We start from the raw sequence: 57,671 nt of genomic DNA on the forward strand, positions 1-57,671 counted from the left end.
TCTGATCGCGGAGTCGGCGGGCTGATGGTCGGTCGGTGGGTGCGGGCCGGGTGATATCAGCGCCGCCGCCACAGCCGGGTGACCGCCGCCGCCCCGCCGCCCGCCGCCCCGAGGGCCAACGCCGTTCCGGCGCCGTACTTCGCGGCCTTGCGGGCGGTCCGGAAGTCATACATCTCCCAGCCGCGGACCTTGGCGACGTCACGCAGATCGGCGTCGGGATTGATTGCGACCGCGGTGCCGACCAGCGAGAGCATCGGGACATCGTTGTGTGAGTCGGAGTAGGCGGTGCACCGCTTGAGGTTCAGTCCCTCGCGAATGGCCAACGCGCGCACCGCATGTGCCTTGCCGGGTCCGTGCAGGATATCGCCGACGAGTCGTCCGGTGAACACCCCGTTGTGGCTCTCGGCGACGGTACCGAGCGCGCCGGTCAGTCCGAGTCGGGCGGCGATGGTCTGGGCGAGTTCGACAGGGGTGGCCGTCACCAGCCACACTTGTTGGCCGGCGTCGAGGTGTCGCTGCGCCAAAGCCTTTGTGCCGGGCCAGATCTTGTCGGCGATGTACTCGTCGTAGATTTCCTCGCCGAGTTCGACGAGTTCGGAGGTGGGGCGCCCGGCGATGAAGCTCAACGCTTTCTCGCGTCCCTGGGCGACATCGTTGGCGTTCTCCTTGCCGGTGATCCGGAACTTCGCCTGGGTCCAGGCGAAATCGACGATGTCGCTGTAGGAGAAGTACTTTCGGGCTGCCAGGCCGCGCGCGAAATGCACGATAGAGGCGCCCTGTACCAGGGTGTTGTCGACGTCGAAGAAGGCGGCCGCGGTGAGATCGCGGGGCGCCTCCGGGCTGCCGTCGGCCGGTGGGCGTGCGCGCAACGAGTCGACGGCGGCCTTCGCGCTGGCCTCACCGGCGAGTGACTGCCGCAACTCCTGTGCGGTCTGGCGAAAGCGCCCGCCGGCCGCGCTGGCGCGTTCGGTGAGCCACGCGGTGACCCGATGGCTCTCGTCGTCGGCGTCGTGGTCGTCGGGGTCGTCGCCGTGATCGTCGTCCTCGAAGTGCACGCCCCCATCGACGAGGTCGGCCTGGGCTTCCCAATCGTCGCCGGAGGGTTCTGCACGGTTCCCTTCGGTATCCGGTACCTCGGCTGGGTCCGTGTCGGCGGCCGGGTTCGTCTCACCGGTCGAATTCGTGTCACCGTCAGAGGTCACACCCACAGTTCACACCTCCGCGACGGCCCGTACGGGCGGTTGGGGCTCGACGGGTACAGCCTAGCGGGGGTGCGGAGTGACCAGACGGCAGACTGGTCCTCATCGATCCCATCGGGTCGATGAGGTGAGGCCGTCGCCCCCTGCGCGGGGCCGGTATCGAGAGGAGCCCATCATGATCGTCACCCTGCTCAGCCGCGACGGGTGTGCGGCGTGTGCGCGTGCCGCCGACGATCTGGCGCGGATCTGTGCCGAGGAGGGCGCCGATCTAGAGGTCGTCGATGTCGATGCCGCCGCGGCGGACGGGGATGTCGAGCCGCGTGCGGAGTTCGGCGATCGGCTGCCGGTGATCCTGCTCGACGGAGAGGAACACGGCTACTGGGAGGTCGACGAGGCCCGGCTGCGCGCCGATCTCGCCCGACGCTGATCGCGGCCTGGGCGCGACGATCGGCGGGGTCGTACCCGGCCGCGACGTGACCCGGGTATACGCTGATCGGCATCGACGCGGGCGACGACGGCCGTCCGCCCGGGTGTGTGGGAGTGGGTGTGCGGCAGTGAGCATCAGTTCGGAGTCCGGCGACATTCCCGACCCCACCGTCGCCCGTCTCGCGAGTTATCTCTATGTCCTGCGGTCCTTCTCCCGGCGCGGCGTTCTCGTCGCCTCCAGTGGCCAGCTGGCCACCGCCGCGGGAGTGAATCCAGCGATCCTGCGCAAGGACCTGTCGTACGTCGGCGCCAACGGAGTGCGTGGCGTGGGATATGACGTCGGCAAGCTCACCGCCGGCATCTCCATCGCGCTGCACACCGACACCATCGCCACCGTGGTCCTCGCCGGCGCCGGCCGTCTCGGGCGCGCGCTGCTCGCCCACACCGGTGTCGGACGAGGCTTCGTCGTCGCCGCACTGTTCGACGACGACCCCGACACCATCGGACGGCGCCTGACTCCCGACACGCCGGCGGTGGCCGCGCTCGACGACATCGAGACCGTGTGCGCCGATCCATCGCTCGGACCGGTCGACATCGGCGTGGTCGCCACCGGCGATGAGCACGCACAGCGCGCCGCCGACGCGTTCTCCGCGGTCGGCGTGCGGCAGCTTCTCAATGTGACGCCGGTAGGGCTCGTCGTCGACTCCGATGTCGTCGTCCGGCAGGTTGATCTAGCCTTGGAATTACAGGTATTGGCCTTCACGGCATCGCGCGGCCCACTCGGTGCCCGCAATGCCGATCAGTTGCGCGCAGTGGCGGACCGGTAGGGGATATGAAGACGGTGACGGCGTGAGTGTCTTGTTGTTCGGTGTTTCGCATCGGAGCGCACCCGTTGAGGTGCTCGAGCGGATCGCGGTCTCCGACGACGACCGGCCTAAACTCGTCGACGAACTACTCGATTCCCTGGCCATCTCCGAGGCGATGCTCGTCTCCACCTGCAACCGCGTCGAGATCTACGCCGTCGTCGATGCTTTCCACCCCGCGCTCGAGGCCGTCGGCAAGGTCATCGGCGACCACTCGGGAATGAGCGTCAACGACCTCACCCGCCACGCCTACGTCCGCTATTCCGAAGCCGCCGTCGAGCACCTGTTCACCGTCGCGGCCGGCCTCGACTCGCTCGTCGTCGGCGAGCAACAGATCCTCGGTCAGATCCGTAACGCCTACCTCGACGCCGACGCCAACCGCAGCACCGGCCGCGTGCTGCACGAGCTGGCCCAGCAGGCGCTGCGGGTGGGCAAGCGCGTGCACACCGAAACCGGTATCGACCGGGCCGGCGCGTCGGTCGTGTCGGTGGCCCTGCACCGTGCCCAGTCGTTGCTCAACAGCCCCATGACCTCGGCGGTCGTCGTCGGCGCGGGGGCGATGGGCGGACTCGCGACCGCGCAACTCGCCCGTGAGGGCGTCACCCACCTGACCGTGGTGAATCGCACAGTGGCCAATGCCGAACACCTGGCCGCCAATATCACCGCCAACCACGGCATCGACGTGGACGGCGTCGGGTTCGACGACCTGCCCGCGGTGATGGCCGAGGCCGATGTCGTTGTCGCCTGCACCGGTTCGGTCGGTTCGGTGATCGGGGTCGGTGACGTGCATTCGGCGCTCGCCGCGCGCGGAGCCGACGCCGACAATCCGATGGTCATCTGCGATCTGGGACTTCCGCGCAATGTTGATCCGGCCGCCGCGCGTCTGCCCGGTGTGCACGTGGTCGACATCGCCGGACTCCGCGGGCACGCCGAGGCCGAGGCCGCCGAGGCCGACACCCTCGCCGCCCGGTCGATCGTTGCCGGCGAGCTCGCCGACTACCTCACCGCACAGCGTCAGGCCGAGGTCACCCCGACCGTCGCGGCGTTGCGGCAGCGGGCCGCCGACGTGGTGGAGGCCGAGATCCTGCGTCTGGAGACCAAACTCCCCGGGCTCGACGATCCGCAGCGCGACGAGGTCGCCAAGGCGGTGCGTCGGGTCGTCGACAAGCTGCTACACGCGCCGACGGTACGGGTCAAACAACTCGCCTCGACGCCCGGTGGTGATCATTACGCGGAGGCGCTGCGTGAGCTGTTCGAGCTCAAGCCGGGCTCGGCCGAGGCCGTCAGTGCTCCCGAGACCGGGCTGGGCCAGGCCGGGAGCGAACGTCCCACCGGTCTTGATTCCACCCCCGATCAGGGAGAACGTTGAGCGATACGCAGAACCGGGCCGTCATTCGTGTCGGCACCCGGGGGTCATTGCTGGCCCGCACCCAGACCCAGACGATCATCGATGCACTCATCGCAGCAGGCCATCCGGCCGAATCGGTGATCATCACGACGGCGGGCGACGCATCGGCGGCCCCGGTCGCCGAGATCGGCGTCGGCGTGTTCACCACCGCACTGCGCAACGCCCTGCATGACGGGCGGGTCGACGTCGCCGTGCACTCCTACAAGGATCTGCCCACCGCTCCTGATCCGGGGCTGATCATCGCGGCCGTCCCGCCCCGTGAGGATCCGCGAGATGCCCTGGTCAGCAAGCGTGGTCAGGTGCTCGGGGAGCTACCGCCGGGATCCACAATCGGTACCTCGGCCCCGAGGCGGGCGGCGCAGCTTAGAGCATTGGGTCTCGGTTTGGAAATCCGCCCCCTACGAGGCAACCTTGATTCTCGGTTGGGCAAAGTCGCCAGCGGCGAACTCGATGCGGTCGTCGTCGCGCGTGCCGGACTCGTGCGAATCGGAAGGGCCGATGAGGTCACCGAGGCGTTCGACCCGGTGGTCCTGTTGCCGGCACCGGCGCAGGGGGCGCTGGCCGTCGAGTGTCGCTCCGACGATGCCCAACTGGTGAGAACTCTTGCCGAGTTGGACGACGAGTCCACCCGTGCGTCGGTCGACGCCGAACGCGCGGTGCTCGCGGCGCTGGAAGCCGGGTGCACCGCTCCGGTCGGGGCGATTGCCGAGGTGGTTGAGTCGCTCGATGACGATGGGCGCATCTTCGTCGAACTGTCGCTACGGGCGGCGGTGGCGGCCGAGGACGGATCCGAGGTGATTCGCGCTTCGGTGGTGGGTCCGGTGGATCGTGCCGTCCAACTGGGCAGGGATCTCGCGGCCGAACTGCTGGAACTGGGAGCGGACGAGCTCGTCGACTCTTCCTAGTTCCGGTGAGGAACACACAGCTCTCAGCGGATGAGGGCAGGAGAGTGCGAACGCATGAGCCGTACGACCAAGAAGGCCAATCCGGGGCGGATCTTTTTCGTGGGATCGGGCCCCGGGGACCCAGACCTGCTGACCGTCCGGGCGCGGAGCGTCATCGCCTCCGCGACCACTGCCTACGTCGACCCTGATGTACCGGCCACGGTGGTCGCCATGATTGGTGCTGCGCACCACGAGGAGTCCGCTGACGACCGGCGCAAGTCGGCGAAGCAGACCGCACAGAAAGCGGGCGCAGAGAAGTCGGGGTCCGGCGGTGCAACCGAGGGCAAGCCGGCCGGCTTTGAGTCGGGCGCCGACCAGCGCGGCGAGGCCGTACACGCCGATACCGATGCCGACCAGGTGGTTCGCCCGGCGCTCGGTGATCCCGGTGAGGTTGCCAAGACCCTCGTCGCGGCCGCCAAGGCCGGTGACGACGTGGTGCGCGTAGTCTCCGGGGACCCGCTGACCACCGACTCGGTACTCACCGAGGTTCATGCCGTGGCGCGTACGTCGGTCACCTTCGAGGTGCTGCCGGGCCTGCCCGCCGCGTCGGTGGTGCCCAGCTACGCCGGCATGCCACTCGGCTCCAGCCACACCGTCGCCGACGTCCGTGCCGAGGGCGTCGACTGGGCGGCGTTGGCAGCATCGCCTGGTCCGCTGGTTTTGCACGCCACGTCCGGGCACCTGGCCGAAACCGCCAGCGCGCTCACTGAGCATGGGCTGGCCCCGCAGACGCCGGTCGCCATCACCATCAACGGCACCACCTGCGCGCAGCGGACCATCGAGGCGACGCTGGCCACGCTCAATGAGCAGGGCAATGCGCTGACCGGTCCGTTGATCCTCACTGTGGGCAAGGTCGTCAGCCAGCGCGGCAAGCTCTCTTGGTGGGAGTCGCGCGCGCTCTACGGCTGGACGGTTCTGGTGCCGCGCACCAAGGATCAGGCCGCCGACATGAGTGAGCGACTCGTCGGTCATGGCGCGATCCCCAAGGAGGTACCGACCATCGCGGTCGAGCCGCCGCGCAGCCCGGCCCAGATGGAAAGGGCCGTCAAGGGTTTGGTGGACGGACGCTATCAGTGGGTGGTGTTCACCTCTACCAACGCGGTGCGCGCGGTGTGGGAGAAGTTTGCCGAGTTCGGACTGGACGCGCGAGCATTCTCCGGGGTCAAGATCGCCTGCGTCGGAGAAGCCACGGCCGAGCGGGTGCGGGCCTTCGGGATCAATCCCGAGCTCGTGCCGTCGGGTGAGCAGTCCTCACTCGGTCTGCTCGAGGACTTCCCGCCGTACGACGACGTATTCGATCCGGTGGACCGAATCCTGTTGCCGCGGGCAGATATCGCCACCGAGACCCTCTCGGAGGGGCTGCGTGAGAGGGGCTGGGAGATCGACGACGTCACCGCCTATCGCACCGTGCGTGCGGCACCGCCGCCCGCCGAGACCCGCGAGATGATCAAGACCGGCGGCTTTGACGCAGTCTGCTTCACCTCGAGCTCGACGGTCCGCAATCTCGTCGGGATCGCCGGAAAGCCGCACGCGCGCACCATCGTTGCGTGTATCGGTCCCAAGACCGCGGAAACGGCAACGGAATTCGGGCTGCGCGTCGATGTGCAGCCGGAGAACGCGTCCATCCCGGAACTTGTGGATGCACTCGCCGAACACGCGGCCCGACTGCGGGCCGAGGGGGCGTTGCCGCCGCCGCGCAAGAAGTCGCGGCGGTCGCGGTCCTAGGGGGTGGCGATGGCCCCGGTGATCCGTCCCCGCCGACTGCGCACCAGTGCCGCGATGCGCCGTCTCGTTGCCGAGACGACGCTCGCGCCAAGCGATCTCGTGCTGCCGATGTTCGTCGCCGACGGCATCGACGCGCCGCGCGAGATCACGTCTATGCCGGGTGTGGTGCAACACACCCTCGACTCGCTGCGCAAAGCCGCCGATGAGGCGGTGCGCGCCGGCGTCGGCGGGTTGATGCTTTTCGGGGTGCCCGCGGCCGGTGACAAAGATGCCGTGGGTTCGGGTGCCGACGACCCCGACGGTGTGCTCAACCGCGCGCTGTCGGAGCTGCGGTCGGATCTCGGTGATCGCACCGTGTTGATGGCCGACACGTGTCTCGACGAGTTCACCGACCACGGTCACTGCGGCGTCTTAGACGAGGTGGGTCGGGTGGATAACGACGCCACGCTCGACCGGTACGTGTCGATGGCGTTGGCCCAGGCCCGATCCGGTGCCCATCTGCTCGGCCCGAGTGGGATGATGGACGGCCAGGTCGCGGCCATCCGTGAAGCGCTTGACGCGCAGGGGTTCACCGACACCGGCATTCTCGCCTACGCCGCCAAATATTCGTCGGCGTTCTACGGGCCGTTCCGTGAGGCGGTCGGGTCGTCGTTGCAGGGCGACCGGCGAACCTATCAGCAGGACGGCGCCAACCGGGTCGAGGCGTTGCGTGAGGTGAGACTGGACCTCGACGAGGGCGCCGACATCGTCATGGTGAAGCCGGCAATGAGCTATCTCGACATCGTCCGCGACGTCGCCGAGATGTCCGACGTTCCCGTTGCCGCCTACCAGATCTCGGGTGAGTACTCGATGATCACCGCCGCCGCCGAACGCGGTTGGATCGACCGCGATGCCGCGATTGCGGAGTCGCTCCTCTCGATTCGCCGTGCGGGCGCCAAGATCATCCTGACCTATTGGGCTGCGGAGGTCGCCGCGCGGTTAGGTTGAGCGTGCCCTCCCTCCTACCCGCCGACAGCGCCCCTCCCAACGCCGACAGCGCCGTCTCAACGCCGACAGCGCCGTCTCAACGCCGACAGCGCTCTCCCTCTCGTCGACAGCGCTCTCCCTCTCGTCGACAGCGCTCTCTCTCGTCGACAGCGCTCTCTCTCTCTCTCTCTCTCTCTCTCTCGTCGACAGCGCTCTCTCTCGTCGACAGCGCTCTCCCTCTCGTCGACAGCGCTGATGTCTTTCCACAGATCGCCGATGCGGTGGACCCTTGTGCCTCTGTGCTGCGTCAAACCCCCTATGCGACGAAGACCTATAACACCGAGCACCTCGGACAAAGGAATACAGAAGGCGCTGACGCGCTCCGGGCTGACCGCCGACGAACTCGACGTCGGCCTGCGGCGACTGCACGGTGACGCACTGGTTCCGCGGGACACGTTTCTCACAGCGGCACAGCGGATCGCTGCGGTCGTCGCGGACACCGGTGGTCAGCCGATCGTCAGCTCGACGGCCGCTACGATCCTGCACGGCAGCAGATGGTACGACGCGGATTTCACCATCGACCTGATCCGTCATCCGACGGGGTGCAACCGTGGGAGCGGCCTCACGCAGATCACGCGGACCGATCTCATAGACGACGACATCGTCGACGTCGACGGGGTGCTGGTGACCTCGCATGTGCGGACCGCATTCGACATCGGGCGCATTGCTCCCGACTGGCGTGCGTTGGGATATCTCTGTGCCCTGGCCCGTGCAACAGACTTCTCTGTCGCGGAGCTGGGCCGATACGTTGATGAGCGGCCCGGACGACGTGGTGTTCGTCAGCTTCGGGAAGTGCTGCCGTACATCAATCCGGCATTCGAGTCTCCTCCCGAGGCCTGGTTGTTTCTGATCGCGGTGCGCGGCCAGTTGCCCACTCCCGACATTCAGATCGAGGTGTCCGACGCCGACGGCATCGTGTACGCGCGAATCGACCTGGGATACGCGGAACTCAAGATCGGGATCGAGTACGACGGGGAGGAGTTCCATTCGACGCCGGAGCAGGTGGCGTATGGAGAACGGCGCCGGAGAATGCTGGAGGCTGCCGGTTGGATCATGATCTACATCGACAAGGTCCGGCTCCGAGATCCGATGGGGATCATCAGGGAGATCGTCGCCGCCCTCCATGCGCGGGGAGCCTACTGATGTCGTGTTCGACGAGTCGAGCGCTGTCGGCGCGAGCAAGGGCGCTGTCGTTGAGAGGGAGAGCGCTGTCGGCGGGAGTAGGGGCGCTGTCGTTGGGAGGGAGAGCGCTGTCGGCGTTGAGACGGGCGCTGTCGTTGGGAGGGAGAGCGCTGTCGGCGGGAGGGAGGGCGCTGTCGTTGGGAGGGAGGGCGCTGTCGGCACCGGGTTCATTACCCTGGTACCCATGTCAGCATCCACCGACCCGGGCCACGGCACCGGGCTGCAGCCCGATGCCGCGGAGGGTGCGAAACCCAAACTCGTCGAGTCGATCGTGATCGCCTCCGAGCTGTGGCTCGCGGTGATCGTCGCGCACGTCGTCACCGTCATCGCCACCTTCGGGGCCACTCGCGACATGTATCGCCAAGTCGCGAAGCAGAGCTACAGTCCGGGTTCTGCTGAGTACGACATGATCACCTCCGGTGGTCTCATCGTCGGCATCGTCGTGGTCACCACGATCATCGAGGTCGGCGTCGCCGTAGCGCTGCTGATCCTCACCCGCAGGGGCTTCAACTGGGCGCGCTTCATCCTCGGCGCGATCAGCCTGTATCTGGCGATCAGTACGTTCTTCACCCTGTTCGGCGATATTGCGCCGCGCTGGGCGATGATCCCCAACGTGATCGGTGGCGTGGCCGCCCTGGGTGCTGTGGTGCTGTTGCTGCGTCGTGAGTCCGACACCTACTGCAAGAACATGGCGCAGTACCGCAGTGCACCCAGGATGATCGGTACGCCGTATCCACCGACACCGGGCTACCCCCAGCAGGGCTACCCGCCGGGCTATACACCGTCGCAGGGATTTCCGCCTCCGGGTTACCCGTCGCCGGGCGAGTACCCGCCGTCGACCGGCTATCCGCCGAACCCCCCGACCCCGACCCCGACCCCGAACCCCCCGACGACCGACACCGGCCAGCGCGACATCGATACGCCCGAAAATTGATACGCCCGATGATTGATCCGCCAACCATCGCAACAACGACCACCGCCCCGACGACACCGTCTCGCTCGATAAAGGACAGCACCACCGTGACGAAACCTGATCCCGCCCAGCGCCCCCACGTCGTGGTCTGGGCGTATCGCTGTTGGCTGCTGGCCGGTGCGCTGTTGATGATCCTGGGCATCGGGTACGTCGTGCTCGCGGTGATCACGCCAGGTCCGACTCTGTTGCCGGTCGGTATCGGTGTCCTGATCGCGGCGATCGGCGCCGCCGAGGCATTCATCGGCACCAAGGCCTACACCGGTGACGAACGCTGGCGCTCGTCGCTGGCCGCGCTGACCCTCGTGGCGGTCATCATGCTGCTCATCCTGAGTTTCGCGGCGTCCCTGCTCGCATGTGCGCTGCTGGCGGCGATCATCGGTCTGTTCGGCTCTCTGCTGGCCTACCGCCCCGAAGGGGACGCCTGGTTCACCGGCAAGAGCCCCGCCGACACCAAGAAGGGAAAGCCGCAGAAAGCCCAGACGTCGAAGCCCGCGGGCAAGAAACGTGGACGGCCGGGACGGTGACCGATCGTGCGCCCGTTCCCGACGACGACCCCGCCGAGACCGAGACCGCCGCGCCGCAAGCGGGCGCCGATGCACCGGTGCCCGACGCGAGCGAGTTGTCCGTTGAACCCGAGTCGTCCGATGAGACCGAGTCCGCCGAACCAGATCCCCATCCCATCCCCGAGGATCGCGGCGAGGTGCTCTTCTACGAGCCCGGCGGAAGCTGGTGGGTGGTGGCCATCGGGCCGGTGCTGATCGGAGCGGTCCTCGCGATGGAGATCAGCGGACCCGGGCAGGTGCACTGGCCGGTGATGATCATCTTCGGGTTGATCATCATCGGCTTCTCGGTCGTGCAGGTGATCGCCGCGCGTAGACATGTGTCGGTCGAACTCACCGAACTGACTCTGCGACAGGGTGTTCGGATCATCGCACTCGACGAGATCGATACCATCTACCCTGAGAACAACGGCCCCGACGCCCAGGACTGGGAGAGCGCTCGCGCCCTGGGTGAACTCCACGGTGTCCCTCGTCGTCGGCGCGGGATCGGACTCGAACTCGCCGACGGTTCGCTCGCTCAGGCATGGGCGCGGGACGTGCGGAGGTTCCGGCGTGAGCTCACCGAAGCCCACACCGCGGTCGCGCTCGGTCTGCCACCGAGAGGGTCGGGCGCCGACTGACCGGCTCGCTACCCGTTCTCGATCATCGGCGCCACCATGAGGTTCTCCGGGATGCCGAAGGCATCGACGAGAACGTCTGCGTAGGGCCGCAATTCACGACATAGTTCGTTGACCCCGCGCCGGATCGCCTTGGCGCGCTCCACCGACACGTGTCGGTGCATGAGGAACCACGCGAGATCGTCCTCGAGTGCCGAGTACACGAACAGATCACACACCTTGCCGAGCAGTTCGGCGGCGGCCTTCGAGTCGCAGTCGTTGATCGCCTCGATGAACGATTCGAGCACTACTCGCTCGGTGTGTACCCGGCCGACCTTCAGCAGATGATCCTGGGCGTTGTTGAATACCTCGAAGGCGTCGTTGTCGTCGTCGGTGGCCCGCCGTAGCCGCTGCGCACAGGTGCGGACGAGATGATCCTCACGGTTGCGGAACAAGCGGATCTGCGTGCCGCGATCGGTCAGCGTCGACTTCTCGGTGTCCTCGTCGGAACTCTCCAGCAGGGTTTGGATCACTTGTCGCGCAGCGGTTTTCTCGACGACGACGTCGCGCGCCATACCGGCGATGAATCGCACCCACCCGCCGGCCGAGAGGCCCTGCACGTCGTCGGCGTAGGCGGAGAGCAACTCCTTGGCGACCAACTGGGTGAGGACAGTGTTGTCACCCTCGAAGGTGGTGAACACGTCGATGTCACCGCGCATGATCGAGAGCTGGTTCTCGTCGAGGTAGCCTGCGCCGCCGCAGGCTTCGCGGCTGACGTTGATCGCGTGGGATGCGTGCCAGGTGGCGTAGGCCTTCAACCCGGCCGCTGAACTCTCGAGCTGACGCTGACGTCCGGCGTCGGAATCGTCGGGCGCGGCCGACTGTACCTCGTGCAGCTCGGCGACCAGCTCGTTCTGTGTGCACGTCATGGCATACGATTTCGCAATGAGCGGCAATAGCTTTCGCTGGTGGCCCAGATAGTCGAGCACGGTGATCTCGTCGTCGGCGCCCGGTGCCTCGAACTGTTTGCGGACCGTCCCGTACTTCGTGGCGAGCGCCAGTGCCTTGCGTCCGGCCGCGCCTGCGGTCGCCGCCACCGAGACCCGACCCCGGATCAGGGTGCCGAGCATGGTGAAGAACCGCCGATTCGGGTTCTCGATGTGGGAACGGTAGGTGCCGTCGGCATCGACGTCGGCGTAGCGGTTGAGGAGGTTCTCCGCGGGAATCCGGACGTGGTCGAATAGGATGCGGCCGTTGTCGACGCCGGCGAGTCCGCCCTTGTATCCGCAGTCGCTGGTCGTCACACCCGGCAGGTCATCGCCGTTGTCGTCGCGGATCGGCACCACAAAGCAGTGCACCCCATGGCTTTCTGGCTCCTGGCCCGGCCCGGCGGTGATCAGCTGGGCGAAGACCGCGGCCACCCGCGCATGCTGTGCGGCACCGCCGATGTAGTCCTTGCGAGCCGACGGGGTGGGGGAGTCGATGACGAACTCCTGCGTTTGCGGGTCGTAGGTGGCCGTCGTCTCCAACGCCTGCACGTTCGAGCCGTGGCCGGTTTCGGTCATCGCGAAGCAGCCGAGCAGATCGAGGCTGATGATGTCGGAGACGTAGCGGTCGTGGTGGCGCTGGGTGCCGAGGTTCTCCACGGCCCCGCCGAACAGTCCCCATTGCACTCCGGCCTTCACCATCAGCGACAGATCGGCGTAGCCGAGCATCTCGATGGCGGTGATCGACGCGCCCACGTCTCCGGTGCCGCCGTGATCGCTCGCGAAACCGGCCGCCGCGAATCCCTGCGAGGACAGTTCGCGCATCTCCTCGAGAACACGGGCGCGGGCCTCATCGAGTGTGCGGGACGGGTCGGGTAGCAGGTCGGAACGGTTGGCGCGTTCGCGCACACTGTCGCGGGTAGCCCGCCAACGGCCGTCGAGCGTGCGTCGTAGGCCATCGACGAGCAACTCTCGGGTGGCCTGATCGAATTCGGTCGATTCCTCACGGCCCGAGACGTCGACGTCCGGCGACGCCGCGGTGCTGCGACTGCTCGTGGTGCCGTCGGCGTTCGCGGTCGGCGATTCCGTTGGTGTGGACATGGCTCTACGGTACGGACCCCGCGCGGCCGAGTTGGGTGGTTTGGTGTGCGATCTCACGCGCCGACGGCGTGCGCGGGTGGCGTGGTCGGCTCCGGCATCCGATGCCTACCGCCCGCAGCACCGGGTGCGGCAGGTGGGCGCAACGCCGCGCGGACGCCGTCGACGACGGTGGTCACCGCCGCCGCGGGTGTCCCGCGGGCGAGGTCGGCGGCCACCTGCCTCGGAATGCTGGCCGGGTCGCTCGCCGCAGGAGTCGGTACAGCAGAAGGCCGGGCGGGAGTGGTCGGGGCACCGGTGCCGTGCAGTGCCCGGTCGGCGCTCACCGACCGCAACCCGAGAGGCGTTCGCCGGTGGCTGGTTTCACACCGGCGATCTCGGGGTGATGCATCCCGACGGGTACGTCCAACTGCGCGATCGAGCCAAGGACATCGAGCCAAGGACATCGAACCAAGGACAACATCATCTCCGGCGGCGAGAACATCTCCACCATTGAGGTCGAACAGGCTCTGGTGAGCCATGATTCGGTCCTCGACGTCGCCGTCATCGGCGTCCCGACGAGAAGTGAGGTGAGCGCCCGCGCGCCTACGTCCTACTCAACCCCGGGGCGCAACCGAGCGCCGAGGATCTCATCGACCACGCCCGCACCCTGCCGGCCGGCTATAAGGTGCCGCGCGACATCGTCTTTGCCGACGAGCTACCGCGCACCTCGACCGGCAAGGTTCTCCAATTCGAGGTGCGTCAAGACGCCCAACACGACCGAGCATCGCGGTCATCGGCGCCGGAGTCCGCGTCGCCCGTAACGGGTCTGGTAATCGGCGATCACCTGCGGCGGCACCAGTTCTCGCGGCAATAACACGACGGTGCGCCGACCCGTGCAGAGCAGCACCACTCGCGAGTTGACCACGACCCGATCGAACCGCTCGAGCGGAATCTGCGAGTAGGTCGCTCCCACCCGGTGCCCGATCCACGAAGGGGTGAAATCCCCGCCCACCGGTGTCCCGGCGGGCATGATGCGACGCATCCGGCGTTGACTCAGCACGATGCCCAGTGTGAGCATCGTGGCCTGGGCGAGCAGGACCAGCCCGAGGACCACGACCACCGTGACCACCGCCAGCGGCCAGGAGTCGGTGCAGGATGCGGCGACTGCGGCGACGAGCGCGCCGAGGGCGGCGGGCAATGATTGCCGCAGCATCCATCCCGGCGTGAGCAGGGCGTCCCGGCACAGTCGGGGACCGAGTGCGTCGTCGGCGATCAGTTCTGTGCGCAGCACCCCGTCGGGTCCGGCCCCCACGTACGGAGGGGGTACGGTCGGTGAGAGCGGCGAAGAAAACGACGACGGTAAGAACTGCTGGGCCACATCACGATTGGACAGCATTCCGTCCCGAAAAGCCGCCCCGGTCAGCGGTCCGAATGACGCTGCCGCGCCCGACCTCACCGGGCGCTGGAAGTCCACTGCGTCGCCAGATGCGGGGGCAGCAGCTCCACCGGCACGGTCAACCGAAGTCCGCGATCGGTGCGCAGCACGACGATGCCGCAGCGATAGGTGACGTCGCTGATCTGTGTCATGTGTACACCGTTGATCAGGCCTGCATAGTCCACGAGTATCCGGCTGTGCGTGATCTCCGACGACAGCGCGGAGCCATCGGGGAGCATTCGCCGCCACCTCGCCCCCGGCCCCAAGAGCACGATGACGATGGCCACGACGAGCATGGGAGCCAATCCCAGCGGGTTCGACGAAGCCGGGAGCGCGATGGCGAGGCCGATCTGCACGATCAGCATCGCGAACGCCAGGCCCGCCAGCAGGTTGCAGCGCCTTTGGGTCAGTAGGGTCGCCCGCGTCATGCGCCGGAGCAGCCGTGTGTCCGCCCGAATCGTCGCGTGGAAGGTGGGCGGCGCCATGGTCGACGGGTTGGCCGGGATCGTCGGCGTACCCCACTGCCCGGGATTCTGCACGACGGACGCAGGATTCGACATGGGAAAGATGGTACCGGTGGCTTCCGCTTCCGCAAGCCGCCGACTGTCGCTCGGGCGGCATCGCGCGCCATACTGAACAGATGGCACCGAGTGACACGACTGTCGATCCGGTTGATCTGCGCACCCAGGTCGTCGCGGCGTCGATCCGGCTCTTCAGTGAGTACGGGTACGAGTCGACGACCGTCGATCAGATCGCCGCGGACGCCGGGGTCTCCCGACGAACGCTGTTCCGGCAGTTCCGCTCCAAGGAGGACATGATCTTCGCCGATCATGAGGCGTTGATCGCCCAGGTCGCCGAGCGTCTCGGTGCCGACGAGTTCGCGCCGGACGAGGCGGCTGACGGCCCGGACCCGTGGACGGACGTCTGTGATGCCGCCGAGATCGTTTTCACGCACTTCCTCGCCAGCCGTAACCTGGCCGTCCGGCGGCTTCACGTCGTCACCCGGGTGCCGGCACTGCGCGACCGCGAGCTCGTCACCACCTACCGCTACCAGCGGGTCTTCGAGGAGTTCCTGCGTCGGCGCCTGCCCGACGAGTCGCCCGAGCGCATCGTCGCCTTCGCCGCCGCGGTGACCTCGGTGCACAACTACCTGCTGCGGTCGATGATCCGCGGCGACGCCGACGCCACGGTGACCACGCTCCGCCGCGAACTCCGACGCATCCGGCTGGCACTGGGTGCCGATGCCGGTGGTGACGAGCACGCCGCGACCGCGATCACCGTCGTTACGCACCCGAGTGACGCGGATGCCGATCAGATCGCCCGCGCGGTCGCCGAGGAGATCCGGGCCCACCGATCTCGCCAGGCATGACGGCACTCCACCGACACTCTCCCTACACGCGAGTGGCACGTAGTGTCGACATCTGCATCGCCGACGGAGTATCCTGGCACTCAGTGTCGTCGTCTGTGCTGCCCGCATCCGTCGCACGACCGGTACCCGACGAGCATCGATCACCGTCGCGCAGCACTCCGCGCGCATCGAGAAGGAGCCCTCATGGCCTTTGGAAACCCCCGATTCAACGTCTTCGAACTGCCTGAGGAGCACGTCGCGCTCCGCGAGGCGATCCGTGCGCTCGCCGAGAAGGAGATCGAGCCGCACGCCGCCGACGTGGACGAGAATGCGCGCTTCCCGCAAGAAGCCCTCGACGCGCTCGTCGCCAGCGGATTCAATGCCATCCACGTCCCCGAGGAGTACGACGGACAAGGAGCTGACTCCGTCGCCGCCTGCATCGTGATCGAGGAGGTCGCGCGCGTGTGTGCGTCGTCGTCGCTGATCCCGGCCGTCAACAAGCTCGGCACCATGGGTCTGATCCTCAACGGTTCCGACGAGCTCAAGGCCAAGGTGTTGCCGTCGATCGCCGCCGGTGAGGCGATGGCGTCCTACGCCCTCTCCGAGCGTGAGGCCGGCTCTGATGCGGCGTCGATGAAGACCCGTGCCCGCAAGGACGGCGGCAACTGGGTACTCAACGGCTCAAAGTGTTGGATCACCAACGGCGGCAAGTCATCCTGGTACACCGTCATGGCGGTCACCGACCCCGAGAAGAAGGCCAACGGCATCTCGGCCTTCATGGTCCACGAGGACGACCCGGGCTTCACCGTCGGCCCGCTCGAGAAGAAGCTCGGCATCAAGGGATCGCCCACTGCCGAACTGTATTTCGAGGACTGCACCATTCCCGAGGACCGGATCATCGGCGACGAGGGCACCGGCTTCAAGACCGCGCTGCAGACCCTCGATCACACCCGCCCGACCATCGGTGCGCAGGCCGTCGGCATCGCGCAGGGTGCGCTCGACAAGGCCATCGCCTACGTCAAGGACCGCAAGCAATTCGGCAAGCCGATCAGCTCGTTCCAAGGGGTGGAGTTCATGATCGCCGACATGGCGATGAAGGTCGAGGCCGCCCGGCTGATGGTCTACACCTCCGCCGCCCGCGCTGAGCGAGGCGAGAAGAACCTCGGCTTCATCAGCTCGGCGTCGAAGTGTTTTGCCTCCGATGTCGCCATGGAGGTCACCACCGACGCCGTGCAGCTCTTCGGTGGCGCCGGCTACACCCGTGATTTTCCGGTCGAGCGGATGATGCGCGATGCCAAGATCACCCAGATCTATGAGGGCACCAACCAGATTCAGCGCGTCGTGATGAGTCGCGCACTGCTGCGCTGAGCCCGTCCGGCCCGCCAGCCCGCCAACCCGCCGACAGCGCCCGCCAGCCCGCCGACAGCGCCCGCCAGCCCGCCGAGAGCGCCCGCCAGCCCGCCGACAGCGCCCGCCATAACGCCGACAGCGCCCATCTGCGCTGTGGTAGCGCTTTGCCGGGCGCTGTCGGCGTGTGGGCGGACGCTCTCTCCTGGTTCACGCTCGAAGTCGCCGCAGGAGAGTTCGAGCGAACTGTTCTTCGACGATGCCGACAGCGCCCAATCGACGGGTGTGAGCGCCCGGTCGGCGAAAGACGATCAGGCGTGGCTCGGCTGGAATTGTCGAGCGGCGTGTTGTTTGGCCACGGCCCCCGGAAATCGCCTATGGCCCTGGGCATGTGGAACGCGTTGGTCACGATCAGTGCTCCGGTGGCGCCCATGGCCTTGAGCATGGCGACGGTGTAGGTGGCGTTCTCCACGGTGTCGGTGGAGCTGCGCGCTCGTTGACCATCTGCCACATCGGCACGCCGCGCCGCACCAGCCCGAGATTCCTGAACTGCGCCCCCGACACCAGCAGCCACCAGGTATCGCCGCCGGAGACGATGACCCGATTGAACGGATGCGATCGAGCCAAGACCGCGCTGTGTCGAGGTGCTCATTCAGGATCGTCGGCGTCTGACCGAAGGTTCCCATCTTGGCGCCCAGGACGACGATGTAACGGGTCGGCGGACTCCGCCACAGGAACAGGCTGGTGGGGGAGAAGTAGATCCGAGCTGCCCAGACCCGAGCTGCCCCAATCCGAGGAGCCGTTGTCCGCGCGCGCCGGCGACGACACCAGGCCGCCGAGGATCACCGCGAGAACCACGGCCACGATCGCTGCCATCACCCGAAGCCCCATGCAACGAAGCCCCATGCAACGAAGCCCCATGCGACGTAGCAAAGCGCAGAATATTAGCTGCGCCAATTGTCTCTTCGGCCTCGAATGATCGCTTCGCGCGGATCAAGTGAATGCGACGTACTTGACCGTCAGGTACTCCTCGATGCCCTCCGAGCCGCCCTCGCGGCCGATACCGGACTCCTTGACGCCGCCGAACGGTGCTGCGACATCGGAGATCACTCCGCGATTCACACCCACCATGCCGGAGTCCAGCGCCGTCGACACGCGCAGCGCCCGATCCAGGTCGCGGGTGAAGAAGTATGCCGCCAAGCCGAATTCGGTGGAGTTGGCGGCCTTGATCGCCTCGTCCTCGGAGTCGAAGGAACTGATCACGGCCACCGGACCAAAGATCTCGCCGCGGGTGACCGGCGCGTACGCGTCGACGTTGTCGACGACGGTGGCCGGATAGAAGAAGCCCTTTCCGCCGGGGGCCTTGCCGCCCAAGCGAACCCGGCCGCCGTGCGCGACGGCGGTCTCCACGGCCTCGGCAACCTTGTCGCGCTGCGCCGCGCTGACCAGCGGGCCGAGGGTCACGCCGTCGTCGTACCCAGGTCCGAGCCGAACCGCTGACATCTTCTCGACGAGTTTCTCGGTGAACTCCTCGACCACTCCGGACTGCACCAGGAAGCGATTGGCCGCGGTGCATGCCTCGCCACCGTTACGCATCTTGGCCAGGAAGGCGCCGTCGACGGCCTTGTCGACATCGGCGTCGTCGAACACGACGAACGGCGCGTTGCCGCCGAGTTCCATTGATGTGCGCTGCACCCGCTCGGCGGCCTGGCCGAGTAGATTCTTGCCGACCGGGGTCGAGCCGGTGAAGCTGATCTTGCGAATCCGGTCGTCGCCGATGATCGCCGACGCCACTTCCCGCGCCCGCGTCGTCGGGAGCACCGATAGCACGCCCGCGGGCAGTCCGGCCTCGGCGAAGATCTCGGCGAGCGCCAGCATTGTCAACGGCGTCTCGTGGGCAGGCTTGACCAGCATGACATTGCCCGCGGCCAGCGCGGGACCAATCTTGCGCGTTCCCATGGCCAGCGGGAAATTCCACGGTGTGATCGCCAGGCACGGCCCGACCGGGGCATGGGTCACGACGATCCGGCCGGTCCCCGCAGGAGACTGGGTGAATCTGCCGTCGATACGTACCGCCTCCTCGGCGAACCACCGCAGGAACTCGTTGCCGTAGCGCGCCTCGGCCAGGCTATCGGGCAGGGCGCGGCCGAGTTCGAGGGTCATCAGCATCGCGAGATCGTCGGTGCGGTCGGCAACGAGGCCGAAAGCGCGACGCAGGATCTCGCCGCGTTCGCGGGCCGGGGTCGCCGCCCAGTCATCGGCGACCGAGGTTGCCACGTCCAGGGCGCGACGCGCGTCCTCGACGGTGGCGTCGGCAACGTGGGTCAACGGTTGCTCGGTTGCCGGATCGTCGACGGTGAACGTACCCGAATCCGACGCCTCGACCGACTCCCCGCCGATCCACAAGCCGGTGGGTACGCCGTCGAGAACGGCCTGGGTGTCGATGATCTCGGTGGCGCTCATGAAAGGTCCTCTCGCTGCGTTACGCGGTGCGCTCGGGGGGTTCGGTGTGGTTCGCCGATTCAGTGGTGCTCGGCGTTGGATGCGTGACAGTGCGCCGACGGCGACGGTTCGACGTCGAGTGCCGGGTTGCGGTCGAAGAATCCGAAAGGCTTGAGCCAGAACGAGACCATGTCGGCAGGCATGACCGGCCAGTCCTCGGGACGGGTGATGTGGTGGATGCCGAAGACATACCAGAGAACGACGTCGGTGTTCTCGATCGACCGGTTGTTCTTGGTCCATTCCGCCATACCTGTGTCGCGCTCGGACTGGTTCACGAATTCGCCGGCAGGCCAGCGCTCATCGGCATTGTTCGGTGTTACCCAGAGGGTGTGGCCGATGACGGTGGCGCGCTGGAAGACCGGCGAGGCGGGGTCGAACATCGCCGGAAACGCGCCGGTCGGGGACAGCTTGTAAGCCGGATGGTGCCCGAGCTCGGTGGTGCGGTTTGTGTTGACGATCTTCCAGCTCTTCTGCGTCGCGAAGTCGGGGTCCTGCATGCCCTCCTTTTCGGTGCGTAGCGCCGTATTACGTTGCGTCAGTGACAGTCCGAGTGGATTATCCGGGCCCATCGGCTCGGCGACGGTCTCCGAGGCGAACACGGTGTTCTCGGTGCCGTCGATGTCGAGGTCGAGCCGCGCGACGAGGAAGTGCTGGTGAAACGGTGCATACGTACGATCGTCGATGACGGTGCCGTGCGGATTGCTGGTCACCCCGGGCGCCATCGGTGTGGTCACCATGATGCCGGTGGCGCGGACCTCGCACTCGATGTTGCCGTCCTGGTAGAACCGCCAGTACACCAGGTATTCGTAATTGGCAACGGTCACATGGAAACTGACCGTGAGCCGCCGCATGCGTCGGACCTCGGCGCCGGCGTCGTGATCGACGTGTTTCCAGAGGACGGCGTTGTCCTCCTCGTGGATGCAGATGGCATTGGTGATGGTGTAGGGCTCGCCGGCGCTGTCATGCAACACCGCATCGAGGTAGCGGATCTCGCCGAGGCAGTCGCAGCCGAGTTCGAGTGAGGTCGTCATGAATCCCAGACCCCATTCGCCGATATCGAAAGCGGTACGGCGGTAATGGTCCTCGCAGTGATCGCGGTAGGGCACCACCATCTCGGCGAACGACATGCGATGCGCCACCGACCGCTCGCGTCCGGCGTCGTTGTAGGTCACCGAGTGTAGGGTCATGCCTTCCCGGTAGTTGAAACCCACTCGCAGCGACCAGTTCTGCCACGTCACCCGGTTGCCGTCGAGGGTGAACGACGGTCCCTCGGGCTGGGTGATCTCCAGTGGCTTGAGCGGCGGGCGTGTGAAGGTATCGCGGATGCGTTGCGGGATATGGCGCGGCACGTACTCGCCCATCACCTGCGGACGCTCGAAGCCACCCGAGTCATCTGTCGCGCCAGCGGCGGCCGCATCTTCTATCCGCAGCAACTCCATCGTGTTCACGTCGATCACACAGTGCAGCCCCGACACGGGATTCGCGTACGGATTGGCGCCTTCGGCGTTTTTCACCCAGGTGTCCGACCAGCCCAGGCGGCGTCCCTTGAACTCCTCGGGGATCAGCGCGCCGCCGTAGGTCCAGGTGTCCATGAAGACCAGGTCGAGGTCGGTGATCCCGCGTCGTGCGAGCGCCGCCTGCACCTGCGGGTGCGCTCGCAACACCCGATCGCACTCCTCGAACTCGTCGACGGTGAAGTTCGCCTGCACGTCCGGGACCAGATCGAACGATTCGACGGTCTCGTCGGACAGACGTACCACCGACTTGTACGTCAGGTTCTCGGAACTGTTGAGACAGATGACGATCGCCCGTCGTACGGGGACGGTGCCGTCGGCCTCGTACGCGGCGAGCTCGGCCTTACCTGGCTCGGCGAGCTCGATGGAGGCGTACCGCCATCCGTCGCCGACGCCCTGATCGCGCGAGAGAACCGCAGAGACGGCCCGGAATTCGTTGGCGGAGAGTGGATCGAGCGGGTGCATACGGTGTCCTTTGTCTCGCAGCGGTTTTCGGATGTGGACGGTTGGGGGTGATTGGGCGGGTTGTGATCAGGCGAGGGACGTGATGGCGTCACTCAGCACGCCGAGACCCTCACGGAGCAGGTCGTCGCCGATCACCAGCGGTGGCAGCAGCCGGATGACATTGCCGTAGGTGCCACAGGTCAGGACGATGACGCCCTGGGCGTGACATGCCGCGGCGACCGCCTTGGTGAGCGCCGGGTCTGCCTCCCGCCCTCCGGGGCGGACCAGTTCGATCGCCATCATGGCGCCCCGCCCGCGAATCTCGCCGATCACCGGCTTGCCCTGCGCGGCAAGCTCATCGGCCGTCTCGGAGAGTACGGAGGTAATGGTCTCACCGATGTGTCGGGCGCGCCCGGCCAGATCGAGGGTTTCCATCTGCTCGATCGCGGCGAGGGCCGCGGCGCACGCAACCGGGTTTCCGCCGTAGGTGCCGCCGAGGCCGCTGGCATGCACGGCGTCGAGCAGTTCGGCGCGGCCGGTCACCGCCGATAGCGGCATGCCGCCGGCGATGCCCTTGGCCATGGTGATCAGGTCGGGGACGACGCCCTCCTCCTCACACGCGAACCACGTTCCGGTGCGGGCGAATCCGGCCTGTACCTCGTCGGCGATGAAGACGACGCCGTTCTCGCGGCACCACTGGGCCAGGGTGGTCAGGAATCCCGGTGCGGGGACGATGAATCCGCCCTCGCCCTGGATGGGTTCGATGATGATGGCGGCGAGCGAGTCGGGGCCGATCTGTGTCGTCATCGCCGAGATCGCATGTTCGGCGGCGGCTTTTCCGTCCGAGCCGAACTGGTCACGGAACGGGTAGCTCATCGGCATCCGGTACACCTCGGGGGTGAACGGACCGAAATGCGCCTTGTACGGCATGTTCTTCGCGGTCAACGCCATTGTCAGATTGGTGCGGCCGTGATAGGCGTGGTCGAAGGCGACCACCGCGTCACGCCCGGTCGCCCGACGCGCGATCTTCACCGCGTTCTCGACGGCCTCGGCACCCGAGTTGAACAGCGCGGTGCGCTTGTCGTGCTCACCGGGGGTGAGTGCGTTGAGTTTCTCGGCCACCGCGACGTAGCTGTCGTAGGGCGCGACCATGAAGCAGGTGTGGATGAGATGGGCGGCCTGGCCGCCGACGGCCGCGGCCACCGCGGGGTTCGCCGAGCCCACCGAGGTGACCGCGATACCCGATCCGAGGTCGATCAGCGAGTTCCCGTCGACGTCGACGAGGACGCCGCCGTCACCGTCGGCGGCGTAGGAGGGCAGGATCGAACTGACCCCGGCGGCCACCGCGGCGGAGCGGCGAGCACCCAGCTCTATCGACCGCGGGCCCGGCAGGTCGGTCACCAGCCGGCGCTCCTGGGGCAGGCGGTAGACGATTTCGGTGGCGGAAGCGGTCATCGGGTGTCACCTCGTGCTCGTTGTGGGGCTCGTTGGGGGCAGGAGTGCGCGGCCGCACCGGGCGCTGCTGGTCATCAGTGTTCGCCCTGTGACCCGGTTCATGCGCCTGACAATGTGTCCATCGATTTCCTGATGACACTCCATGATGTCCAGTCCGGGCGTACGGTGAATGCGTGTCGACGTCCGTTCGCTGGCTGATCGCCCAACGCGGCCTCGAATTGGTGCTGCACGCCGGCGGTGCGGGCCTCGAACGACCCATCGACAGTGCGGTCAGCTCCGAGCTGATCACTGCTGCCGAGTGGATGGTCGGCGGCGAGGTGCTGCTGACCACCGGACTGCGGCTTACCGAGGACCCCGCCGAGCAGCAACGCTATCTCCGCTCCCTCGACGAGGTCGGTGTCGCCGCGTTGGGTTTCGGGGTGGGCCTGGGCTTCGACGCCATACCGAAGGCGATGATCAGTGCCGCCGACGAGGTGGGCCTTCCGTTGTTCGAGGTTCCGTTGCACATCCCGTTCTCGGCGATCACGCGCGCTCTGCTTGATCAGATCGCGGCCGGCCGCTCGGCCCGTCTGGTGTCGGCGACCCGTGCGCAACCTCGCATGACACGTGCCGCGGTGGCGCGTGGTCCGGCTGCGGTGGTCGGTGAACTCGCCGACGCGATCGAGCGTCGCGTGCTGCTCCTCGACGCCAACCACGCAGAGGTGGCGTCCTCGCCCGCCCCGCCCGAACCTCGCGATCTCGCTCGGCTCCGTGCCCTCGTCGCCCGCGACCCGGCGTCGGCGGGCGCGGTGTTCGTTGCCGACGACGTCACCCTCATGGTCACCCGGATTGGTTCGTCGACAAGAACATTCGGATTCCTCGGCGTCGTCGGGGCGCCGCTCGACGAGGTCAGCCGGATGCTCGTTGGCCACGCCACCTCACTGCTGGCCATCGAATACGCCAAACCGCACGAGGTGCGTCGGGAGATGGCCCTGCTGCATACCGACGTGCTCGGATCGGCACTTGACGGGGTGGTCGGGCCCACCGCGCTGCGGGTGTTGCGGCGCGCCGCGAGCCCCGACGGCGCGGTGCGGGCGGTCGTGTTCACCTTCGCCGGTGACGCCGATGCCGAGCGGGGGCAGGCGCGCCTGACCGGCGAACTCGAACGCCGGTGGCGCCCGGTGTTCGTGCACCGCGCCGGAACGGAGGTGGTGAGCCTGCTGCGCGGCGACGACCCCGTCGACGTGGCGATCGGTTTGCTGAGCGTGCTTGCGGCCGCTGCGACGGTGCGCGGCGGGATCGGTCCGGCGGTCCGCCTGGCCGACGCGGCGGGGACGCCCGGCACTGCGGCCATCGCCACGTCGGTGGCGCAGGCCCGGCTGGCCGCTCGCTCGGCCGCGGTGGGCCAACTCGTCGACCTCGACGATGTGCAGTCGCTGCTGTCCATCGACCCGGTGCGACGAGCGTTGGCCGACAACCACGATCGGCGTCTCGCGCCGATCCTCGACCACGATCGCTTCCAGGGCGCCGCGCTGTATCGAAGTTTGCTGGTGTATCTCGAGGCCAACGGCAACTGGGGGAGTGCCGCCAGCGCACTCGGCGTGCACCGACACACCCTGCGCAGCCGGATCGAGCGCGTCGAGGACATGCTCGCCGTCGACCTCGCCGATGCCCGCACCCGCGCCGAACTGCTGCTGATGATGCTCGGGGCCGACGCATGAGGCGCCCGGTACTCGCCGCGATGCTCGCGGTACTGCTGATCCTCGTGGTCGGCTGCGGCGCCGACGAAGGATCTTCCGCGCCGCCGTCGTCGGCCCCGCGTCCGACCGGCACTGCCCCGGCCGCGACCCCCTATGTCAGTCTCGGCGACAGTTACGCCGCGGGCGCCGGAGTCCTTCCGGTGCAAGCGGATTCGCCGTTTCTGTGTCAGCGGTCGGCGATCAACTTCGCCCACCTCGTCGCCGCGCAACGCCGATGGCCGCTGACCGATGTGAGTTGCTCGGGCGCCGACACCGCAGACCTCACCACCAGCCAGTACTTCGGCATACCACCACAACTCGACGCACTCGGGCCGCAGACGCGGCTGGTGACACTGATGCTCGGCGGCAACGACGAGAACATCTTCGGCGGGGCGATCAGGTCATGCGGTGATGCGATCGCCGACGGTCCTGGCGTCCCCGCGGGCTCGCCGTGCCGGGATCGTTACGGCTCGGAGTTGGCCGCACCCATCGACACCACGATCTATCCGGCCCTCGTCGACGGACTCACCCGGATTCGTGCCCGCGCCCCGAACGCCCGCGTCGTCATCGTGGGCTATCCGTGGATCCTGCCCCCCACGCAGGGCTGCTACCCCGCGATGCGCGTCGCGCCCGGCGACGTGCCGTACCTGCGTGGACTGCAGGCCGACCTCAACGATGCCGTGCATCGCGCCGCTGAGAGGACCGGTGTCATCTTCGTCGACATGTCGCAGGTGTCGCAGGGCCACGACGCGTGCGCGGGCGCGGCTCGCTGGATCGAACCGCAGGAGGGGACCACGGCGCGGATCACGGTGCATCCCAACGCCCGCGGTCACGAGGCCATCGCGGCGCAGATCGTGGCCGCGCTCGATCGCTGAGCACACCGGTCAGTACCCTGACCAGGCCGAATTTCTCTCACTCGGTGCCATTTGGAACACTGGGGGCCGTGAGCAGATCCGCCGACGTCACCGTGAAGTCCAGTGAGCTGTTCGAACGGGCGCAACATGCGATCCCCGGTGGGGTCAACTCACCGGTGCGTGCGTTCTCCGCCGTCGGCGGTGATCCCCGGTTCATCGCGTCGGCCACGGGCTGCACTCTGACCGACGTCGATGGCAACGACTACGTCGATCTGGTGTCGTCGTGGGGGCCGATGATCCTCGGTCACGCGCACCCCGCCGTCGTCGAGGCCGTGCAGCGGGCCGCAGCGGGCGGACTGTCGTTCGGCGCGCCCACCGAATCCGAGGTCGAGCTGGCCGAGGAGATCATCGACCGCGTCGACCCCGTTGCGCGCGTTCGTCTGGTGAACTCCGGCACCGAGGCGACCATGTCGGCGATCCGGCTGGCCCGCGGCTATACCGGCCGCCCCAAGATCATCAAGTTCTCCGGGTGCTACCACGGCCATGTCGACGCACTGCTCGCCGACGCCGGCTCGGGCGTGGCCACCCTCGGCCTGCCGACCAGCCCCGGCGTTACCGGCGCGGCCGCCCACGACACCCTCGTGCTTGCCTACAACGACCTCAAGGCCGTCGCGAAGGCCTTCGAAGAGTTCGGTGACCAGATCGCCGCGGTGATCACCGAGGCCGCCGCGGGCAACATGGGCGCCATCGCCCCGGTTGACGGTTTCAACGCCGGCCTGCGCGAGCTGACCCGCCGCCACGGCGCCCTGCTGATCATCGATGAGGTGATGACCGGATTTCGGGTCAGCCCGGCTGGTTGGTTCGGGCTCGAGGGTGTCGGCGCAGACCTCTACACCTTCGGCAAGGTGATGAGCGGCGGCCTGCCCGCCGCGGCCTTCGGTGGTCGCGCTGATGTCATGGAGCGCCTCGCGCCCACCGGCCCCGTCTATCAGGCGGGCACGTTATCGGGGAATCCGGTGGCCGTCGCCGCCGGCCTGGCCACGCTGCGGACTGCCGACGCGGCCGTCTACTCGGCCCTCGACGCCAACGCCGACCGACTCGCCGGCCTGCTCACCGACGCCTTGCGGACCGCCGGGGTCGCCCACCGCGTCCAGAAGGCGGGCAACCTGCTCAGTGTGTTCTTCACCACAGACGAGGCCGCCGACACCCGGATCATCGACTACGCGGGTGTGAAGGCCACCCAGACCTGGCGTTTCGCGCCGTTCTTCCACGCGCTATTGGATGCCGGTGTGTACCCGCCGCCCAGCGCGTTCGAGGCCTGGTTTGTCTCGGCGGCGCTGGACGAGGATGCTTTCACTCGAATTGCCGACGCGTTACCGGCCGCTGCGCGGGCCGCGGCAACCGCGCCCACTCCCGGGGAGAGCTGATGCACACGATCGTTCACATGATGCGCCATGGTGAGGTGCACAATCCCGACGCCATCCTCTACGGACGGCTGCCCGGCTTCCATCTCTCCGACACCGGTCGCGCGCAGGCCCGCAAGGTCGCCGACGCGCTGGCCGACCATGACATCACCGCCGTGTTCGCCTCCCCGCTGCAGCGCGCACAGGAGACCGCCGGGCCGATTGCCGCCGCCCACGACCTGCCGATCCTCACCAACGACGAGCTCATCGAGGCCGACAACATCTTCGAGGGACTCAAGGTCTCGGTCGGCGACGGTGCGCTACGCAAGCCTCGGCACTGGCCCAAGCTGCGCGACCCGTTCACCCCGTCTTGGGGCGAGCCGTACATCCAGCTCGCGCACCGGATGCTGGCCGCGGCCAGCAAGGCCCGCGACGCCGCCCACGGACACGAGGCCCTCTGCGTGAGTCATCAGCTGCCGGTGTACACGCTGCGCCGCTTCCTCGAGGGTCAGCGGCTCTGGCATGATCCGCGTCGTCGCCAGTGCTCGCTCGCGTCGTTGACCAGCCTCATCTACGACGACGACGCCCTGGTCGACATCATCTATTCCGAGCCGGCCGGTGCCTCGGATCCACTCGTGACCGGGGCCTGAGCAGGAGAGTGTTGAACGCGTGAGGGTGCGAGATCGTGGTGGTCGTGACGTGTGTCCGACCCCGTCGGAACGAGGTCACCGGCACCACTCGCGAGGCCACGCCCGACTTGTCCTAAACGCATCGATCGTGAGAATTGTTGCCGCGCTGATGGTCTCACTGGCGTTCGGGGTGGCGTTGACCGCGTGCGGTACCGGCGACGACGCGGTCGCGCAGGGCGACACCTTTCAGTTCGTCTCGCCCGGAGGGCAGACCGTCATCATCTACGACCAGGCCGACCGCAAACACATCGCCGATGTCTCCGGCGAGAACCTGACGACCGGAAAACCGTTGTCGCTCAGTGATCCCCAGTTCGCTGACAAAGCCGTCGTGATCAATGTGTGGGGCTCGTGGTGCGGCCCGTGCCGCGGTGAGGCCGCAGCGCTCGAGCAGGTCTTTGAGCAATACCAGAGCCAGGGCGTCAATTTCCTCGGTATCAATCTGCGTGACAATCGGCAATCGGCACAGGATTTCGTCGACGACCGACACGTCGGGTATCCGTCGATCTACGACTTCGCCGGGGCCTCGCTGGCCGCGCTGACGACCCCCACGTCGGTGGTGCCGACGACCATCGTGCTCGACCGGCAACATCGCCCGGCCGCGGTGTTCCTCCGCGCGGTCAGCGCCGACGAACTCGGCGCGATGGTCGGCAAGGTGATCGCCGAGGACCCGGCACCCAGTGGTTCCTCGGCATCGACCTCTCCCGCGGCGTCCGCGTCGTCCACCCCTACGCCTGCTGCTCCCTCGTCTGCCGAGGTGCCCCGGTGAGTGGTATCGGACAGACCTTCGCCGACACGGTGTCCTCCGGACCGCTGCTGCTCGGGGTGGCCGCGGCGGCGGTGGCCGGGATGGTGTCGTTCGCCTCACCGTGTGTGGTGCCGCTGGTCCCGGGTTATCTGTCGTACCTCGCCGGACTCGTCGGTGCAGAGGCGCCCGCGGTCACCGTCGGCGAACCCGCCAAACGCGGTCGGTCTCGCGTCGCGATGGCCGCCCTGCTGTTCGTCCTCGGTTTCACTGTCGTCTTCGTCGCCGCCACCGCGACGGTGATCGGCTTCACCAGCACCGTCATCGTCAATCACGAACTGCTGCAACGCATCGGCGGGGTGGTCACCATCGTGATGGGGCTGGTGTTCATCGGCCTGATCCCGATGATGCAGCGCGAGGTGCGACTGGCCCCGCGGATGGTGTCCAACATCGTCGGTGCTCCGCTGCTCGGCGCTGTCTTTGCGCTCGGCTGGACCCCGTGTCTCGGCCCGACGCTGGCCGCGGTCATCGCCACGGCGTCGGGTACTGAGGGCGCGACCGCCGCCAAAGGCGTCACCTTGATCATCGCGTACTGCCTGGGTCTGGGTATCCCGTTCGTGGTCCTCGCGTTCTCCTCGGCGTGGGCCTTGCGCAGCCTTGGCTGGCTGCGCAATCATGCCCGCGCCATTCAGGTCTTCGGAGGTGTCATGTTGATCCTCGTCGGTATCGCGCTGGTCACCGGACTGTGGGATCAGTTCATCGTCTGGGTGCGCGACGCCTTCATCACCGATCAGGTGTTGCCGGTATGACCCGCGCCGACCCCGCGCTCGCCGACCGCCCGGCCCGGCCCGGCCCGCCGCGCCGACCGCAGTGGTTGCTGCGTCGGGTGCTGTGGCCGTTGCGCAACCTGTGGCGGTCGCTGACGTCGATGCGCACCGCGCTGGTGCTGTTGTTCCTACTCGCGCTCGCCGCGATCCCCGGCGCCCTGCTCCCACAGCGCGAGCTCAACGAGCAGAAGACGCTGAAGTACATCGCCGACCACGGCACCCTGGGCGCGTGGATGGACAAGCTGCAGCTGTTCGACGTGTTCTCCAGCGCCTGGTTCACCGCGATCTATGTGCTGTTGTTTGTGTCGCTGGTCGGTTGCCTGACCCCGCGTCTGATTGAGCACGCCAAGAGCCTGCGCGCCAAACCTGTTGCCGCGCCCCGGAATCTGAGTCGCCTGCCGCGTCACCTCACCACCACCGTCGACGGTGATCCCGAAGAGATAGCCGAGCGGATCTCGACGAACCTGCGGGGCTGGCGCCGCACCATCGTCGTCGGTAACGACGCGGCAACAGGCAAGGTCGTCGAGGTGTCCGCGGAGAAGGGGTATTTGCGCGAGTTCGGCAACTTGGTCTTCCATTTCGCCCTACTCGCCCTGTTGGTGTCGATCGCGCTCGGTAAGCTCTACGGTTACGAGGGCACCCGCTCCCTCGTCGCCGACGGCGAGGGACTGTGCAACACCTCGACGGCGGTGTACGACTCATTCCGGGCCGGCGCGATGGTCGACGGCACCGACCTCACTCACTTCTGCTTCAAGGTTGATGCGTTCTCGGCGACCTTCCTGCCCAACGGTCAGCCCGACATGTACAACGCGACGATGTCCTACACCAAGGGCGCCGCCACCTCCGCCGAGGACTGGCATCAGACGTCGGTGAGGGTCAACGACCCGCTGCGGGTCGCAGGTGACCGCGTTTACGTCCTCGGCAACGGATTCGCCCCCACGTTCACCGTCACCTTCCCCAACGGGGAGAAGCGCACCCAGACCGCCCTGTTCATCCCCGACGAGTTGCAGACGATGCTCTCCTCCGGCGCGGTGCGGTTCGATACCCCGGCGGGGCTCTATCCCGACGAGGACGTGCGCCGCAAGAACCAGATCGCCATCGAGGGGCTGTTCGCCCCGACCGCGGATTACCAAGGGACCCTGCTCAGTTCGTCGTCGCCGGTGCCCAACGACCCGCAGGTCGCGATCCGCATCTACAAGGGCGATACCGGACTCGACACCGGCCTACCGCAGAACGCCTATTCGCTCGATCAGAGCCTCATCAACCAGGGCAGGCTGCAGCGACAGGCCCAGGTGAACCTCGCCAAGGGCGCCAGCACGACCCTGGCCGACGGCACCGTCGTCAGCTTTGACGGCTACCAGCGCTGGGTGTCGGTGCAGGTCTCGCACGACCCCGCCCAGGACTGGGTGCTGGCATCGGCGGTGGCGATGCTGATCGGTCTGCTGGTGTCGCTGCTGGTGCGCCGACGCCGGATCTGGGTGCGCCTGGTGCCGGCCGATCCGGACCGGACGGGCACCGACGACGGCAAACGACGTACGGTAGTAGAAATCGGCGGCCTCGCCCGGACCGATCAGGCCGGTTGGGGCGAGGGTTTCGACGAGCAGGCGGCCGGGTTGGTGGAGCCCGGCGGTCGTTCGGCGACACGCATGTCGAGATGGCGCACACTCTGAGACGGGCGCACCCACGGCGGCCGCACGCTCTTCCGCAGGACTGATGAGGTGAATCGATGAACACTGGTACAGAGCACGTCGACGAGACACTCGCCCGGTACTCCGACCTGCTGTTCGGAACTGCCATCACCGTGTACGTCCTGGCGATGCTGCTGTTCCTTGCGGCCCTCGCCGGCGCGCGGACGAGGCGTCTGGCGTCGAAAGAACTCGTCGGGGCGGCCGCGGGATCGGTTACCGCCGGAGCCGGTGCCTCCGGGGACCGCACGCCCGGCAAGATCGCCGACACCGCGAGTCGCCGGACCTTCTCCGAGACCCTCGGCGCCATGGCGTATCCGGTGGTCTTCGTCGGCCTGGCCGCGCATATCGCGTCCATTGTCTGCCGCGGAATGGCCGTCGATCGTGCGCCCTGGGGCAACATGTACGAGTTCATCTCGCTGACCTGTGCCGCTGGTGTCGTCGCCGGTGTTGTCGTGCTCGGCAAACCCGTGAACCGGCCGCTGCTGTCGTTCGTGCTGGTCCCGGTCGCGCTGCTGATGTTCATCGCCGGCACCAAGCTTTATACCCAGGCCGCCCCGGTCGTCCCCGCGCTCAAGTCGTACTGGCTGGCGATCCACGTCTCGATCATCTCGGTGAGCTCCGGAGTCCTGCTGGTGTCGGGGGTGTCGAGCATGCTCTACCTCGTCAAGATGACGTGGGGTGAGAAGGCCGAGACCCTCGAGCGCACCGAGACCGGCGCCACGGGCGCGGTGATGCGTCTGGTCGCGCACATACCGGGCGCCGACGCCCTCGATCGTCTCGCCTACAAATGCGTGGTCTTCGGCTTCCCGCTGTTTGGTCTGGGCGTCATTTGCGGCGCCATCTGGGCCGAATCAGCGTGGGGGCGCTTCTGGGGCTGGGACCCCAAAGAGACCGTCTCGTTCATTGCCTGGGTGATCTACGCGGCCTACCTGCACGCACGTGCCACGGCCGGCTGGCGCAACACCGCGGCCGCCTGGATCAACGTCGCAGGCTTCGTCGCGATGCTCTTCAATCTGTTCATCATCAACCTCGTGGTCTCCGGCCTGCACTCTTACGCGGGGCTCTGATCCGCGCTGGACTGAGCAGCCCGCACAGACACGAACGCGCCCCCGCAGCGGAGAGCTGCGGGGGCGCGTTCGTTGTGGTCTTGGGTCGAGGTCGATCAGTGATCGTCAGTGCTGGAGATCGTCGGGGTCGGACCCGTTGGTACCGCGGCTGCGACGGTCGAGGTCCAGCAGGAACTCGGGATCGTCGTCGGGACCCACCGGGCCCCGTGTGGCGGCCGGTACGCGTGCGCCGTCGTCATTGATCGGGATGGAACCGAAAACGCGCCACAGCAGAAATCCGACGGCCATGATGCCGACCAAGGTGAGCAGAAATGCCATGGCAACCTCCCACTCACCACATTACGCGACGGCAAACGGGGAAAGCGTCGTCCGACTGACGTCACAACAGCAGGTGTCGGGCGGCATCGGCACTGAGGTGGGACCTCGCGTGCTGGTGCGTCCACCTCATGGCACGGCTCGATCGGCGGCGTGTGGACGACGACACCGGCTGAGCCGGCCGCTGCGGTGGCGTCTCAGGGCACGCGACGGTTCAGCAGGGCGACGACGTCTTCCTCGCGGAAGCGACGATGCCCGCCCGGGGTACGGATCGAGCCGAGGATTCCCGAGCTGGCCCACCGCGCGACGGTCTTGGGGTTCACATTGAACATTGCCGCCACCTGTCCGGGGGTCAGCGTGTGCTGGCTCGCCATGCCCGGGGTGATCATCGACAGCGGATTGGAGTGAATAGCGGTCATGGGAGGACTCCCTCGTGTGTCCGTGCCGAGAACCTGACGCTCTCGGACCCTTCGCGCGCAGTCGCGCGCCGACTCAATGAATACACGCAAAACGCCCAGGTACTCGAACCGTCAGCGGTAGGTAAAGAGAACGCAAAGAAGCCTGTGACCTGCGCACACGCCCGACCAGTGCCTTTTACGTCCCCTTTGCCGACCCTGGTGACCGCCTTGGTACAAGGTTGCCCCTCGACCGCTGCTCGAGGTGCAGTCCGGCAGGGTGCGCTTGTGCGTCGATCGGGCGCCCATTTCCGCCCCTCTCACCGCTCGTCCCTCACCGACCGCGCAGACCGCGGTGGGCCGCCGGGCCGTGCCACAACGTAGGCTGGTAGCCGTGAGCGAAGAGCGTAAACCGCAGGTCGGTATGGGCGGCCTGCTGGCGTCCATCGGCCTGTACACCCTGGCCCGTCTCGCGTTGGTGGTCGTGATCGCCGCGATCATCATCGGTATCGGCAAGCTCGCAGGCGTCAACGTTCCGCTGCTGGTGGCCGCGGTGTTCGGGGTCCTGATCGCGCTGCCGCTGGGCATGGTCGCGTTCAAGTCGCTGCGCACCCGCGTCAACACCCAGATCTCCGCCGTCGACGAGCAGCGCCGCAAGCGCCACGACGAGTTGCAGTCGAAGCTGCGTGGCAGCTGATCCGAGCCCGACCCGAGACGATGAGCCCCGCACGCACCATCGACATCGATCGTCGCGCCGACCGCTCCTGGGCTGACAACGCGGTCCGGCTGATCGAGGCCGACGCGCGCCGCAGCGCCGACACCCATCTGCTGCGGGTGGAGCTACCCGACTGGTCCCGCTGGACCGCCGCCGACGGCACGCCGGGCGGCGTCGACCTGTATCTCAAGGACGAGAGCACCCACCCGACCGGCTCGCTCAAACACCGATTGGCGCGATCGCTGTTCCTGTATGCGATCTGCAACGGATGGATCGCCGAGGGCACCACCGTCATCGAGGCGTCGTCGGGATCGACCGCGGTCAGCGAAGCCTATTTCGCGCACCTGATCGGCGTGCCGTTCCTCGCGGTGATGACGTCGTCGACCTCGCCCGCCAAGACCTCCCTGATCGAACGGGAGGGCGGCCGTTGCCATTTCGTCGAACGGCCGGCGCAGGTGTACGCCGAGGCATTGCGTCTCGAGGCCGAACTCGGCGGCCACTTCATCGACCAGTTCACGATGGCCGAGCGGGCCACCGACTGGCGTGGTAACAACAACATCGCCGAGTCGATCTTCGCGCAGATGGCTGACGAGGAGTACCCGATCCCGACGTGGATCGTGGTCGGTGCGGGCACCGGCGGCACGTCGGCGACCCTGGGGCGCTACCTGCGCTACCGCCGTCACCCCACCTGGCTGGCCGTCGTCGACCCGGAGAACTCGGTGTTCCTGCCCGCCTACGAGGGCGGCGACGGCACCCTGACCTCCGAGATCGGTTCGCGCATCGAGGGAATCGGTCGCCCGCGCGTCGAGCCCTCTTTTGTCTCCCAGGTCATCGACCGCATGATCGGTGTCCCCGACACCGCCTCCATCGCCACCGCCCGCTGCGTCAGCGAACGACTGGGTCGCCGCGTCGGCGGTTCCACCGGCACCAACATGTGGGGCGCACTGAAACTGGTCTCGGAGATGGTCGCCGGACGACAGTCCGGCAGCATCGTCACATTGCTGTGTGACCCTGGGGAGCGTTACAGCACAACATATTTCGACGACGACTGGCTTGCCGCCCAGCAGCTCGACCTCACCGCGCCGACGACCGTCCTCGACGAGTTCTTCGCCACCGGTCGGTTCCCAGGCTGATCCGGGAACGCCGGCCACCGCGGCGAACGCCGACGGCCGCACCCGCGCTCTGGCTACCATCGACCCATGGCCGTGGGGGAGCGCAACCTCGTCGAGGCAGTCGACGTCGTCCGTGAATACAAGTTGGGACAGGAGCGGGTACGCGCCCTCGACGGGGTGAGCCTGACGCTGCCCGGCGGGCAGTTCGTGTCGATCGTCGGCCCCTCGGGTGCCGGCAAATCGACGCTGCTACACGTGATGGGCGCACTCGACACCCCCACCTCGGGGTCCATCCACGTCGACGGCGTCGATCTCGGTGCCCTCGACGACAACGCGGCCTCCGAGTTCCGGCGCCATCGCGTCGGCTTCATCTTCCAGTTCTTCAATCTCGTCCCGACGATGTCGGCGTGGGAAAACGTTGCGTTGCCCCGGCTCCTCGACTCCACGTCGCTGCGCCGGGCCAAACCGCGCGCCGTCGAGCTGTTGGAGCGGGTCGGTCTCGGTGACCGCATCAACCACCGGCCGTCGGAGCTGTCGGGCGGGCAGATGCAGCGGGTGGCGATCGCCCGCTCACTCATCATGGACCCGGCGATCCTGCTCGCCGACGAGCCGACCGGGAATCTCGACTCCACCACCGGAGGTTCTGTGCTGCAACTGCTCGCCGACGTCGCCCACGGTGTGGGCGCTCATGACGAGCACACCGGCCGGCTGGTCGTCATGGTGACCCACGACGAGCACGCCGCGGCGGTCGCCGACACCACGATCACCGTCCGGGACGGAAAGATCGCGTGAGGCGGGGCGCCGGGGGTCTCGTCGCCGGGTTTCTCGCCGGCGTCACCCGCATCAGGGTGCTCAATCTGCGCGAGATCAGGACCCACCGGATGCGCGTGTTCACCTCACTCAGTGTGGTCGTGGTGTCCTCGGCACTGCTGGTCGCGGTATTGAGCACCTACGGTTCGTTCACCGCGTCGGTGCGGGCCTTCAACTCGGCGATCTCCGGTGCCGCCGACCTCGAGGTCGCCGCCATCGCCGACTCCGGTGTCGACGCGGGCCTGGCCGCCGAACTGCGTCGTGACCTGTCCGACGCCAAGGCGGTGGTCCCGTTGATCCGCGGGTCGATCACCGTGGGCGGCACGCAGATCCCGTTGCTGGGATCGGACTTTCGGGTCACGGCGTTGTCGGGGGATCTCGCCGCCGCGCAGGGCGGGGCGTCGATCTCACCGGCCGACCTGGAGAACGGGATCATCGTCGGACCCGCCACCGGACTGCATCCCGGACAACGACTCACGATCGGTGACGATGAGGTACGCGTCGCCCGGGTGGTCTCCGGACCCGACGCCGACAAGCTCAACGAAGGGAGGTACGTGTTCGCGTATCTGCCGTTGGCGCAACGTCTCACCGACTTGGCCGGCCCGGCGGGCACTGCGGGTCGGGTGACCTCGATCCTCCTCGTCGCCACACCGGGAGCCGATGTTGGACATCTGCGCGCGGAGGCCACCCGCGTCGTCGACGGTCGAGCTGTCGTGGTGAACCCCGACTTCCGAGCCAAGCAAGCGGAATTGGCGAACTCGGTGACCCGCGACTCGACACTGTTGGTGGCCTTGGTGTCGCTGGTGATTGCCGCCTTCCTGGTGTTCAACACCATGAATATGGCGGTGGCCGCCCGGCGCCGATCCCTGGCGATGGTGCGCGCGTTGGGTGCCCGCCGCACCCACCTCGTCGGTGACATGCTTGGCGAGGCAGCGTTGTTCGGCATCGTCGGGGGTGGGATCGGGGTACCCGTCGGTGTTCTCGCGGGACGATGGGCGGTCTCTCAAGTCCCGGAGACGACCCGCGACGGGGTGACCATCGCGATCACCTACCATCTGCCCGCGTATGTACCGGTCCTCGCGATCCTCGCCTGCGTCATCTCCTGCGTCGGTGCGACGAGTCTGGCTGCGCGATCGGTGTTCTCGGTGTCCCCGGTGGAGGCGATGAGTCCCGGCGAGGTCGCTGATGGCGTGCCCCGGCGTGGAGTGGCGGTAGGGGTGGCGGGAATCGTCGGCGTCGCCACGGTGATCGGGGCCTGGATCATCGTGTTCACAGTCCCCGGTAGGCCCGCCATCGTCGCGGGCGCCGTCTACGCGGTCGGTGCGTTGCTGATCTGCTTCGCGTTCACCCGACCGCTGGTCTCCGCTATCGTGCTGTTGGCCAGGCTATTCCGCGGCCCGGGCCGACTGGCATCGGTGAATACCGAGCGTGCCCCGCGTCGGGCGTGGGCCACTCTGATGACGGTGGCCGTCGCGATCGCCGTCGGTATGGGAACCTCTGGCGCCCTGGACAATCTCGTCTCGTCGATCTCCACATCCCTCGACGGCCTCGGCGATCCGGACTTCTACCTCTCCTCCACCACCTCGGACGAGGTGCCACTGGGTCCTGTCCTGCCGCCGCAGATAGCCACCGAGGTCGCCGCGGTATCCGGGGTGAGCGCGGTGATCGGCGGCCAGTGGGCCAACGTCAACCTCGGTGAGGACCGCGCCCTCGTCCAGGGACTGGTGCCCGGCTCACGCGCCCCATTCATGCGCAAGGCGAGCCCCGATGCGGTCCGTCAGGTTCTCGCCGGCAACGGGATCATTCTGTCGAATGTGCTCGCCCGTGCCCTGGGCGTCCGCACCGGCGACGTCCTGCGCATCGCCACACCGACGGGCTACCAGCAGACGGTGGTCCGCGACACCGTCGACTACGTAGCCATCGACTCCGGCGCCGCCGCGGTGTCAAGCGCCCTGCTCGGCCGATGGTTCGCTCGGCCCGGTGACACCTACCTGCAGGTGATCACCGCGCCCGGCGCCGACAAGACACAGGTGCGCGCGGCCCTTGACCGCGTTGCGGCGCAGATCCCGTTCGACGGCGGACTGCACGCCCACGTCTACACCGGCGCCGAGGCGCTAGCTGCCACCCAACGCCAAGCCCAACAGGCCGGCGGCTTCACCGTCGCCATCCAGTGGATCGTGTCGGCGGCGGCGTCCGTGGCGCTGCTCAACACCCTGTTGTTGTCGGTGATCGAACGCCGGCGCGAACTCGGCGTCTTGCGCGCTATGGGCGCCTCCCGACGCTTCCTCTCTCAGATGGTGCTCGCCGAAGCCGGGGCGGTCGCCGTTGTGGGCGCACTGCTCGGACTCGTCGTCGGCGTGGTCTTGCACGTGCTGAGCGACGAGATACTCAGTGCGACCACTTCGTTGGACATCGTCTACTCGCCCCGTCCGATCACCGTGGTGTTCGTCGGAGTGTCGGTGGTGTTGTGTCTTGTCGGTGCGCTGGTGCCCGCCCGCCGGGCCGCACGCATGAACATCACCGAGTCCATCGCCAACGAGTAGCGCCCCACTCTCGCGACAGCGCCCGTCCCATCGCCGACAGCGCCCTTCCCGTCGCCGACAGCGCCCTTCCCGTCGCCGACGGCGCCCGTCGCGCCGCCGACAGCGCCCGTCATCCTGCCGACGGCGCTCTTCCCGTCGCCGACAGCGCCCGTCATCCTGCCGACGGCGCTCTTCCCATCGCCGACAGCGCCCGCGTGAAACGGATCGTCAATAATTCTTGACAACCATTCGACGTCAACATAACCTGACACCATGCACGACGAACAGACCAACGAACCCACCGAGGCCGACCGCCTCGCCGGGGCCGCCGCGAGCGATGACCCTTCTCGAGGTCTGGCCGCGGTACGCGCCCTGCGCACCCTGGCCGACCGCCTCGAGGAAGTTCAGGTCGCCAACGCCCGTGACCAGGGCTGGAGCTGGCAGGCGATCGCAGATGTTCTGCAGATCAGCCGGCAGGCCGTGCACCAGAAGCACTCACAACGCGATGCCCAGTGATGGGCCGCACGACTTCGTAAGGAGAACCATCATGTTCGGTCGATTCACTCGAGACGACAAGATGCTGCTGGCATTCGCCACGCAAGAAGCCGCCGACCTGGAACACCACCGGCTCGGTAACGACCACCTCATCCTCGGGATGCTGTGCAATGCACGGACGCCGCTGTACGGCGTACTCACCGAGGCGGGGTTGAACCTGATCGACGCGCGAGACGCCTCCCGCGCCTATCACGACGAGAACGACACCGACGACGACGCCGCTGCCGAGCAGAACGCCGCCGACCGCTACGAGGAAGACCGAGAAGCGTTGCGCTCCATCGGAATCGACCTCGACAAAGTACGTGCGGCGGTCCGCGACCGCTTCGGCGACGACCTCGCCGACGGCTGGGCCGAGCGCCCGCACCGGGGCCGCGGACGCGGACGCGGGGACTGCGGTCCCCGAGGCGGCCGGGGCCGCGGACATGGCCACGGGCGTGGTCGCGGACGCGGCGGCTACGGACCGCAGGCCTGGGGCCCTCAACCGTGGGGACCGCAAGCCTGGGGACCACAGGGTTACGGACCACAGGGTTACGGGCCACAGGGTTACGGACCCCAGGGCTGGGGCCCGGCGCCCTGGGCACCGCAAGACGCCGACGCCGAGGACGGACAGTCCAAGGGCTGGGACCCCGACCGCCGCGGACGCGGCTGGGACGGAGCCGAATTCGGCACCGGCGGACCCTTCGAATCCGGTCGCGGCCGACGTGGCCCGCGCGGTCGCGGCATGCGCCCGCGTTTCGCCCCGCAGGTGCGTCAGGCGCTCGAGGCTGCGGCCCGCATCGCCCGTGAACGCAACGACCGCGGGCTCCGCGCCGAGTACCTGCTGCTCGGCATCATCGAGGTCGCCGACCCCGCGTCGGTGGCCGTGATCAATTCGGCGACCACTCCGGACGATCTCAAGGCCGCGATCCTCGCGAGCCTGCCAGAGGCGCCGGCCGGAGTCTGACACCTCGCCCCGCCGACGAGAAAGCCGGCCGTATGCACTATGGGTACGGTCGGCTTTCGGTATGCGCCGCAACGGAACCCGGCGTATCGGACGTCCGACTACGCGGGTGCGGTGATGCGCGCACGGAACCGTCGATCACTCCGGCGCCCGATCCGACGACCCCGCACCAGGAAATGAGCACCTCCGGATGAGCCGGTCCCTGATATTGCGACCACCCGCTCGTCCTGCGATGCGTCCAGGTGCGCGCGGTCACCGACGTCACGCCGCGCATGCGGCGCGTCACCGTCGGCGGTGAGCAACTCGGTGCCTTCGCCCGCGGCGGAATGTCGTTCCCCGCCTTCGCCGCTCCCGCGTTCGACGACCACATCAAGCTCATCTTCGCTCCCGGCGCCGATATCACCGACGCGCTGCCCCGCCAACAGGAGAACGGCATCGACTGGTTGCCGTCAGAGCACCGGGTGACACGCGATTACACTCCGCACCACCACGATCCGCAGGCGCTCGAGATGCAGTTGGACTTCGTCGTCCACACCGAGGGCGACGCGTCGGGCCCCGCCGAGCAGTGGGTGCGTTCGGTGCAACCGGGCGACGACCTTTGGTTCGTCGGACCCAAGGCCTCCACCGTGATTCCCGACGACGTCGCCGAGTTGCTGCTCATCGGCGACGAGACCGCGATCCCTGCGATCGCCCGCTTCTTCGCCGAGCGTCCGCTCGATGTGCCGACCCGTGTGATCCTCGTCGTTACGTCGCAGAATGCGGTGCAGGATATCGCGATCGATGACGACGATCGACTGGACTGGGTCATCGGTGCGCCCGGCGACCGTGACGCGTTGGTGGCTGCGGTTACCGATGCTGCGCCTGTCCGTCGTCCCGCCTATGTATGGGCGTCGGCGGAGAGCCGGGCGCTGCTCCCGCTGCGCCGACTCGTGACACGCGACTGGGGTATTCCCAAGTCGCACAGCGACATCACCGGATACTGGCACATTCGTGACGAAACCGCCGATGCCGCAGCAGGCGGCGAATCGCCCTCTGCGGGTGTACCCGTCATGCCGATCGGGTCGCCGGTGGCGTGGATGGCCACCCGCGCGGCCCTGCGGCTCGGGGTGATCGACGCGCTCTCCGGCGGAGGTCGCTCCCGCGGAGAGGTCGCCACGGCCACCACAATCCCTGTGGCGAGCCTGGATTCGCTGCTGGGTGTTCTTGTTCCCTGCGGTGTACTCAGTGTTCGCGGCGACGGGATCGTCCTCGGCCCGGTGGGGGAGCGGTTCCTCGACGACGAGCATGCCCGTGAGGAATTCGACGGTCTCTACGCCGAGCAGGTGCTCGCCCTCTGTGGGCTCGCCGACGCGTTGCAGGCCGGGCGACCGGCCTGGGCGGAGCGCACGGGTGACACCCTGCGGACCCATGTGGCCGCGTCGGCGGAGAACTATGCCGAACTGGTCGAAGAGGCGGAGGGGCTTGTCTTCCTGATGCCCGCGCTTGCCGCACTTCCGCTGTGGTCCAAGTGTTCTCGAATCGCCATCGGCGGCCCGGCCGCGCTCGTCGTCGCCGACGGACTGCGCACCGGCGGGGTGCGCGCGGCACTGACCGTGGTGGAGGAGCCGCCCCGCTGGCCGCGTTGCGCAGCGACGACCCGCCGCCCGGCGTCGACTTCGCCGATGAGTGGGGTGCCTCCGATGCCGCCGTGCTCGCCGGTGCGGTCGAGCATCGCACCGACGACGAGATCATCGAGCATCTCGAGCGGGTCCGCGCCGCCACCGACACGCTGCTGCTGGTCGAGTCGACCGAAGCCGACGCCCTGAATGCCCGGGCCGCGGAGATGGCGGTGGCACTCGGAGCCGTCGGGGCGCCCCCGCGCACCGGTGCCGACCTCAAACGACTCGCACACGCCGCCGGCTGGTCCGTCGCCTCGGCCACTGCTCTCGGCTTGGGCGTCGAGTGTCTGGAGTTGTCGCCGACCCAGCCCGGCTGACACCTCCCGTCACCGACAGCGCCCTCCCCGCCGCCGACAGCGCCCTCCCCGCCGCCGACAGCGCCCTCCCCGCCGCCGACAGCGCCCTCCCCACCGCCGACAGCGCCCTCCCCCTCACCGACAGCGCCCGAATCGGCGGCGGCTGGTAGAACTGGATTTCATGCCGCCCGCCCCGTCACTGCAGCGCGACGACATCGTCGACGCCGCGATCCGACTCATCGAACGTGATGGAGTCGAGGGCTTGAGCATGCGGCGTCTCGCGAATGAACTCGGGTCCAAACCGATGACGCTGTACAACTACGTCGACAACAAGTCCGAACTGCTGCAGCTCGTTCTCACCGAGGTCGCCGCGCGCATCCCGTGGTCCCGTCCGGAGGGGCCACCGCGCGAGCGGATGATCGCCGTTGCCGTCGACATGTACAACGAACTCGCCGCGATCTCCTGGATCGTCCCCATCCTGCGTGAGGGCACCACGGTCGGTGCGCCTGCACTCGTCCTTGTCGACACCTTCGTCTCTGCCGCAATCGAACTCGGCGTCGACAAGGTGACCGCGATGTCGACGTGGCGCTCGGTCTGGTACATCGTCGCCTCCGAGTTGCAGTGGCAGGACACCCTGGCCCGACGCCGACCGGGCGAGAAGTCGTGGCATCAGACGATCGACCCCGACCTCCTCACCGGCGCGCCCACCATCGCGCGGTTGCTGCCGCATCTGATCGAGTACTCGCGCGCGTTCCGGGTGCGCGACGCGGTGGCGGCGCAGATCGACGGCGTGCTGTCCCATCTGAACGACTGACCCGGCCGGCCGGATCTCCGAGCGCTGTCGGCACCTACCAGAGCGCCGTCGGCGCAACACCAAGCGCTGTCGGCACCAGACCGGGCGCTGTCGGCGACGACCCGAGCGCTCTCGACATCAACGGGCACTCAGGCTAGCCTTTGGTACGCGTACGTAAACGTACGCGTACTGAATGTGACCCGAGAGGCCTCACCGTCAATGACCCTCACGCCGACGACGACACCCACCCATCACCGCGCCCTGGTCGGGACCGTCTTCACCCTGCAATTCCTGGTCGCGCTCGACATGTCGCTGGTCAACATCGCCCTGCCTGCCATGCGCGCCGACCTCGGGTTCACCGCCTCGGGGCTGCAGTGGGTTGTCAACGCCTACCTGCTGACCTTCGCCGGGTTCATGCTCCTCGGCGGCCGGCTCGGCGATCTCTGGGGCCGCCGAACCGTCATCCTCACCGGACTAACGGTGTTCGCCCTCGCGAGCATGATCGGCGGATTCGCCACCAACCCAACCATTCTCGTCGCGGCCCGAGCGATTCAGGGGGTTGCGGCCGCCCTGCTCGCCCCCGCATCGCTTGCGCTCGCCTCGAGCGCCAACCCGGCCGTCCGCAAGACCGCGATGGCCTTCTGGGGTGGCGCCGGAGCTGCCGGCGGCGCCGTCGGCGTGGTGCTCAGCGGGCTGCTCACCGACTGGTGGTCTTGGCGCGCAGTCTTTTTCGTCAACGTGCCGATCGTCGTCATCGCGCTCCTCGCCGCGCTGCGCGGTGTCGACGCCGGGCATCGACGCAGCGTCGTGCGTCTCGACGTGCCGGGTGCGGCCCTCGTCACCGCCGGCGTCGCCTCGCTCGTGTTCGCGGTCGCCGCAGCAGGAGACCACGGGTGGTCCTCGGCGCGCGCCCTGATCGGCTTCGCCGCCGCGACACTACTGCTCGCCGGATTCGCCGTCGTCGAGTGCACCGCCGACCATCCACTCATGCCGCCCCGGCTACTCATGACACGAAGTATCATAGGCGCGAACATCTTCGGGTTCATGCTCGCCGCCGGTCAGCTCGCCGCCTTCTACTTCGCCTCGCTCTACGTGCAGACCGTGTGGGACGTCGACTCCGATGTCGCCGGGTTGCTGTTCCTCCCATTCTGCGCCGGAGTCGTTCTCGGAATTGTCCTTTCGGGAAAGCTGTCACCGAAGATCGGTGCCCGCAACAGTATCGGTGTCCTCGGCCTCCTCGGCGCCGCCGGACTCGGATTGTTCGCATTGATGCCCGACCAGTTCGATTTCTGGCGCGGAATCCTGGCACCATCGCTCGCCGCGTCGATCGGTATCGGCGGATCGATGGTCCTCGTCGGCGCGGTGGGCACGAGCGGCGTCGACTCCGCAGAGGTCGGTGTCGCCTCCGGCGTGCTCAACAGTTCGCGGCAACTCGGCGGCACGATCGGGCTCGCGGTGCTCGTGACGATCGCGGCGAGTCAGACCGTCCCGGCCGACGGCTACCACCTCGGATTCGCCGTCGGGGCTGTCTTCCTTGTCGCCGGTAGCGTCATCGCCTGGGTGGTCCTGCCGCGCCACGAGGTCGCAAGCACCGCGCCGTGATCCGCATGGCACGATCGAGTGCGTGGCAACCGCAACGCAGTGGATAGCAGGCGCCCGACCGCGCACCCTCCCCAACGCGATCGCCCCGGTGGTTGCCGGGGTCGGTGCCGCGCTCTTTGCCGGCGGCAACTCCTCCGACGTCGTCTGGTGGAAGGCTGCGTTGGCGCTCGTCGTCGCGATCGCGCTCATCATCGGCGTGAACTTCGCCAACGACTACTCCGACGGCATCCGCGGCACCGACGACGAGCGGGTCGGCCCGATGCGGCTCGTCGGGTCGGGAGCGGCTCAGCCGTCGGCGGTCAAGGCCGCAGCATTCCTGTGCTTCGGGATCGGCGCGATCGCCGGACTGGTCCTCGCGGTGACGACGGCCTGGTGGCTGGTCGTCCTCGGCGCGATCTGCATCGCCGGGGCGTGGTTTTACACCGGCGGGTCCAAACCGTACGGCTACTACGGCCTCGGTGAGATCGCCGTGTTCACCTTCTTTGGTCTGGTTGCGGTACTCGGCACGCAGTACGTCACCTCGGGCCGGGTCGACTGGGTGGGCCTGGTGTGCGCGATCGCGGTGGGCTCGATCTCGACGGCGGTGCTCGTCGTCAACAATCTGCGCGACATCCCCAGCGATACCGAGTCGGGCAAGATCACCCTCGCCGTGCGTCTCGGGGATCGACGTACCCGTGGCCTCTACGTCGGCCTGCTGGCGGTACCCCTCATCGCGAGTTGCGTTCTCGCCGTGGCGACCCCGTGGTCGCTCATCGGTCTCGCCGTCGCACCCCTCATCTGGCTCGCTGCCCGCCCGGTCCTAGGAAAGGCAGTGGGCCCGGGTCTCATCGCTTCCTTGGGCGCCACCGGTATCGCGATGCTTGTGTGGTCGATCCTCGCTGCGATCGCGTTGGCCGTCGGCTGAATCCGATACGCCTGCGCGGCTTCGCTTGTTGATTGCGACGGTACTGCCGTAGAAGTCGTACGGATCGGTGTAAAAGTTGTAGGCGTTCATTGCCGGCGACGGCACCACTGGCGCGATGGGCCGTAATCGGCGCGACCGTCTGAACCACGTCGGGAACCGGAGCCGACGGCGTCGGCAACAACAGACTGAGCACCTGCTGCGCACGGGCCAGCGCATCCGGATCGGCGGCCATATTTACTCATCGTGATTTACTCATGCCCCCCGAGGCTAGTCGATGATCGCCTTTCCGTATCCGGCCCGGAAGTCGGTGATCGAGTCTTCGCCGGCGAGCGCTCGCATCATCGCCACCAGCCCACGGGTGACGTCAACATCGTTCTCACCGTTGGCGATCGCTGTATACGGCTTGATGCACCCGTTCTCGGGATCGACGAAGTCTGCGTAAGCCGCGGCCACGTGCGGAGGCAGCGGACCGACCCCGCTGAGGACGTTGTAGAAGGCGGTGTTGCTGTTGTCGCCGTGCAGATGGGGCACGGTTCCGTCGGGACTGATCGTGACTGACGTATCGGTCGGTGGACCGATCAACAGGTCTTTGAGCCGCCCGGTGAGGCCGGTCGCGTCGGCCAGATCAGTGGCGTCCTCGCCGAAGGGCAGGTACCCGCCGGCAGTGGACAGCAGCGTGAACATCTGGTCAACGGACTCGGACTTGCGTTGATAGGCCTCGGCTGCGGCCTCGCGGCCGTATTCATCGACGGTGGCCAGCTTGATCGCACGATCGATGATGCCTTCCACACGCCCCGCGGTGATGAGTTTTTCGTTGGCGTCGGGGTGTTGACCGAAGTCGTGTTCGAGTTCGAGCTGGGTCAGCATGGCGCGGCTGTTGATGGTCTGCCCGGCCTGCTCATCGGTGTTCAGTGTGGCGATGATGTTCGACGCGCCACGCAACGTGTCCCGATCGAGATTCGCTACGTCGAACCCTGGATGACTATCTGTGCCAACGAGATCGGGCAGATACTCGCCCATGCTGAGTGCGAGGCCGCGCACCAGTTCCGGGTTCACCTCGCCGACGGATTGCCCATCGGTGCTCGGGATCGCCGACATCAGTTGCCAGGAAGCATCACTGGCGGTGGCGCGGGCCACCGACTCCATGATGTCGCCGGCCCGGGTCGCGCGGATGACGTCAAGTGGATCGCCGGCGTTCTCGACGCGCATCTCGGTGTCGGCGAAGGTGAACATCAGCGCGGCATTACGGCCGTCATCATCCCAACGATGAGTCAGGACGTCGGTGACGAACTGCATGCCCGTCTGTGGGTCGGCGACTGCGGCGTTGACGGCGATCGTGTCGGACGAGAGCGCCCCGATCATTGCCGTGGTGAGTGACTCGTCGGGCATGCGGCCTCGGCCATCGACCATGTAGGACGGATTGTTCGGATCCTGTTCGGCGAGAACCTGTCCGTGCAGGTAGGTCTCCGTGGCGCGCATCAGTGCGTGGTCGAGGTCGGTGCCCATCCCGTACTGCCGTTCGCCCTTGCCAACGATGCGGGCGATCGCTTGATTGTCGGCGACCCCGTTCAGGCTGTAGGAGTTGCCGCCCACGCTGGAACCAGGGTATCCGGGAGTGCTGCGCGTCCCGACGATGAGAAGATCCTTGCGCGTGAGCGAGGCACGCATCTGCGCGGGGAGGACGGCCAAGCCGCCGGTCGTCGGAACCTCCGGGTCACCGATGACACTCGCCGTTACATCGTGATGCGACGAGATCTGCATGATGTTGACCAACCCGCTCTGGGCCTCCGGAGGGAGAGCGCCCAGGATGGCCTCGATCTCTTGTGGCGACTTCCCGTCGAGTCCGCGTAGCAGCGTGTTCATGTACTCCATGTGTGATGCCGAAATGGTCACCGGCGCCCCGGCTTCGAGTGCGGCGAGCTGCTGTGGATCGAGCCTTCCGGCCTCGACCAGTCGGCGTAAGGCCTCCGGCGATAGCGTCGATGGATCGTTCGCGAGTGCTCGGCCGTCGGCGCCTCCCTCGGGGCTGCCGATCGAGTCGGCACTGGTGAATCCGGCGATCAGACCGGATCGCATGCCCGCGAGGCTGTTTCGGATGTCTGCGTCGGCGGTGGTCACCTCGGCGACGGCGCTGGTGATCGCCTGGGTGTGGGCGACGATCGCGTCCCGGATCGCGACGGTCATCGGCCCGGCGGCGCGTGAGTGCGCCGTGAGGTACTCGTCGACAGTGAAACCGGACGCCTCGGCAGTCGCAATCGCGGCCCGAGCGCGCCGGAGTGGAGCATCGATACTCCAATACCCTTGTGTCGCTTTATCGGCCAGATCGCTCAATGTCTGCGCGATGGTACGCGAAGTTCGTAGATCGGATTCGGCGCGAGCGAGCGCGGCATCGGCGGCAGCGCCGGTCCAGTGGGTGCCGTTGTTGATCGCTACCGTGGACCGGTAGCGGGTGAACAGGTCCTCGATCCCCGTGCCCATCGTCGTCCAGGCCGCGGCGAGATCGAGCAGAGTGGACGCATCGTAAGTGAGGATCTCGGATTTGGTCAGCGAGCAGATCATGCCGGGTCCGTCACGTCCCAGTCGCCGGTCGCCGCGGTGTACAGTGCCGCGATCTGGTCGGCGTTCTGCTCGTCGGAGGCTTCGAATCGTTTCGCCACATTGATCATCACGTCACCGGTCTCGCTGAGCCGCTCCCGGATTCCCGGTATCAGTACGCCGGAGACGACGGCCTGAGCGATGTCGAGGGCCTCGTCGACCGCCTTGACCAGACCCGGGCGGGCCGCGCTGATGGCGTCCTGCCCGGACGTGGCCGGCAACATCATCGCCGCACCCGCCAGACCGTGCAATTCGGCTCCGAGTGAACGCAATCTGTCGAGATCTGCTGCCACAGTCATGTCGTCTCCCAGTGCCGAGCTATGTGTGCCGGAAGCCTATAACGCGCCTACCGCCCATCAGCGGGTCGTGGCGAAGCCTGTGGATAATTCTGGCCGCGACCTATGGCACTGTCACCGCCCGTTGCGTCGGGCCCTTACGGCGGATTGTGAGTCGTCCTGGGTCGGGTGGAGGCCTTGGTTATGCCACCTCCGTTTCGGTGGTGACACGCTCATGGTAGCTGGTTTCGTAGTCGACGGGCGTCTGGTAGAGGCGTGTCCCCAATGAACTGGACCGGGCTTTTCTGGAGTCCTGATTGCCCTAATGACGGCGTGAAGGGACGATAGGGATCATGGCGGGACGGAAGCGTCGCTCGGCCGAGGACATCGTGCGCAAGCTGCGCCGCGCCGACGAGTGGCTGCGGAAGGCAAGACCGGCGAGGAGATCGCCGCCGACCTCGAGGAGTCGGCAGCGACCTTATACAACTGGCGCCGCCAGTACCGCGGCATGGACGCTGATGCCGCCAAGAGCTCAAGAACTGCGCGATCGGAATAGCCGGCTTAAGCGGCTACCGGCCGATGCGGGGATGGAGAAGGAGCACTGCGGGTGATCGCCAAGGGAAAATGGTGAACCCAACCGTCACGACCCGCCGTAACAGGCAGCGCTGCCCTGGCTGACGTCAGGCCCGAAACCCCACCACTCCAGGGGACTCTCCCGTCGATCGCGGTGGTGCAGGAAGGCTGTGTCAGTGCGGCATCTGGACCCGCACGACGGTGAAGGTAGCTTCGGCGATGGTCTGTGGTTCTAGATGCACGCCTGTCAAACGTTCCGTCAGGGCAAATGCCGCTGCTCGGTTGTGCTGCTTTCCGTTGAGTTCATGGTCGGTGGGTGCTTGATCGAAGCCGGACTCCCGCATCATCGTTGTCAGTGTGCTGGGGTTGTCGGCTTGTAGGTCGGCGGGACCGAGTAACGGCTCGAAGTTCGCGGTGAGGCGGCCGTTTTCGTAGATGAAAAACGAACCAGTACCGTTTCCGTCGCTGTAGTGGTGACAGACGACTCGACGTCCTTGCGATAAAGGTCCAGCGATCTGGGGCGTGGTGCCGGCGAACCCGTTGACCTCGAACATGGCGGTCCACGATTCGATCTGGAACAGCCCGGCTAGCAACTTCTCCGGGTCCCAGTTGTCATAGGAGCGGAATCGTAGATCGTCTCGAAAGTTCGTCGATCCGAGTTCCTCGATGACTGGAAGCTTGGCGATAACGTCGTCAACCTGAGCGTCCTGGATGAGAGTCAGGCAGAATGCCTGGAACTCCCCAGCGGTCCCACCGTTCTCGGTCCACAGATAATCGTCGTAGGTTGGGTTCCTGCTCATATTCTCACTGTAGAGGGCCTGGCGATGTCAACCCGTGCAAGCAACGTTGTCTCGTAGGAGGGCTTCAAACTGTAAGGGCACGGAGGTCTCCGCGGTGCTGCCGCTGCTGTACCTGCATGGGCTGTCTTCCGGCCATTTTGGGCCGGCACTCGAGCAGTTCCTCGGCTCCGGCGCCGGACTCTCAGCTGCCACGATCACCCGACTGACCAGTCAGTGGCAGAAGGAAGCCGCCGCGTTCGGCCAGCACGAGATCACTGCCGAGTACGCCTACGTGTGGGTCGATGGCATCGACCTCAACGTGCGGCTGGAGCAGGAAAAGCTGTGCCTGCTGGTCATGATCGGGATGCGCGTCGACACCGGCAAGAAGGAACTCATCGCTGTGGCCGATGGGTATCGGGAATCGACCGAGTCGTGGGCCGATCTGTTGCGGTCGTGCACACGTCGCGGTATGGCGGCGCCGACCCTGGCTGTCGGGGACGGCGGGCTCGGCTTCTGGTCGGCGATCCGGGAGGTGTTCCCAGAGATGCGTGAGCAACGTTGCTGGTTTCACAAGCAGGCCAATGTGCTTGCCGCGCTACCGAAAACAGCGCACCCCAACGCGATCAAGGCGATGCAGGAAATCTACAACGCCGAGGATGAACAGCATGCCCGGGCCGCGATCACAGCCTTCGAGAAGGCCTACGGCGCCAAGTACCCGAAAGCCGTGGCCAAGATCGTCGACGATACCGACGTGCTGCTCGAGTTCTACCGCTACCCGGCCGAACATTGGATCCATCTGCGTACCACCAACCCGATCGACTCGACGTTCGCGACCGTGCGGTTGCCGACCAAGGTGACCAAGGGACCCGGAGCCGGTGCGCGAATCGGCAGGCAGTGCCGCGGGACTGGGCCTACTGGTCGATGGTGTTATCCGGCAACGAATTCAAGATCCGGCCATTGCGCCAAGACGGCGTCGATGACGCTACGGCGCAGGTACCCGATGTCGTCGTCAAGCGTGACGCCGATGGCGTCGAGTCCGTCGGCGATGTCTCCGTAAGTCACTTCCGCCGTCGAACGCGGCACGAGAACGTAGAAGTAGGTGCGTTCGGGTGCGGCGTCATAGTCGATCCACTTGTGGATCACCTGCCCTGGTTCGGACGCGCTGCAGCGGCGTTTCGCCCGGCCGCGGACCTTCCACACCAGCACCACATGGTTACCTTCGGCGTAGACATCCCCAGTAGTCTTGCGGTCGCGGTCGTTCCAGAACACTGCGATATACGGCTTGCCGACGGTGGCGTTCTCTTCGGTTGTCGCGTCGTGCTTTTCGATCAACAGGTCGCGCTCGAACTCGGCTTCGGCAGACATGTCGTCGGTCGCCGACACCTGCGTGACGAACAGTTTTGACGGGCGAGGCCATTGGTGGGCCTCATTGGTCTGCTCATCAGACGACTGCTCATCAGACGACTGCTCATCAGACGACTGCTCGTCGGGCGACTGCTCGTCGTCCGGCAGGTTCACGGTCGACTGATCAAAGATGTCGCACAGCTCGCGGACCCGAGCGATCGTCAGCGGCGTGGCCCGCTGCTTCCAGTCGACGAGGCATGAGCGCGCTTCGTCGATCGTGTCGGGACTGTCGGTCAGCACGACGGCCTCCTGCAGCATCGACTTCGAACGCTGCGAGACGTTGGCCGACCCGACGGCCACGAAGGCGTCGGAGTCGTCGGTGGCCTCACAGAGGAGCATCTTGGCGTGCAGATGCGGCAGCGAATAGACCCGCACGTCGGCCTTGAGCCAGGCCAGCAGAGAGTGTGGGTTGGTCGACTTCTGTTCCACGGCCCGGACCGTCGCGTCGACGATGATCGATGATCCGGATCGCAGCGGAAGGTAGGTGTGCGCGTCGGCGCCCAGGTAGGCGATGGCCGCGGTCACCGAGTGCTGTCGAGCGGCGATGAGGGGAGTGAGTTGGGTCCACACCGAACCGGTGAGGAGTCGGGCCGTGCGGTTGGTGCCGAGTCCGAGGTTGTCCACGAGGACTCACAGTAGAGTGCTGTCGTCCTGCTCCACCAGAGTGCGGCGCCCCTACCGGTGGCCGAATCAATCCCGCCGAACCAACCCCCGAGATGATCGGGGTGCGCGGCGCCCCAGGCGCCGAACCTCGGGACCCCCGCAACCGATCGCAGGACCTGCCCGCGATCGAGATGGACCACGCCGAGCTGCCACATTCTTCGCGTTATGCCCTCGACCTGCGCCGATCACTGTTGTCAGACCCCGAAGGTATGTTCGATTCATGTCCCCTGAGGCCCTGCTCGACCGCGACGCCGATGCCGTCGGCGTGCCGAGCCCGACGGATGTGTGGCTTGCGGGCGCGCATGACGAGCAACCGAAGTCGTTCTTGGAGCAGATCCCCGACGACGAGGACCTCTCGACGGCCGACTTGGTGGAGGTCATCGCGCATAGCGCCGCGACGATCTCGGCGGCGAACTACCGGATGCTGCAGTGCATCTCGCTGCTTTATGAGGCGCACGAGGAGGAGTATGGATGTGAGGTCGCCGAGAAGACCTCGGGTGAGTCGAGCCTTGCCGAAATCGCCGAGTCGGCGGCGAAGGCGGCGTGCGGACTCGATCCGAGAGAGCAGTTCGGTCCGGACGGCCTGGACCGGACGGTCGCCGATGTCGGGGCCGTGTTGTCGATGTCTCCGGGTGCCGCCAAGGGCATGATCATGCTGGCCGAGGGTGCGCGTTATCGGCTGCCGTTGACCGGTGCGATGCTCGGGATCGGTCGAATTGACCTGCAACGTTTGAAGATTGCCGCTGCTGCGACCGAACTGTGTGATCCGGAGCTGCTTCCGGAGATCGACGTGACGTTGTCCAACATGATCGGTTCTCGTGATCAGATGTCGACGCAACGGTTCACCAACATGGTCAAGCGGGTGGTCTCCACGGTCGACCGGTCGGTGTCTCGGCATCATCGGCAGCGGGCACAGTCGGACCGGGGCGTCTCGGTCGGGCCCGATCGCTTCCGGCCGGGACAGGCGAGGATGACCGCGCAGCTGCCCACCGCCGACGGCGCGCTGGTCGGCTCGCAACTCGATGCGATGGCCGAGCGCGTTCACAAGGGAGACCCGCGGACCAAGAAGCAGCGACGCGCGGACGCGTTGATCGCCCTGATCCAGGGAGGCGATCGGCTCACCTGCGAATGCGAGGACTGCACGGCGGTCGCGGATGACCGTGACGAGGCAACCGATGACTCCGCAGTAGTCGATACCGAAGCGTCACACACTGATCCGGACCACGGTTCAGCGTGCGCCTCAGAGGAACTGCGTGCCGAGCAAGTACAGCGTTTGACAGAAGCGCAGGCGGAATGCACCTGCGAGTGCGCCGACCATCGTCACGAGTCGGCGGGCCCTCGCGGGACGATCTTCGTCGTGGCCAACGAGTCCACGCTCGCCGGCGAGGACGACCATGATGCGCTCATCGATGGCTACGGTCCGATAGACGCCGACTCCGTCCGGGAACTCGCCGAGGCTGAGTTCACCCGCAAGGTCGGGGTTTCCCCCGAGTCGGCGCTCAAGGGCATCGGCGGCCTGAAGTATCGACCGGGTAAGCGTCTGCAGGCATTCATCCGGGTCGGTGAGTTGTGCTGTACGTGGCCGGGTTGCAACGAGCCGGTCTGGAAGACTGATCTCGACCACAGCGACCCGTTCGACCATCAACACCCCGAGCGCGGCGGTCCGACCGAAGCGTGGAATCTCAAACCACTATGTCGTTTTCACCATCGGATGAAGACCTTCGGCCGATGGCGAGACTTCCAGGACACCATGATGACCGTGATGTTCCAATCGCCGACCGGGCATTGGTTTGTCGGCAACGCATTCCGCGGGATCGACATGTTCCCCGGGCTGAAGGGTGCCCATACACTGAGGTACCTCAAGAACAAACCACCCGACCATCCCGCCCGCACAGCGATCGACGCGCGCCACGCCAAGGTACGCGCCGCGGACCAGCGGGCCCTCAAGCGTTGGGACGACGCGCATCCGCCGCCATTTTGAGAGTGGTTGTCCCGCAGGTTGTCTAGCGGGTGAGGCGCGGTCGCTCGTGTCGAAGCCTGATCAAGTCGCAGACGTCGACGGATGTGGGCCGAGAACGTAGTAGTAGGTGCGCGCGGGTCATGGGTATCGATCCACCTGTAGATGAACTGTCCGGGTTCGGTTGCGAGGCTGCTCAGTAGCCGCACGCCCGACCAATGTTGAGCGTCGCTCCGTAGAAATCCCGCGGATAGGTGTAGCCCCTGGTCGCCACGAGCTCGAGTTGCGGTGCATCCGACTGAACTCCGGAATCGGGATAGTTCCGCGCGAGTGCTGCCAGATTCCGCAGCGCCCCGGGGATCGGGCCGGGAGTGCCGTCGGCTTCCACGGTGACCGACCTTGCGCGGCCGTATGCGGCACACAACGTTGAGATCGAAGGCGGCGTGGCTGCCTCGGGATTGGCAGGGCCGCGCTCCGGCGCGAGTTTGATGCCCGGCCCAAGCGCTGGTGTCGTGGCTACCTCCGAGCTGACCTCAACGCGAGCGCCATCGCGGTCGGCGATGCCCAATGCAACGAGAGCTCCTGCAAGAACGGCTATTCCGATGACCGCGACGGCGAGAACCAACCAGCCCGCGCGGCGTCGTTGGGGTTGAGGTGCGGTCATCGCCGTGGTCCTGCGTAGGGCGAGCCGTCATGGTGCTGCGGTGCCTTGTTGCGCAAGGCGATCAGCTCAATGATGTAGGCGATCCATGCTGTAGTGGCGTACATGGCCGAAACTGCAGTCAGGTGGAAAGCGGTGTATGTGGTGCTGAGCTCGACGAACCGCTCGGGTGACTGATTGCCGAGCTCGCCGAGCTGTTGATTCAAATGGGCGATGATCAGCGCGCACAAGAATCCACTGACGACGGCGAGCCAGGCCGTGGCGCGCGCTCGACGATGACCGAGGAGCCACGCCGCAAGCAGCGCGGACACGGTGACGAGATCTGTCACGAACAGGTAGGGTCCGGCATCCGCGGCGTTGAGTGACTGCGCGGTGATCGCTTGGCCGACGACTCCGCCTATTTGGGCGAGTATTGCCAGCATTGCCAAGAACCGAACCCACGCTTGCGGTACCCAGATATCGCGGCGGGAACGTACGACGGCCATGACGGCGAGCACGTTCGGAACTGCCGTCAGGAACAACACCCCGAGAAGGAACAACCTCGCGTCGCCAGGAGAGAGGGAAGTGGCGAACCCGGTAGTTTCCGTCTGGACTTGGTCGTACACGTGGATCGCCGCAGTGGTGAGTGCCGGGTAGAGAATCAGTGCGGCGGTCGCCAACAATGATCCCCGTGGTGCCGGACGAGAATGCGCCACGCGTACCGGTGGTGTGGGCGATAGACCGTGTATCGGCGGCAGAGTCGGGGCCGCTATACCCGGGATCGTCGGTGGGTGAACGGGATTCGGACCAGAGATCACCGGGTACACAACGGGATGTCTCGGCCGGTGTGCCGGTGCCGGCTCCCGGCCGCTGAGCTTGGTGAAGTCGATGCTGCCCGCGAGGCTCAGAAGCGCCAGTCCCACTGGGGTACCGGCAAGTCCGACGTACAACAGCATCCACGATTGGGCAGAACCGTCGAGCGCACGGCCAAGCAAGATCGGCAACACAATGACGACCGCGACGGGCGCCGCGCCGAGTAGCTGATGCCCTCGCTGCACCCGGGCCATCCGAATGCTCTCGACGATGCACCCGCCAATCGGCATGCCGTAGTGGATGGCGAAATACGCCGACCAGCGCAGCGGCACGTACGCCACCGCGCCAGCGATTGTCGCAATGACCCCGACGACAACGAGAACCGTTGAACTCCCGCTGAATCCCCGTTGTTCCCACGCGATGCTGACGTCAGACAGCGACGAGTACGCATCGAGTACCAGGTACGCCACGGCAAACGGCCACATGACCGAGATGAACGAGCACACTGTGGCCACCGTCCACCCTTGTCGTGGAACGAACGATGCTGGCGTGAGCTGCTTTCCACTGACTTCGGCGAGCGAGGCGGAGATCAAGAGCGGGGTGAACGCCGTGATCAGGACGACGGCTGTGGCATACAGCCAGAGCGAGGAGATCCGCCCACCGACGGCATGAAAGCCATACAAACTGGCTAGACCGACGAGCAGGATCGCTCCGGCCGCGAAGATCCACACGTGCAATACGAGGAAGATCCGTCGAAGGGCGTCGGCGACGGAAGTGAGCCCGAGTGTCCCTTGCGGGCGCGGCGGACGCGCGAGGTTCCACCGCATCACCTGCGCGAGGTATGGGTCGACACTATGCCCGCCCGCCGTGGCCGGCATCCCCGCCTCCAGCAACGCGATGAAGATCAAGGTCAAGACAGCGAGCACGATTCCCGCAATGGGCGTCCAGACAATGCCGACGGCCACGGCCGAACCAAAGCCGAGGGGACCAGTGACGAGGACTGGAATACCGAGACCTCGTGGCGGTACTGCGTTGGGATGAGGAGTTGATTGGTAGGCCATCAGCATGCCACCCGAACGTCCTCGGTGTTGTTCCACCAGTCGTGATTCGATAACGATCCAGACGCTGCTGCCGCGCGGATGCTCCGAGCGTTCCGACGAATTCCGTCGTTCGGGTAGTGGCTCGCGACGTCAACGAAGTTTTGAACAGAGCGGAACCCCTCGGGACTGTTAGGGAAAGCCTGCTCGATGAAAAAGGAATCGGCTGCGTTGTAGGCCGCACACAACTCACTGTGGGTGGAGTCGCGACCGGTCAGCCCGGCACCGGTCGCCGTCGAGTCGCTGCGCGCAGCATCGACGATCGCGATCAGTGCCGCGGCAACAACGAGTCCGATCATCATCAACGGGATGGCCGGTACCCCGACCCGTCTGGCGGGAGGTCGGTCGGTGGTTGGACGATATGCCACGTCGCTCCGTTCGGTAAGGTGAGGCGAGCGCTCTCGCGCTACGCCTGAATGTTGCACACTTTCCACTTGCCGCTATCGCGGCGCACCACGGCCAGCAGCGGATGCCCGTCATCTGCGCCGTCGAGCCAGACCCAGATGTCGCCGACCCCCTTGAACTCCGAATAGAGGACGGTGGGGATGGGCGCTCGTTGCCTGATGTCGAGGACGGTGCTGTGTCTGAGGAGGTCCTCGTTGATCCCTAGTCCCGGACCGGAGTCGTCGGGGCTTGCGGGTACAGGCCCAGGTGCTGGTGGCGGATTGAATCGTTGGTAGATCGGGTCATCGGCGTGCGTGCCGCCGGTGTTGAGGATGATGTCGTGCGCGGTTGCGCACGTGGCGTTCAGCCCGGCGTCGCGGTTGCCTGAGCTGTAGGCGACGAAGTACGCAGTGGCGGCTTGCTCTGCGGCAGCCTCGCTGAAGCGCAGCGCCACGAACACCGTGGGAACAGCGCCGATGAGAAGCACCACGCTCAGCGTCGCGATCACCGGAACCCATCCGCTTCGAGGCCTGCGCTGGCGCATCCGCGGTGCGTGTGCGGTCATGGTCGACGGTAGCGGCTTGTAGAACGGGGGCGTGCTCGACGCCGGCCCTTCGTAACGCTCGCTGTCCATAGCGGTAAAGAGTAGGGCCGAATCGGGGAGTGCCATCGCCCCAGAAGCCCCCCGCACCCTTTTTCATCTCTTCGGGTTACAGACTCGATGCGCCGCGATGGCGTTACATGAGCCCACTGTTGACCGAAGGGACGATTTGTATGAGCACCGACCGCAATGCTCCGGCGTATATCCGGTCCACTCCGGAAGCCGCGGCCCTCGCGCGTGACCCGCACACACCAGACTTCGTGCTGGCTCAGATCGCTTTGCACACACCGGAACTTCGACCAGTGATCCAGCAGAATCCCGCGACGCGAACCGAACTGTCGCAGTGGATATCGAAGCGCTCAGCAGCAGAGTCTGGCACCGCGCGAGCCAGTCAGCAGGGCCGACCCAAGGGGGTTCTTGCCCTGATTGTTTCAGGCATCTCGCTCTTGGTCGCGATCGCTGCACTCACCATCTTCGTGATCTGGGAGTGGCCGATACCGGCCGGGACCACTGGTGTCGTGAGTGTAGCCATCGCGCTTCTCGCCGCGGCTGTCGCGAAGGGCAAATTCAGGACGGCCTGATGACGCGGACTGTAGCCGCGATGGGCAGTCCGGATCTGAAGCCGTTTGGCCAGCAGCTCGAACAAGCCATCCGATCATCCCGCCCCGCATGGCGATCGAGACGTGCCGCACCAGGAGATGCGCCGCGGACCAGCGTGCCCTGATGCGTTCGGATGTCGCGCATCCATCGCCCTTTGAGGTGAACCGTTCTCGCTTCGGTGGACACTCGGGTGAGCCCGGTAGTCACTGAAGGGATGTGATTGATGGGTTTGACGTGGTGGTGGTTCACGGCCAAGAACAAGGCTGAGGCACTACAAACGGTGGTGTGCGATTCTGACGATTCGATTGCGTCGGTCGCCCAGAATCTCGGTCTTCATGAAATGACATGGGGCGCATGGGTGAAGAAGGCGCCGCGCGGTGGCGTCTCGTACGTGATTGGCCATAGGTTCGCTGTGACACGCAGTGCTCTCGTGGGTGGTCTGTCGCAGTACGAGGCGAGCGATGCCTACCCGAATCGGTGCCGTAGGGTCCTGCGGTCAACCTTACCCGGGCCGCGCGTGGGCAACTCCGCCACGACGATCACTTCGCGCGGTGCGGCGTAGCGATCGAGCCGATCGGTGACCGTGTCCCGAAGTCGTTGTGCGTCCACCGAATCCGACTCAGACTCCACCACGACGGCCACTACCTTCTCGCCGAGACGCTCGTCGGGCAG

Annotated in this window: 55 protein-coding genes and 2 pseudogenes (2 of these 57 running past the window's edge); 37 read left to right on the forward strand and 20 right to left on the reverse strand. The window is 66.8% G+C overall.

Annotation, left to right across the window (positions count from 1 at the left end; translation table 11 throughout):
* Positions 1-5: the 3' portion of a zinc-binding dehydrogenase gene (locus EF294_RS02220; RefSeq protein WP_123925387.1), read on the forward strand. Its footprint begins 1,159 nt before the window's first position; the window shows 5 of its 1,164 coding nt (coding positions 1,160-1,164); its start codon lies beyond the left edge, outside the window; the stop codon is at positions 3-5.
* Positions 6-56: 51 nt separating this feature from the next.
* Here EF294_RS02220 and EF294_RS02225 read toward each other — a convergent pair whose 3' ends face one another.
* Entirely contained in the window at positions 57-1,208 is a 1,152-nt protein-coding gene (locus EF294_RS02225; RefSeq protein ID WP_123925388.1) for an HAD family hydrolase, read from the reverse strand.
* 166 nt (positions 1,209-1,374) lie between these two features.
* Between EF294_RS02225 and EF294_RS02230 the strand changes: the two genes are divergently transcribed.
* From EF294_RS02230 to EF294_RS02280, 10 genes are all read left to right on the forward strand, one after another.
* Entirely contained in the window at positions 1,375-1,626 is a 252-nt protein-coding gene (locus EF294_RS02230) for a glutaredoxin family protein (protein ID WP_123925389.1), read from the forward strand.
* 127 nt (positions 1,627-1,753) lie between these two features.
* Entirely contained in the window at positions 1,754-2,452 is a 699-nt protein-coding gene (locus EF294_RS02235; protein ID WP_123925390.1) for a redox-sensing transcriptional repressor Rex, read from the forward strand.
* A 22-nt stretch (positions 2,453-2,474) separates the two neighbouring features.
* On the forward strand, positions 2,475-3,857 hold the full coding sequence (locus EF294_RS02240) for a glutamyl-tRNA reductase (RefSeq protein WP_123925391.1): 1,383 nt from the start codon (positions 2,475-2,477) through the stop codon (positions 3,855-3,857).
* Positions 3,854-4,801, forward strand: a complete 948-nt coding sequence (gene hemC / locus EF294_RS02245; RefSeq protein ID WP_123925392.1) for a hydroxymethylbilane synthase — start codon at positions 3,854-3,856, stop codon at positions 4,799-4,801. The genes EF294_RS02240 and hemC overlap by 4 nt, the downstream gene beginning before the upstream one ends.
* A 54-nt stretch (positions 4,802-4,855) precedes the next feature.
* Positions 4,856-6,565: a bifunctional uroporphyrinogen-III C-methyltransferase/uroporphyrinogen-III synthase gene (locus EF294_RS02250; protein WP_123925393.1), complete on the forward strand. Its 1,710-nt coding sequence runs from the start codon at positions 4,856-4,858 to the stop codon at positions 6,563-6,565.
* Between the two features lie 9 nt (positions 6,566-6,574).
* Entirely contained in the window at positions 6,575-7,552 is a 978-nt protein-coding gene (gene hemB / locus EF294_RS02255) for a porphobilinogen synthase (protein ID WP_123925394.1), read from the forward strand.
* Positions 7,553-7,849: 297 nt separating this feature from the next.
* On the forward strand, positions 7,850-8,734 hold the full coding sequence (locus EF294_RS02260) for a hypothetical protein (protein ID WP_123925395.1): 885 nt from the start codon (positions 7,850-7,852) through the stop codon (positions 8,732-8,734).
* A 223-nt stretch (positions 8,735-8,957) separates the two neighbouring features.
* Entirely contained in the window at positions 8,958-9,707 is a 750-nt protein-coding gene (locus tag EF294_RS02270; RefSeq protein WP_246007628.1) for a hypothetical protein, read from the forward strand.
* Between the two features lie 86 nt (positions 9,708-9,793).
* A complete protein-coding gene (locus tag EF294_RS02275) occupies positions 9,794-10,270 on the forward strand; it encodes a hypothetical protein (RefSeq protein ID WP_246007629.1) in 477 nt (158 codons plus the stop codon).
* Positions 10,267-10,926 carry a hypothetical protein gene (locus EF294_RS02280; RefSeq protein ID WP_123925396.1) on the forward strand — a complete coding sequence of 220 codons (660 nt, stop codon included), beginning with the start codon at positions 10,267-10,269 and terminating at the stop codon, positions 10,924-10,926. Before EF294_RS02275 ends, EF294_RS02280 begins: the two co-directional genes overlap by 4 nt.
* An 8-nt stretch (positions 10,927-10,934) precedes the next feature.
* Here the strand turns inward: EF294_RS02280 and EF294_RS02285 are convergent, their stop codons facing one another.
* Positions 10,935-12,989 (reverse strand): acyl-CoA dehydrogenase family protein, encoded by a 2,055-nt coding sequence (locus EF294_RS02285; protein ID WP_123925397.1) that lies wholly within the window; start codon positions 12,987-12,989, stop codon positions 10,935-10,937.
* 53 nt (positions 12,990-13,042) lie between these two features.
* Complete coding sequence (locus EF294_RS02290) at positions 13,043-13,312, reverse strand: hypothetical protein (RefSeq protein WP_246007630.1); 270 nt, start codon at positions 13,310-13,312, stop codon at positions 13,043-13,045.
* On the opposite strand from EF294_RS02290, the pseudogene EF294_RS02295 reads away from it, so the two are divergent.
* Positions 13,306-13,737: pseudogene (locus EF294_RS02295) on the forward strand (AMP-binding enzyme); the annotation flags it as partial. The gene EF294_RS02290 and the pseudogene EF294_RS02295 overlap by 7 nt on opposite strands.
* 21 nt (positions 13,738-13,758) lie before the next feature.
* On the opposite strand, the gene EF294_RS02300 reads toward EF294_RS02295, so the two are convergent.
* Both EF294_RS02300 and EF294_RS02305 read right to left on the reverse strand, forming a co-directional pair.
* Positions 13,759-14,346: a hypothetical protein gene (locus EF294_RS02300; RefSeq protein WP_246007631.1), complete on the reverse strand. Its 588-nt coding sequence runs from the start codon at positions 14,344-14,346 to the stop codon at positions 13,759-13,761.
* Positions 14,347-14,420: 74 nt separating this feature from the next.
* On the reverse strand, positions 14,421-14,963 hold the full coding sequence (locus EF294_RS02305) for a hypothetical protein (RefSeq protein WP_123925398.1): 543 nt from the start codon (positions 14,961-14,963) through the stop codon (positions 14,421-14,423).
* A gap of 80 nt (positions 14,964-15,043) precedes the next feature.
* On the opposite strand from EF294_RS02305, the gene EF294_RS02310 reads away from it, so the two are divergent.
* Together EF294_RS02310 and EF294_RS02315 are read left to right on the forward strand one after the other, a co-directional pair.
* On the forward strand, positions 15,044-15,772 hold the full coding sequence (locus tag EF294_RS02310) for a TetR/AcrR family transcriptional regulator (RefSeq protein WP_123925399.1): 729 nt from the start codon (positions 15,044-15,046) through the stop codon (positions 15,770-15,772).
* A 183-nt stretch (positions 15,773-15,955) separates the two neighbouring features.
* Complete coding sequence (locus tag EF294_RS02315) at positions 15,956-17,119, forward strand: acyl-CoA dehydrogenase (protein WP_123925400.1); 1,164 nt, start codon at positions 15,956-15,958, stop codon at positions 17,117-17,119.
* On the opposite strand, the gene EF294_RS22840 is transcribed toward EF294_RS02315, so the two are convergent.
* The 4 genes from EF294_RS22840 to gabT form a co-directional block, all read right to left on the reverse strand.
* Positions 17,052-17,750: a YdcF family protein gene (locus tag EF294_RS22840; RefSeq protein WP_123925401.1), complete on the reverse strand. Its 699-nt coding sequence runs from the start codon at positions 17,748-17,750 to the stop codon at positions 17,052-17,054. The two genes, EF294_RS02315 and EF294_RS22840, sit on opposite strands and share 68 nt — an antisense overlap.
* A 341-nt stretch (positions 17,751-18,091) precedes the next feature.
* On the reverse strand, positions 18,092-19,561 hold the full coding sequence (locus EF294_RS02325; RefSeq protein WP_123925402.1) for an NAD-dependent succinate-semialdehyde dehydrogenase: 1,470 nt from the start codon (positions 19,559-19,561) through the stop codon (positions 18,092-18,094).
* Between the two features lie 59 nt (positions 19,562-19,620).
* Positions 19,621-21,579: a primary-amine oxidase gene (locus EF294_RS02330; RefSeq protein WP_123925403.1), complete on the reverse strand. Its 1,959-nt coding sequence runs from the start codon at positions 21,577-21,579 to the stop codon at positions 19,621-19,623.
* A gap of 66 nt (positions 21,580-21,645) precedes the next feature.
* On the reverse strand, positions 21,646-23,013 hold the full coding sequence (gene gabT, locus EF294_RS02335; protein WP_123925404.1) for a 4-aminobutyrate--2-oxoglutarate transaminase: 1,368 nt from the start codon (positions 23,011-23,013) through the stop codon (positions 21,646-21,648).
* Positions 23,014-23,186: 173 nt separating this feature from the next.
* Here gabT and EF294_RS02340 point away from each other — a divergent pair, with 173 nt between their 5' ends.
* From EF294_RS02340 to ccsB, 8 genes are all read left to right on the forward strand, one after another.
* Entirely contained in the window at positions 23,187-24,713 is a 1,527-nt protein-coding gene (locus EF294_RS02340) for a PucR family transcriptional regulator (protein ID WP_123925405.1), read from the forward strand.
* Positions 24,710-25,606 (forward strand): SGNH/GDSL hydrolase family protein, encoded by an 897-nt coding sequence (locus tag EF294_RS02345; protein WP_123925406.1) that lies wholly within the window; start codon positions 24,710-24,712, stop codon positions 25,604-25,606. The genes EF294_RS02340 and EF294_RS02345 overlap by 4 nt, the downstream gene beginning before the upstream one ends.
* A 68-nt stretch (positions 25,607-25,674) precedes the next feature.
* Positions 25,675-27,012: a glutamate-1-semialdehyde 2,1-aminomutase gene (gene hemL / locus EF294_RS02350; protein ID WP_123925407.1), complete on the forward strand. Its 1,338-nt coding sequence runs from the start codon at positions 25,675-25,677 to the stop codon at positions 27,010-27,012.
* Complete coding sequence (locus EF294_RS02355; protein ID WP_123925408.1) at positions 27,012-27,638, forward strand: histidine phosphatase family protein; 627 nt, start codon at positions 27,012-27,014, stop codon at positions 27,636-27,638. Before hemL ends, EF294_RS02355 begins: the two co-directional genes overlap by 1 nt.
* 148 nt (positions 27,639-27,786) lie before the next feature.
* Positions 27,787-28,443 (forward strand): TlpA family protein disulfide reductase, encoded by a 657-nt coding sequence (locus tag EF294_RS02360; protein WP_246007665.1) that lies wholly within the window; start codon positions 27,787-27,789, stop codon positions 28,441-28,443.
* Positions 28,440-29,228, forward strand: a complete 789-nt coding sequence (locus EF294_RS02365; RefSeq protein WP_123925410.1) for a cytochrome c biogenesis CcdA family protein — start codon at positions 28,440-28,442, stop codon at positions 29,226-29,228. The genes EF294_RS02360 and EF294_RS02365 overlap by 4 nt, the downstream gene beginning before the upstream one ends.
* Complete coding sequence (gene resB, locus EF294_RS02370; protein WP_123925411.1) at positions 29,225-30,916, forward strand: cytochrome c biogenesis protein ResB; 1,692 nt, start codon at positions 29,225-29,227, stop codon at positions 30,914-30,916. The genes EF294_RS02365 and resB overlap by 4 nt, the downstream gene beginning before the upstream one ends.
* Positions 30,917-30,972: 56 nt before the next feature.
* Positions 30,973-32,001, forward strand: coding sequence for a c-type cytochrome biogenesis protein CcsB (gene ccsB, locus EF294_RS02375; RefSeq protein ID WP_123925412.1), 1,029 nt, complete (start codon positions 30,973-30,975; stop codon positions 31,999-32,001).
* A 105-nt stretch (positions 32,002-32,106) separates the two neighbouring features.
* Here ccsB and EF294_RS02380 read toward each other — a convergent pair whose 3' ends face one another.
* Positions 32,107-32,319 (reverse strand): hypothetical protein, encoded by a 213-nt coding sequence (locus EF294_RS02380; RefSeq protein WP_123925413.1) that lies wholly within the window; start codon positions 32,317-32,319, stop codon positions 32,107-32,109.
* A gap of 194 nt (positions 32,320-32,513) precedes the next feature.
* Positions 32,514-32,735 (reverse strand): BldC family transcriptional regulator, encoded by a 222-nt coding sequence (locus EF294_RS02385; protein WP_006372676.1) that lies wholly within the window; start codon positions 32,733-32,735, stop codon positions 32,514-32,516.
* A 400-nt stretch (positions 32,736-33,135) separates the two neighbouring features.
* On the opposite strand from EF294_RS02385, the gene EF294_RS02390 reads away from it, so the two are divergent.
* The 11 genes from EF294_RS02390 to EF294_RS02435 all read left to right on the forward strand — a co-directional run bounded on the left by EF294_RS02390 (position 33,136) and on the right by EF294_RS02435 (position 44,618).
* The gene (locus EF294_RS02390; protein ID WP_123925907.1) at positions 33,136-33,408 is read left to right on the forward strand and encodes a DUF4229 domain-containing protein; all 273 of its coding nucleotides are present in this window, start codon (positions 33,136-33,138) and stop codon (positions 33,406-33,408) included.
* A gap of 20 nt (positions 33,409-33,428) precedes the next feature.
* The gene (gene cds1 / locus EF294_RS02395; protein ID WP_123925414.1) at positions 33,429-34,559 is read left to right on the forward strand and encodes an L-cysteine desulfhydrase Cds1; all 1,131 of its coding nucleotides are present in this window, start codon (positions 33,429-33,431) and stop codon (positions 34,557-34,559) included.
* Positions 34,560-34,625: 66 nt separating this feature from the next.
* The gene (locus EF294_RS02400) at positions 34,626-35,330 is read left to right on the forward strand and encodes an ABC transporter ATP-binding protein (RefSeq protein ID WP_123925415.1); all 705 of its coding nucleotides are present in this window, start codon (positions 34,626-34,628) and stop codon (positions 35,328-35,330) included.
* Positions 35,327-37,891, forward strand: a complete 2,565-nt coding sequence (locus EF294_RS02405) for an FtsX-like permease family protein (protein WP_123925416.1) — start codon at positions 35,327-35,329, stop codon at positions 37,889-37,891. The genes EF294_RS02400 and EF294_RS02405 overlap by 4 nt, the downstream gene beginning before the upstream one ends.
* Before the next feature lie 252 nt (positions 37,892-38,143).
* Positions 38,144-38,386, forward strand: coding sequence for a helix-turn-helix domain-containing protein (locus EF294_RS02410; protein WP_006372671.1), 243 nt, complete (start codon positions 38,144-38,146; stop codon positions 38,384-38,386).
* A 31-nt stretch (positions 38,387-38,417) separates the two neighbouring features.
* Entirely contained in the window at positions 38,418-39,368 is a 951-nt protein-coding gene (locus tag EF294_RS02415; protein ID WP_123925417.1) for a Clp protease N-terminal domain-containing protein, read from the forward strand.
* A 239-nt stretch (positions 39,369-39,607) separates the two neighbouring features.
* Positions 39,608-41,170 carry a siderophore-interacting protein gene (locus EF294_RS02420; protein ID WP_246007632.1) on the forward strand — a complete coding sequence of 521 codons (1,563 nt, stop codon included), beginning with the start codon at positions 39,608-39,610 and terminating at the stop codon, positions 41,168-41,170.
* 23 nt (positions 41,171-41,193) lie between these two features.
* Positions 41,194-41,340: a hypothetical protein gene (locus EF294_RS21810; protein WP_246007633.1), complete on the forward strand. Its 147-nt coding sequence runs from the start codon at positions 41,194-41,196 to the stop codon at positions 41,338-41,340.
* Positions 41,341-41,500: 160 nt separating this feature from the next.
* Entirely contained in the window at positions 41,501-42,133 is a 633-nt protein-coding gene (locus EF294_RS02425; protein ID WP_123925418.1) for a TetR/AcrR family transcriptional regulator, read from the forward strand.
* A 198-nt stretch (positions 42,134-42,331) separates the two neighbouring features.
* The gene (locus EF294_RS02430) at positions 42,332-43,714 is read left to right on the forward strand and encodes an MFS transporter (RefSeq protein ID WP_123925419.1); all 1,383 of its coding nucleotides are present in this window, start codon (positions 42,332-42,334) and stop codon (positions 43,712-43,714) included.
* Positions 43,715-43,736: 22 nt separating this feature from the next.
* The gene (locus EF294_RS02435; RefSeq protein WP_123925420.1) at positions 43,737-44,618 is read left to right on the forward strand and encodes a 1,4-dihydroxy-2-naphthoate polyprenyltransferase; all 882 of its coding nucleotides are present in this window, start codon (positions 43,737-43,739) and stop codon (positions 44,616-44,618) included.
* Positions 44,619-44,885: 267 nt separating this feature from the next.
* On the opposite strand, the gene EF294_RS02440 is transcribed toward EF294_RS02435, so the two are convergent.
* A complete protein-coding gene (locus tag EF294_RS02440) occupies positions 44,886-47,177 on the reverse strand; it encodes a TPR repeat domain-containing protein (RefSeq protein WP_123925421.1) in 2,292 nt (763 codons plus the stop codon).
* On the reverse strand, positions 47,174-47,512 hold the full coding sequence (locus tag EF294_RS02445; protein WP_123925422.1) for a hypothetical protein: 339 nt from the start codon (positions 47,510-47,512) through the stop codon (positions 47,174-47,176). The genes EF294_RS02440 and EF294_RS02445 overlap by 4 nt, the downstream gene beginning before the upstream one ends.
* 391 nt (positions 47,513-47,903) lie before the next feature.
* Here EF294_RS02445 and EF294_RS02450 point away from each other — a divergent pair, with 391 nt between their 5' ends.
* Positions 47,904-48,044 carry a transposase gene (locus EF294_RS02450; RefSeq protein WP_123925423.1) on the forward strand — a complete coding sequence of 47 codons (141 nt, stop codon included), beginning with the start codon at positions 47,904-47,906 and terminating at the stop codon, positions 48,042-48,044.
* 190 nt (positions 48,045-48,234) lie between these two features.
* On the opposite strand, the gene EF294_RS02455 is transcribed toward EF294_RS02450, so the two are convergent.
* The gene (locus EF294_RS02455) at positions 48,235-48,861 is read right to left on the reverse strand and encodes a DUF6461 domain-containing protein (RefSeq protein WP_123925424.1); all 627 of its coding nucleotides are present in this window, start codon (positions 48,859-48,861) and stop codon (positions 48,235-48,237) included.
* An 88-nt stretch (positions 48,862-48,949) separates the two neighbouring features.
* On the opposite strand from EF294_RS02455, the pseudogene EF294_RS02460 reads away from it, so the two are divergent.
* Positions 48,950-49,720: pseudogene (locus tag EF294_RS02460) on the forward strand (IS256 family transposase); the annotation flags it as partial.
* A gap of 47 nt (positions 49,721-49,767) precedes the next feature.
* Here EF294_RS02460 and EF294_RS02465 read toward each other — a convergent pair.
* Positions 49,768-50,868 carry a phospholipase D-like domain-containing protein gene (locus tag EF294_RS02465; RefSeq protein ID WP_123925425.1) on the reverse strand — a complete coding sequence of 367 codons (1,101 nt, stop codon included), beginning with the start codon at positions 50,866-50,868 and terminating at the stop codon, positions 49,768-49,770.
* A gap of 259 nt (positions 50,869-51,127) precedes the next feature.
* Here EF294_RS02465 and EF294_RS02470 point away from each other — a divergent pair, with 259 nt between their 5' ends.
* Entirely contained in the window at positions 51,128-52,888 is a 1,761-nt protein-coding gene (locus EF294_RS02470) for an HNH endonuclease signature motif containing protein (RefSeq protein ID WP_123925426.1), read from the forward strand.
* Positions 52,889-53,060: 172 nt separating this feature from the next.
* Here EF294_RS02470 and EF294_RS02475 read toward each other — a convergent pair whose 3' ends face one another.
* The 4 genes from EF294_RS02475 to EF294_RS02490 form a co-directional block, all read right to left on the reverse strand.
* Positions 53,061-53,528, reverse strand: coding sequence for a hypothetical protein (locus EF294_RS02475; RefSeq protein ID WP_123925427.1), 468 nt, complete (start codon positions 53,526-53,528; stop codon positions 53,061-53,063).
* On the reverse strand, positions 53,525-55,282 hold the full coding sequence (locus EF294_RS02480; protein ID WP_123925428.1) for a hypothetical protein: 1,758 nt from the start codon (positions 55,280-55,282) through the stop codon (positions 53,525-53,527). Before EF294_RS02480 ends, EF294_RS02475 begins: the two co-directional genes overlap by 4 nt.
* A 95-nt stretch (positions 55,283-55,377) precedes the next feature.
* Positions 55,378-55,782, reverse strand: coding sequence for a hypothetical protein (locus EF294_RS02485; RefSeq protein WP_123925429.1), 405 nt, complete (start codon positions 55,780-55,782; stop codon positions 55,378-55,380).
* A 38-nt stretch (positions 55,783-55,820) separates the two neighbouring features.
* A complete protein-coding gene (locus EF294_RS02490) occupies positions 55,821-56,432 on the reverse strand; it encodes a hypothetical protein (RefSeq protein ID WP_123925430.1) in 612 nt (203 codons plus the stop codon).
* Between the two features lie 140 nt (positions 56,433-56,572).
* Here EF294_RS02490 and EF294_RS02495 point away from each other — a divergent pair, with 140 nt between their 5' ends.
* Positions 56,573-56,980 carry a variant leucine-rich repeat-containing protein gene (locus EF294_RS02495; protein ID WP_123925431.1) on the forward strand — a complete coding sequence of 136 codons (408 nt, stop codon included), beginning with the start codon at positions 56,573-56,575 and terminating at the stop codon, positions 56,978-56,980.
* A 484-nt stretch (positions 56,981-57,464) separates the two neighbouring features.
* Here EF294_RS02495 and menE read toward each other — a convergent pair whose 3' ends face one another.
* A protein-coding gene (gene menE / locus EF294_RS02500) for an o-succinylbenzoate--CoA ligase (RefSeq protein WP_123925432.1) crosses the window boundary here: on the reverse strand, positions 57,465-57,671 show its final stretch. Its footprint extends 948 nt past the window's final position; the window shows 207 of its 1,155 coding nt (coding positions 949-1,155); the start codon falls outside the window, past its right edge; it ends in the stop codon at positions 57,465-57,467.

This window comes from Gordonia oryzae (genome assembly GCF_003797185.1).
Taxonomy (GTDB): domain Bacteria; phylum Actinomycetota; class Actinomycetes; order Mycobacteriales; family Mycobacteriaceae; genus Gordonia; species Gordonia oryzae.

Excerpts from the sequence above, each read along its gene's own strand:
- EF294_RS02345 (WP_123925406.1), top strand. The coding sequence starts at position 24,710 with ATGAGGCGCCCGGTACTCGCCGCGATGCTCGCGGTACTGCTGATCCTC.
- EF294_RS02430 (WP_123925419.1), top strand. The coding sequence starts at position 42,332 with ATGACCCTCACGCCGACGACGACACCCACCCATCACCGCGCCCTGGTC.
- EF294_RS02285 (WP_123925397.1), bottom strand. The coding sequence starts at position 12,989 with ATGTCCACACCAACGGAATCGCCGACCGCGAACGCCGACGGCACCACG.
- EF294_RS02355 (WP_123925408.1), top strand. The coding sequence starts at position 27,012 with ATGCACACGATCGTTCACATGATGCGCCATGGTGAGGTGCACAATCCC.
- EF294_RS02380 (WP_123925413.1), bottom strand. The coding sequence starts at position 32,319 with ATGGCATTTCTGCTCACCTTGGTCGGCATCATGGCCGTCGGATTTCTG.
- EF294_RS02495 (WP_123925431.1), top strand. The coding sequence starts at position 56,573 with ATGAGCACCGACCGCAATGCTCCGGCGTATATCCGGTCCACTCCGGAA.
- EF294_RS02390 (WP_123925907.1), top strand. The coding sequence starts at position 33,136 with ATGGGCGGCCTGCTGGCGTCCATCGGCCTGTACACCCTGGCCCGTCTC.
- ccsB (WP_123925412.1), top strand. The coding sequence starts at position 30,973 with ATGAACACTGGTACAGAGCACGTCGACGAGACACTCGCCCGGTACTCC.
- EF294_RS02330 (WP_123925403.1), bottom strand. The coding sequence starts at position 21,579 with ATGCACCCGCTCGATCCACTCTCCGCCAACGAATTCCGGGCCGTCTCT.
- EF294_RS02415 (WP_123925417.1), top strand. The coding sequence starts at position 38,418 with ATGTTCGGTCGATTCACTCGAGACGACAAGATGCTGCTGGCATTCGCC.
- cds1 (WP_123925414.1), top strand. The coding sequence starts at position 33,429 with ATGAGCCCCGCACGCACCATCGACATCGATCGTCGCGCCGACCGCTCC.
- EF294_RS02425 (WP_123925418.1), top strand. The coding sequence starts at position 41,501 with ATGCCGCCCGCCCCGTCACTGCAGCGCGACGACATCGTCGACGCCGCG.
- EF294_RS02360 (WP_246007665.1), top strand. The coding sequence starts at position 27,787 with ATGGTCTCACTGGCGTTCGGGGTGGCGTTGACCGCGTGCGGTACCGGC.
- EF294_RS02445 (WP_123925422.1), bottom strand. The coding sequence starts at position 47,512 with ATGACTGTGGCAGCAGATCTCGACAGATTGCGTTCACTCGGAGCCGAA.
- EF294_RS02470 (WP_123925426.1), top strand. The coding sequence starts at position 51,128 with ATGTCCCCTGAGGCCCTGCTCGACCGCGACGCCGATGCCGTCGGCGTG.
- EF294_RS02440 (WP_123925421.1), bottom strand. The coding sequence starts at position 47,177 with ATGATCTGCTCGCTGACCAAATCCGAGATCCTCACTTACGATGCGTCC.
- EF294_RS02325 (WP_123925402.1), bottom strand. The coding sequence starts at position 19,561 with ATGAGCGCCACCGAGATCATCGACACCCAGGCCGTTCTCGACGGCGTA.
- EF294_RS02475 (WP_123925427.1), bottom strand. The coding sequence starts at position 53,528 with ATGACCGCACCTCAACCCCAACGACGCCGCGCGGGCTGGTTGGTTCTC.
- EF294_RS02250 (WP_123925393.1), top strand. The coding sequence starts at position 4,856 with ATGAGCCGTACGACCAAGAAGGCCAATCCGGGGCGGATCTTTTTCGTG.
- EF294_RS02400 (WP_123925415.1), top strand. The coding sequence starts at position 34,626 with ATGGCCGTGGGGGAGCGCAACCTCGTCGAGGCAGTCGACGTCGTCCGT.
- EF294_RS02270 (WP_246007628.1), top strand. The coding sequence starts at position 8,958 with ATGTCAGCATCCACCGACCCGGGCCACGGCACCGGGCTGCAGCCCGAT.
- resB (WP_123925411.1), top strand. The coding sequence starts at position 29,225 with ATGACCCGCGCCGACCCCGCGCTCGCCGACCGCCCGGCCCGGCCCGGC.
- EF294_RS02455 (WP_123925424.1), bottom strand. The coding sequence starts at position 48,861 with ATGAGCAGGAACCCAACCTACGACGATTATCTGTGGACCGAGAACGGT.
- EF294_RS22840 (WP_123925401.1), bottom strand. The coding sequence starts at position 17,750 with ATGAGCACCTCGACACAGCGCGGTCTTGGCTCGATCGCATCCGTTCAA.
- gabT (WP_123925404.1), bottom strand. The coding sequence starts at position 23,013 with ATGACCGCTTCCGCCACCGAAATCGTCTACCGCCTGCCCCAGGAGCGC.
- EF294_RS02385 (WP_006372676.1), bottom strand. The coding sequence starts at position 32,735 with ATGACCGCTATTCACTCCAATCCGCTGTCGATGATCACCCCGGGCATG.
- hemB (WP_123925394.1), top strand. The coding sequence starts at position 6,575 with ATGGCCCCGGTGATCCGTCCCCGCCGACTGCGCACCAGTGCCGCGATG.
- EF294_RS02490 (WP_123925430.1), bottom strand. The coding sequence starts at position 56,432 with ATGGACAGCGAGCGTTACGAAGGGCCGGCGTCGAGCACGCCCCCGTTC.
- EF294_RS02315 (WP_123925400.1), top strand. The coding sequence starts at position 15,956 with ATGGCCTTTGGAAACCCCCGATTCAACGTCTTCGAACTGCCTGAGGAG.
- EF294_RS02260 (WP_123925395.1), top strand. The coding sequence starts at position 7,850 with ATGCGACGAAGACCTATAACACCGAGCACCTCGGACAAAGGAATACAG.
- EF294_RS02230 (WP_123925389.1), top strand. The coding sequence starts at position 1,375 with ATGATCGTCACCCTGCTCAGCCGCGACGGGTGTGCGGCGTGTGCGCGT.
- EF294_RS02305 (WP_123925398.1), bottom strand. The coding sequence starts at position 14,963 with ATGTCGAATCCTGCGTCCGTCGTGCAGAATCCCGGGCAGTGGGGTACG.
- EF294_RS02310 (WP_123925399.1), top strand. The coding sequence starts at position 15,044 with ATGGCACCGAGTGACACGACTGTCGATCCGGTTGATCTGCGCACCCAG.
- EF294_RS02410 (WP_006372671.1), top strand. The coding sequence starts at position 38,144 with ATGCACGACGAACAGACCAACGAACCCACCGAGGCCGACCGCCTCGCC.